General features: G+C 58.8%; 53 protein-coding genes and 1 pseudogene (2 of these 54 cut by a window edge). 32 read left to right on the top strand and 22 right to left on the bottom strand.

Annotation, left to right across the window (positions count from 1 at the left end):
• The 6 genes from AC02Y0_RS22700 to AC02Y0_RS22725 all read right to left on the bottom strand — a co-directional run.
• Positions 1–151: the 5' portion of an ABC transporter permease gene (locus tag AC02Y0_RS22700; protein ID WP_476384352.1), read on the bottom strand. Its footprint begins 821 nt before the window's first position; 151 of the gene's 972 nt are visible here — the first part of the coding sequence; the start codon lies at positions 149–151; its stop codon lies beyond the left edge, outside the window.
• Positions 152–161: 10 nt separating this feature from the next.
• Positions 162–1,184, bottom strand: a complete 1,023-nt coding sequence (locus tag AC02Y0_RS22705; RefSeq protein WP_476384353.1) for an ABC transporter permease — start codon at positions 1,182–1,184, stop codon at positions 162–164.
• A gap of 68 nt (positions 1,185–1,252) precedes the next feature.
• Positions 1,253–2,950: an ABC transporter substrate-binding protein gene (locus AC02Y0_RS22710; protein ID WP_476384354.1), complete on the bottom strand. Its 1,698-nt coding sequence runs from the start codon at positions 2,948–2,950 to the stop codon at positions 1,253–1,255.
• Positions 2,951–3,026: 76 nt separating this feature from the next.
• Positions 3,027–3,920: a proline iminopeptidase-family hydrolase gene (locus tag AC02Y0_RS22715; RefSeq protein WP_476384355.1), complete on the bottom strand. Its 894-nt coding sequence runs from the start codon at positions 3,918–3,920 to the stop codon at positions 3,027–3,029.
• A 32-nt stretch (positions 3,921–3,952) separates the two neighbouring features.
• Positions 3,953–4,543: an ANTAR domain-containing response regulator gene (locus AC02Y0_RS22720; protein WP_476384356.1), complete on the bottom strand. Its 591-nt coding sequence runs from the start codon at positions 4,541–4,543 to the stop codon at positions 3,953–3,955.
• The gene (locus AC02Y0_RS22725; protein ID WP_476384357.1) at positions 4,540–5,712 is read right to left on the bottom strand and encodes a transporter substrate-binding domain-containing protein; all 1,173 of its coding nucleotides are present in this window, start codon (positions 5,710–5,712) and stop codon (positions 4,540–4,542) included. Before AC02Y0_RS22725 ends, AC02Y0_RS22720 begins: the two co-directional genes overlap by 4 nt.
• Positions 5,713–6,085: 373 nt before the next feature.
• Here AC02Y0_RS22725 and AC02Y0_RS22730 point away from each other — a divergent pair, with 373 nt between their 5' ends.
• From AC02Y0_RS22730 to AC02Y0_RS22755, 6 genes are read left to right on the top strand one after another with little or no spacing between them, the layout of a single operon-like run.
• Entirely contained in the window at positions 6,086–7,108 is a 1,023-nt protein-coding gene (locus AC02Y0_RS22730; RefSeq protein WP_476384358.1) for a LacI family DNA-binding transcriptional regulator, read from the top strand.
• A gap of 36 nt (positions 7,109–7,144) precedes the next feature.
• A complete protein-coding gene (locus AC02Y0_RS22735) occupies positions 7,145–8,095 on the top strand; it encodes a substrate-binding domain-containing protein (protein ID WP_476384359.1) in 951 nt (316 codons plus the stop codon).
• The gene (locus AC02Y0_RS22740; RefSeq protein ID WP_476384360.1) at positions 8,092–8,910 is read left to right on the top strand and encodes an ATP-binding cassette domain-containing protein; all 819 of its coding nucleotides are present in this window, start codon (positions 8,092–8,094) and stop codon (positions 8,908–8,910) included. The genes AC02Y0_RS22735 and AC02Y0_RS22740 overlap by 4 nt, the downstream gene beginning before the upstream one ends.
• Complete coding sequence (locus tag AC02Y0_RS22745) at positions 8,907–9,908, top strand: ABC transporter permease (protein WP_476384361.1); 1,002 nt, start codon at positions 8,907–8,909, stop codon at positions 9,906–9,908. The genes AC02Y0_RS22740 and AC02Y0_RS22745 overlap by 4 nt, the downstream gene beginning before the upstream one ends.
• Positions 9,909–9,913: 5 nt before the next feature.
• The gene (locus AC02Y0_RS22750) at positions 9,914–10,978 is read left to right on the top strand and encodes a phosphotriesterase family protein (RefSeq protein WP_476384362.1); all 1,065 of its coding nucleotides are present in this window, start codon (positions 9,914–9,916) and stop codon (positions 10,976–10,978) included.
• Between the two features lie 29 nt (positions 10,979–11,007).
• Positions 11,008–11,778 (top strand): glutamine amidotransferase, encoded by a 771-nt coding sequence (locus tag AC02Y0_RS22755; protein ID WP_476384363.1) that lies wholly within the window; start codon positions 11,008–11,010, stop codon positions 11,776–11,778.
• Positions 11,779–11,805: 27 nt separating this feature from the next.
• Here the strand turns inward: AC02Y0_RS22755 and AC02Y0_RS22760 are convergent, their stop codons facing one another.
• The gene (locus AC02Y0_RS22760; RefSeq protein WP_476384364.1) at positions 11,806–12,717 is read right to left on the bottom strand and encodes a PfkB family carbohydrate kinase; all 912 of its coding nucleotides are present in this window, start codon (positions 12,715–12,717) and stop codon (positions 11,806–11,808) included.
• Between the two features lie 25 nt (positions 12,718–12,742).
• Here AC02Y0_RS22760 and AC02Y0_RS22765 point away from each other — a divergent pair, with 25 nt between their 5' ends.
• Genes AC02Y0_RS22765 through AC02Y0_RS22775 form a run of 3 tightly spaced genes read left to right on the top strand, consistent with a single transcriptional unit; the run spans position 12,743 to position 15,502 of the window.
• Positions 12,743–13,585, top strand: coding sequence for a BtpA/SgcQ family protein (locus AC02Y0_RS22765; RefSeq protein WP_476384365.1), 843 nt, complete (start codon positions 12,743–12,745; stop codon positions 13,583–13,585).
• 1 nt (position 13,586) lies between these two features.
• Entirely contained in the window at positions 13,587–14,231 is a 645-nt protein-coding gene (locus AC02Y0_RS22770) for a TenA family protein (RefSeq protein WP_476384366.1), read from the top strand.
• Between the two features lie 11 nt (positions 14,232–14,242).
• Positions 14,243–15,502, top strand: a complete 1,260-nt coding sequence (locus AC02Y0_RS22775; RefSeq protein ID WP_476384367.1) for a Zn-dependent hydrolase — start codon at positions 14,243–14,245, stop codon at positions 15,500–15,502.
• 479 nt (positions 15,503–15,981) lie between these two features.
• Here AC02Y0_RS22775 and AC02Y0_RS22780 read toward each other — a convergent pair whose 3' ends face one another.
• On the bottom strand, positions 15,982–17,040 hold the full coding sequence (locus AC02Y0_RS22780) for a LacI family DNA-binding transcriptional regulator (protein WP_476384368.1): 1,059 nt from the start codon (positions 17,038–17,040) through the stop codon (positions 15,982–15,984).
• 237 nt (positions 17,041–17,277) lie between these two features.
• Here AC02Y0_RS22780 and AC02Y0_RS22785 point away from each other — a divergent pair, with 237 nt between their 5' ends.
• From AC02Y0_RS22785 to AC02Y0_RS22830, 10 genes are all read left to right on the top strand, one after another.
• Positions 17,278–18,261 carry a substrate-binding domain-containing protein gene (locus AC02Y0_RS22785; protein WP_476384369.1) on the top strand — a complete coding sequence of 328 codons (984 nt, stop codon included), beginning with the start codon at positions 17,278–17,280 and terminating at the stop codon, positions 18,259–18,261.
• 133 nt (positions 18,262–18,394) lie between these two features.
• Positions 18,395–19,909 carry a sugar ABC transporter ATP-binding protein gene (locus AC02Y0_RS22790; protein ID WP_476384370.1) on the top strand — a complete coding sequence of 505 codons (1,515 nt, stop codon included), beginning with the start codon at positions 18,395–18,397 and terminating at the stop codon, positions 19,907–19,909.
• On the top strand, positions 19,902–20,933 hold the full coding sequence (locus tag AC02Y0_RS22795; RefSeq protein ID WP_476384371.1) for an ABC transporter permease: 1,032 nt from the start codon (positions 19,902–19,904) through the stop codon (positions 20,931–20,933). The genes AC02Y0_RS22790 and AC02Y0_RS22795 overlap by 8 nt, the downstream gene beginning before the upstream one ends.
• Positions 20,930–21,916 carry an ABC transporter permease gene (locus AC02Y0_RS22800; RefSeq protein ID WP_476384373.1) on the top strand — a complete coding sequence of 329 codons (987 nt, stop codon included), beginning with the start codon at positions 20,930–20,932 and terminating at the stop codon, positions 21,914–21,916. The genes AC02Y0_RS22795 and AC02Y0_RS22800 overlap by 4 nt, the downstream gene beginning before the upstream one ends.
• A gap of 11 nt (positions 21,917–21,927) precedes the next feature.
• Positions 21,928–22,776 carry a sugar phosphate isomerase/epimerase family protein gene (locus tag AC02Y0_RS22805; protein WP_476384374.1) on the top strand — a complete coding sequence of 283 codons (849 nt, stop codon included), beginning with the start codon at positions 21,928–21,930 and terminating at the stop codon, positions 22,774–22,776.
• Positions 22,777–22,839: 63 nt separating this feature from the next.
• A complete protein-coding gene (locus AC02Y0_RS22810) occupies positions 22,840–23,484 on the top strand; it encodes a nucleoside/nucleotide kinase family protein (protein ID WP_476384375.1) in 645 nt (214 codons plus the stop codon).
• Between the two features lie 69 nt (positions 23,485–23,553).
• A complete protein-coding gene (locus AC02Y0_RS22815) occupies positions 23,554–24,999 on the top strand; it encodes an FGGY-family carbohydrate kinase (protein WP_476384376.1) in 1,446 nt (481 codons plus the stop codon).
• Complete coding sequence (locus tag AC02Y0_RS22820) at positions 24,996–25,691, top strand: class II aldolase/adducin family protein (protein ID WP_476384377.1); 696 nt, start codon at positions 24,996–24,998, stop codon at positions 25,689–25,691. Before AC02Y0_RS22815 ends, AC02Y0_RS22820 begins: the two co-directional genes overlap by 4 nt.
• Positions 25,692–25,716: 25 nt before the next feature.
• Positions 25,717–27,348: an FGGY-family carbohydrate kinase gene (locus AC02Y0_RS22825; RefSeq protein ID WP_476384378.1), complete on the top strand. Its 1,632-nt coding sequence runs from the start codon at positions 25,717–25,719 to the stop codon at positions 27,346–27,348.
• Between the two features lie 112 nt (positions 27,349–27,460).
• On the top strand, positions 27,461–28,444 hold the full coding sequence (locus tag AC02Y0_RS22830) for a 3'-5' exonuclease (RefSeq protein ID WP_476384379.1): 984 nt from the start codon (positions 27,461–27,463) through the stop codon (positions 28,442–28,444).
• A 447-nt stretch (positions 28,445–28,891) separates the two neighbouring features.
• Here AC02Y0_RS22830 and AC02Y0_RS22835 read toward each other — a convergent pair whose 3' ends face one another.
• The 4 genes from AC02Y0_RS22835 to AC02Y0_RS22850 form a co-directional block, all read right to left on the bottom strand.
• Positions 28,892–29,323, bottom strand: a complete 432-nt coding sequence (locus AC02Y0_RS22835; protein WP_476384380.1) for a hypothetical protein — start codon at positions 29,321–29,323, stop codon at positions 28,892–28,894.
• A 37-nt stretch (positions 29,324–29,360) separates the two neighbouring features.
• Positions 29,361–30,134, bottom strand: a complete 774-nt coding sequence (locus AC02Y0_RS22840) for an exonuclease domain-containing protein (RefSeq protein ID WP_476384381.1) — start codon at positions 30,132–30,134, stop codon at positions 29,361–29,363.
• Between the two features lie 15 nt (positions 30,135–30,149).
• Positions 30,150–31,253, bottom strand: coding sequence for a DNA polymerase IV (gene dinB, locus AC02Y0_RS22845; RefSeq protein WP_476384130.1), 1,104 nt, complete (start codon positions 31,251–31,253; stop codon positions 30,150–30,152).
• 247 nt (positions 31,254–31,500) lie between these two features.
• Positions 31,501–32,622 carry a GGDEF domain-containing protein gene (locus AC02Y0_RS22850; RefSeq protein WP_476384132.1) on the bottom strand — a complete coding sequence of 374 codons (1,122 nt, stop codon included), beginning with the start codon at positions 32,620–32,622 and terminating at the stop codon, positions 31,501–31,503.
• Positions 32,623–32,999: 377 nt separating this feature from the next.
• Between AC02Y0_RS22850 and AC02Y0_RS22855 the strand changes: the two genes are divergently transcribed.
• The gene (locus AC02Y0_RS22855; RefSeq protein ID WP_476384134.1) at positions 33,000–33,929 is read left to right on the top strand and encodes an ArdC family protein; all 930 of its coding nucleotides are present in this window, start codon (positions 33,000–33,002) and stop codon (positions 33,927–33,929) included.
• Positions 33,930–34,215: 286 nt separating this feature from the next.
• Here AC02Y0_RS22855 and AC02Y0_RS22860 read toward each other — a convergent pair whose 3' ends face one another.
• On the bottom strand, positions 34,216–34,797 hold the full coding sequence (locus AC02Y0_RS22860; RefSeq protein ID WP_476384136.1) for a PIN domain-containing protein: 582 nt from the start codon (positions 34,795–34,797) through the stop codon (positions 34,216–34,218).
• Positions 34,794–35,258 (bottom strand): excisionase family DNA-binding protein, encoded by a 465-nt coding sequence (locus tag AC02Y0_RS22865; protein WP_476384138.1) that lies wholly within the window; start codon positions 35,256–35,258, stop codon positions 34,794–34,796. Before AC02Y0_RS22865 ends, AC02Y0_RS22860 begins: the two co-directional genes overlap by 4 nt.
• 208 nt (positions 35,259–35,466) lie before the next feature.
• On the opposite strand from AC02Y0_RS22865, the gene AC02Y0_RS22870 reads away from it, so the two are divergent.
• Both AC02Y0_RS22870 and AC02Y0_RS22875 read left to right on the top strand, forming a co-directional pair.
• Positions 35,467–36,177, top strand: a complete 711-nt coding sequence (locus tag AC02Y0_RS22870) for an SOS response-associated peptidase (protein ID WP_476384140.1) — start codon at positions 35,467–35,469, stop codon at positions 36,175–36,177.
• A 176-nt stretch (positions 36,178–36,353) separates the two neighbouring features.
• Positions 36,354–36,671, top strand: coding sequence for a helix-turn-helix domain-containing protein (locus tag AC02Y0_RS22875; RefSeq protein ID WP_476384142.1), 318 nt, complete (start codon positions 36,354–36,356; stop codon positions 36,669–36,671).
• 39 nt (positions 36,672–36,710) lie between these two features.
• On the opposite strand, the gene AC02Y0_RS22880 is transcribed toward AC02Y0_RS22875, so the two are convergent.
• The gene (locus AC02Y0_RS22880) at positions 36,711–38,771 is read right to left on the bottom strand and encodes an ATP-dependent helicase (protein WP_476384144.1); all 2,061 of its coding nucleotides are present in this window, start codon (positions 38,769–38,771) and stop codon (positions 36,711–36,713) included.
• Positions 38,772–39,030: 259 nt separating this feature from the next.
• A complete protein-coding gene (locus tag AC02Y0_RS22885) occupies positions 39,031–39,246 on the bottom strand; it encodes a helix-turn-helix domain-containing protein (RefSeq protein WP_476384387.1) in 216 nt (71 codons plus the stop codon).
• A gap of 197 nt (positions 39,247–39,443) precedes the next feature.
• On the opposite strand from AC02Y0_RS22885, the gene AC02Y0_RS22890 reads away from it, so the two are divergent.
• From AC02Y0_RS22890 to AC02Y0_RS22905, 4 genes and pseudogenes are all read left to right on the top strand, one after another.
• On the top strand, positions 39,444–40,334 hold the full coding sequence (locus AC02Y0_RS22890) for a LysR family transcriptional regulator (protein WP_476384146.1): 891 nt from the start codon (positions 39,444–39,446) through the stop codon (positions 40,332–40,334).
• A 491-nt stretch (positions 40,335–40,825) separates the two neighbouring features.
• Positions 40,826–41,110: a helix-turn-helix transcriptional regulator gene (locus tag AC02Y0_RS22895; RefSeq protein WP_476384148.1), complete on the top strand. Its 285-nt coding sequence runs from the start codon at positions 40,826–40,828 to the stop codon at positions 41,108–41,110.
• Complete coding sequence (locus tag AC02Y0_RS22900; RefSeq protein WP_476384150.1) at positions 41,100–42,428, top strand: type II toxin-antitoxin system HipA family toxin; 1,329 nt, start codon at positions 41,100–41,102, stop codon at positions 42,426–42,428. Before AC02Y0_RS22895 ends, AC02Y0_RS22900 begins: the two co-directional genes overlap by 11 nt.
• Before the next feature lie 563 nt (positions 42,429–42,991).
• A pseudogene (locus AC02Y0_RS22905) lies at positions 42,992–43,234 on the top strand (LysR substrate-binding domain-containing protein); the annotation flags it as partial.
• Between the two features lie 392 nt (positions 43,235–43,626).
• On the opposite strand, the gene AC02Y0_RS22910 reads toward AC02Y0_RS22905, so the two are convergent.
• Together AC02Y0_RS22910 and AC02Y0_RS22915 are read right to left on the bottom strand one after the other, a co-directional pair.
• Entirely contained in the window at positions 43,627–44,004 is a 378-nt protein-coding gene (locus AC02Y0_RS22910) for a helix-turn-helix domain-containing protein (protein ID WP_476384152.1), read from the bottom strand.
• Positions 44,005–44,291: 287 nt separating this feature from the next.
• On the bottom strand, positions 44,292–44,495 hold the full coding sequence (locus AC02Y0_RS22915) for a cold-shock protein (RefSeq protein WP_476384154.1): 204 nt from the start codon (positions 44,493–44,495) through the stop codon (positions 44,292–44,294).
• A gap of 370 nt (positions 44,496–44,865) precedes the next feature.
• On the opposite strand from AC02Y0_RS22915, the gene AC02Y0_RS22920 reads away from it, so the two are divergent.
• The 6 genes from AC02Y0_RS22920 (at position 44,866) to AC02Y0_RS22945 (ending at position 49,789) form a co-directional block, all read left to right on the top strand.
• Positions 44,866–45,294: a helix-turn-helix domain-containing protein gene (locus tag AC02Y0_RS22920; protein WP_476384156.1), complete on the top strand. Its 429-nt coding sequence runs from the start codon at positions 44,866–44,868 to the stop codon at positions 45,292–45,294.
• Positions 45,295–45,611: 317 nt separating this feature from the next.
• A complete protein-coding gene (locus tag AC02Y0_RS22925) occupies positions 45,612–47,156 on the top strand; it encodes a tetratricopeptide repeat protein (RefSeq protein ID WP_476384157.1) in 1,545 nt (514 codons plus the stop codon).
• 3 nt (positions 47,157–47,159) lie between these two features.
• Positions 47,160–47,420, top strand: a complete 261-nt coding sequence (locus AC02Y0_RS22930) for a hypothetical protein (protein WP_476384159.1) — start codon at positions 47,160–47,162, stop codon at positions 47,418–47,420.
• Between the two features lies 1 nt (position 47,421).
• Entirely contained in the window at positions 47,422–48,678 is a 1,257-nt protein-coding gene (locus AC02Y0_RS22935) for a YcaO-like family protein (protein ID WP_476384161.1), read from the top strand.
• A gap of 104 nt (positions 48,679–48,782) precedes the next feature.
• On the top strand, positions 48,783–49,430 hold the full coding sequence (locus AC02Y0_RS22940) for a TfuA-like protein (RefSeq protein ID WP_476384163.1): 648 nt from the start codon (positions 48,783–48,785) through the stop codon (positions 49,428–49,430).
• A 122-nt stretch (positions 49,431–49,552) separates the two neighbouring features.
• The gene (locus tag AC02Y0_RS22945; RefSeq protein ID WP_476384164.1) at positions 49,553–49,789 is read left to right on the top strand and encodes a hypothetical protein; all 237 of its coding nucleotides are present in this window, start codon (positions 49,553–49,555) and stop codon (positions 49,787–49,789) included.
• A 118-nt stretch (positions 49,790–49,907) separates the two neighbouring features.
• On the opposite strand, the gene AC02Y0_RS22950 is transcribed toward AC02Y0_RS22945, so the two are convergent.
• The 4 genes from AC02Y0_RS22950 to AC02Y0_RS22965 form a co-directional block, all read right to left on the bottom strand.
• Positions 49,908–53,738 (bottom strand): tandem-95 repeat protein, encoded by a 3,831-nt coding sequence (locus AC02Y0_RS22950; protein WP_476384165.1) that lies wholly within the window; start codon positions 53,736–53,738, stop codon positions 49,908–49,910.
• Positions 53,739–53,879: 141 nt separating this feature from the next.
• Positions 53,880–54,896, bottom strand: coding sequence for an alginate lyase family protein (locus AC02Y0_RS22955; RefSeq protein WP_476384166.1), 1,017 nt, complete (start codon positions 54,894–54,896; stop codon positions 53,880–53,882).
• A gap of 107 nt (positions 54,897–55,003) precedes the next feature.
• Positions 55,004–56,251, bottom strand: a complete 1,248-nt coding sequence (locus tag AC02Y0_RS22960; RefSeq protein WP_476384167.1) for a tetratricopeptide repeat protein — start codon at positions 56,249–56,251, stop codon at positions 55,004–55,006.
• A gap of 7 nt (positions 56,252–56,258) precedes the next feature.
• Positions 56,259–56,887 carry the final stretch of a tetratricopeptide repeat protein gene (locus tag AC02Y0_RS22965; RefSeq protein WP_476384168.1) on the bottom strand. The gene runs 2,131 nt beyond the window's last position, so only the last 629 of its 2,760 coding nucleotides appear in the window; the start codon falls outside the window, past its right edge; it ends in the stop codon at positions 56,259–56,261.

Raw genomic sequence — 56,887 nt, forward strand, 5'->3', positions numbered from 1 at the left:
ATTCAATCGTTTCCTGTGAAGCGTTGCGTCCGGCGAGCCGTGCGGCGGGGTCGGAGCCTGGAGTGGCAAAGAAGATCAGGAAGACGAGTGCCGAGATGCCGAACATCACGAAGATCATCTGTCCAAGGCGCTGGAGAATAGCGACTGCCATGAAGCCCTCCTCAGGCCAGTTTGGTGCGGGGATCAAGCGCGTCGCGCAGGCTGTCGCCGAGCACGTTGAGCGACAGCACGGTCAAGACGATGGCAATGCCTGGTGCAAGCGAGACGATCGGGCGGGTGTAGAGCAGGGTTTGACCATCCTGAATGATCGTGCCCCAGCTTGCATCCGGCGCCTGCACGCCGATCGACAAAAAGGAAAGCGAGGATTCAGTGATGATGTTGAGACCCATCATCAGCGGCACAAAGACGATCAGCATGGTCGCGACATTGGGAAGGATGTCATGCAGCAAGATCCGCCAGGACGGGATGCCAAGACCGCGTGCTGCAAGCACAAACTCGCTTTCGCGCAAGGACAGCACACGTCCCCGCAAGGGGCGGGCGACATAGGGCACGTAGATGATCCCGATGATGAAGATCGGCAAGAGCAAGCTGTCAGAACCGATCTCGATCGGACCGATGACGATGCCATTGGAGATCAGCACGATCGAAAGCGAGATTGCGAGCAGGTAGACGGGAAAGGCCCAGAGAATGTCGAGAATGCGCGACAGGATCTTGTCGACCCAACCACCGAAGAAGCCGGCGGAGATGCCGATCAGTGCTGCAAGGGTCAGACAGATGACGGTTGCAGTCGCGGCAATAAAGAGGGAGTTGCGCCCGCCATGGAGCAGGCGTGCAGCGACGTCGCGCCCTTGGGTGTCGGCACCCAGAAAGTATTGCGCACCCCAGGTGGGACCGATCGGCGTGACGCCAAGGCCCAAGCCTTCCGTGGAGGCCTGCATGACCTTGACGCGCTTGCCGTCGATCATGATGCGGGCGCTCAGGCTGGAGCGGAATGGGTCGGTATCGGCCACATGCCTGGCATAAAGGGGCGCTGCCATGCTTGAAAGGACGATGACAAGAAGAACAAAAGCGGCCAGCAGCGTCGGGCGGTCGCGTTTCAGAATACGCCAGGCGCGCTGCCAGGGCCCGGACGACGGACGCGAAGAGGCGGTATTAACGGGCGTGGTCTGGATTGCGTCGGTCATCTGTTCCCCGGAAGGCCGAATGGAAGTGGGGTGGCGGTGAACCGCCACCCGTTGGCATGGGGACAGTGTCACTGCACCCAGGACTGCGAGGCGATCCAGCGGTTCTGCTTGTTGAACAGGTAATTGCCGAGCCGAGCCGAGGAGAAGTTGACGCTTTTCGGGGTGAACAGTGGCGCCATCGGCGCCTGTTCCATGAAACCCTTGTCAACCTCAGCCCATTTGGCATTGGCACCATCCGGATCGGTGAGCGCCAATGTCATCGCTTCCTTCATCTTCGCATCCAGGTCCGGGTTGCAGTAGCCGGCAATGTTGATCGAGGAATCGCTGCCCTTGTTGAAGGAACTGCAGGACAGAAGCACATTGAGGAAGTTCGAAGCCGCCGGGTAATCCATGTACCACTGGGTGACACTGATCTGGACGTTGTTGTTGGTATTCTGGATGTAGGTGAACTGGATGTTCGGCGAGACCGCCTTCATCGAGGCATCGTAGCCGAGCTCGGTGAGCACGCTCTGGAGATAGGTGCCGATACCGCGCGAGGTAGCGTTGTCTTCGGCAATGACAGTCACCTTCTGGCCCTTGGTGCCGGATTCTTCGACGAGCTGTTTGGCCTTTTCCATATCTGGGCCGACCCATTCGGGCCCCGGTTCTGCGGTGTAGATGCAGTCGTCAACATGACCGGGGAAGTCCGGCGGCAGGATCTGGCAGGTGGGCTGGGCGAGCACCTCGCCGCCGAACAGGCCGACAAGTGCGTCGCGATCAAGGGCATAGTTCAGCGCCTGGCGTGCCTTGACGTTGTCAAAGGGCGCAATGTTCGTGTTCATCGGTGCGTACCAGAAGGCAGCAAGCGGATCGATATGGATCTGGCTTGCATATTTGGCGCCGATTTCCGGCAAGCGGTCGGCCGGCGGGGTGTCGAACATCCAGTCAATCTGTCCGTTGATGATCGCGTTGATGGTCGCTTCTTCCGTCAGGCCAAACTTGTAGATGATCTCGTCTGCATAACCGTCAGGCTGGGCATCGACGCTCCACTCCTTGAAGTGCGGATTGCGCTTCATGACGAGCTGTTCGGTCGGATTGTAGCTGTCGAAATAGTAGGCGCCGGTTCCCGGGATCGGGGTGGTGCCTGCATCGGCTGCGGGCGCGTCGGCCGGCAGGATCGAGGCGTGGGGAACGGCAAGCTTGGAGAAGATCTCTGCATCGGGGGCAACGAGATTGATGGTCACGGTACCGGCTGCATCGTCGGCGATAACGCCGCCTTCCAGCGTGCAGGTCTCTGCCTCTGCGATGCATTTTTCGGCGCCGACGAAGCCGTTATAGAAGCTGCCGGTGGTCGGCCCCTTGACCTTGAAGATGCGCTGGTAGGATGCCAATACGTCAGACGGCTTCAGTTCCTTGCCGTTGGAGAACATGATGCCCTTGCGGATCTTGAAGACATAGGTCTTGCCATCATTGGTCGCCTCCGGGATCTCTTCGGCGATCGATGGTACGATCTCGAATCCGTCGGTGCCTCCGGCCTGCTTGAACTTGACAAGCCCGTCATAGGTCATCTGGTACAGCTGCCAGAACTGCGCGGTGTAGTTGATCATCGGATCGATCGTGCCGGCGGCCGATACGGCTGCAAGCGTCATGGTCCCGCCGCGATGCTTGGCCATGAGCTCGGCGCGGTCTTGAGCCAAGACCACACTTGAGAGTGCCGTCTGGGCAAGCAGAATGCCGACGGCGAGGAGACCTGCGCGGCGGGCGAAAGGCTTCAGATAAAGTGTCATGATGCTGTTTCCCTCTGTTATTGTTTGAACGTCTTCGTCGTATTCACCCGTTGGCCGGGCTTGTCGTTGGTGATGCTCAGGGTGCTTTCTCGTTGAGGAACGCGCTCACTTCAGCCATGCACAGCTCGCGCTCTTCGACATGCGGCATGTGACTGGACTGCTCGAAAATCCGCCAGCGGACATCGGGGATCTCGTCAGCGAAGGGCTGCACGCAGGCCTCCGTCGCCTCGTCAAAGCGGCCGGAAATCAAAAGGGTGGGGACGTTGATCGTCGCCAGCCGGCCAACAATCGACCAGTCCTTCATCGTGCCGATGACGTGGAATTCGTTTGGACCGTTCATGGTGTGGTAGACGGTCGGGTCTGTGCCGATCGCATCGAAAGTGCGCTTCACCTCGTCTGGCATCGGTACAACGCGGCAGACATGGCGCTCGTTGAAGACATCGGTTGCTGCCATATACTCGGCGCTGTCGGTCGTGCCGGCCTGCTCGTGGCGAAGCAATGTTGCCTGAACGTCAGCGGGTAGATCTCCACGCAGGCGGTTGGCTTCGGAGATCCATGTGCTCATGGCGGCCGGAGAGTTCGCGATGATCAGGGCCTTCAAACCCGCAGGACGCTCTACCGCAAACTCGGCTCCCAGCATGCCACCCCAGGACTGACCCAGCAGACAATAGGCGTCGCGAATGCCCAGATGGTCGATCAGATTGTGCAGTTCGGTGCGGAAAAATGGGACCGTCCAGAAGTCGGCGCCCTTTTCCGGCAGATGCGTCGACTTTCCGTTGCCGACCTGATCGTAATGGACAACTGCACGACCACTGGCTGCAATATCCTTGAAGCTGTCGACATAGTCATGGGTGCAGCCGGGGCCGCCATGGGCGATGATCAGTGGTGGCTTGCCTGAGGCGAGATCGCCAGTGATCCTGTACCAGGTCTTGTATTGCCCATATGGGGCATAGCCTTCAGTGATTGTCACGCGTCTCGCTCCTTGTTGCCTTGATCATCATGTCAGCCGCCACTCGTTGAACGTCGATCGTTGCTGCAGACGGCTCTCGAGGCTTCCTCGATTGTCATGCCCCAGCTCATGGCCATCTTGCGCATGCGTTTCCATGCGCTCGCCTCATCGAGCCTGTCCTGCTGCATCAGTTTGACGATCGCCCGAACCACGACCGGCCGCTGGCGCAGCCTTTCTTCCAGTGCGCGGATGTCATCGGCTTGGGCGCGGGCTGCCTGATAGGCGTGAGCTGCGATCAAAAGCGCGCTATAGGCGCCCGTGGATCCGATTGGTTTCAGGAGGTGGGCATTGGAACCCTGAGCAAGCGCCCATTTAATGCGGCCCGGAGCCTCCGAGCCAATCAGCGCAATCATCGGGATAGGCGCAAAGCCGCTTGGCCAGGGAAATTGACCTTCATGGCCCATGTCTGCGTCGAAAAAGACGACATCGTAATTGGTGTTTTGAGCGTCGATCTGTGGCCAGGTGACGGTGACCTTGATGTGGAGGAGCTCGAGTTGGCGCCGCAAGGCGTCTACGGAGGGATGGTCGCGGTGGAGGATGGCTGCGTGCCAACTGGCAAGGGCAGGACGGTCCACGCGGCTCATTTGATCACCTTGAGCGTGTTGCCATTGGCAGGGGCAACGTCCCTTGTCTTGGTTGCCAGGAAGCCGGCCAGCGTGTGCACCAGATAGGGGTCGGCTTGGATGACGCCTGGTGCGCTTTGAAAGATGCTAAACTCACCCTTCGTGTTTGATTGGCCGATATGCGGACGCAAGGCTGCATGGTGGGTCCGCTGGTCAATCGCAACCAGCCCCATGGGTGTCTCGAAGTGGCGAGATGTGACCACACGCCGGATCGCCTCTGGCGCATCAGTTGCTGCATCCCTGATCGCCTCAGCCAGGATGGAAACGCTGGTATAAGCGCCCACAAACGAGTTCGTCAGGCGCCGATCACTGCCGTGACGACGTACCATTTTGGCCTTGAAGCTCTGGTTGTCGTCACTGTCCAGGCCGTTAAAGTAAGGCGAGCAGGAGATGTGGCCGGCGCGCGCGGATGGTGCCAAGTCAACCAGATCGATCTCAGAGAGATTGCAGGCAACGACAGGTGGCGGGGAGGCGAGGTGGCCACGCAATTCGTCGTAAGCGGCCAGAAATGCCGAGGCGGATGCTCCTACAAGATTGCTCAGAATAAAATCGGGCCTCTTTTCTCTGATCTCTGCGATCAGATGGTCCACCTCCTTGGAGCCCAATGGTACGAAGCGATCAGCCATGATCTCTCCGCCGGACGCTTCGGTGATTTCGCGGGCGATACGGCTGATCTCCCAGCCCCAGATATAGTTGGAGCCGACGATGAAGGCATTGCGTCCATAGCGTTCAAGGACATGCTCGAAGAGCGGCAGAAGGTGCTGGTTGGGGCAGGCGCCAAGATAGATGGCGCTGTCACTTGCCTCGTAGCCCTCATAGGGAAAGCCGTACCAGAGAAGGGCACCATGCTTTTCGATAACCGGCAGGACGTCTTTCCGGCTCCATGAAGTGATCGTGCCGATCACATGGCGACAGCCCTGCTGACGGATGGCTGCATCCGCCAGCAAGGCATAGTGCTCTGGCCGGCCGGCCGGATCGGCGATTTTCGGTTCCAGGCGAAAAGGGTGATCGACGGCGGCATTGATTTCCGAGATCGCGGCCATTGCGCCGTCCACGGCTTCTCGACCGAGTTGCGCATAGGGCCCGGTTGTCGAGTAAAGAATGGAGATAGGGAAGGTCTCGCGTTTCATCGCGTCCGTCCCTTCGGCCGTCTTTGCCCCGCGCCTATCCATCATAGATACCCCTGTTGCCGGGTGGCTCACATCTGGCCGGGGCTGCCTTTGAGGGCAGAAACAAAAAAAGCCCCGCACCGCAGACTTGCGGTATCGGGGCTTATTTGCCATCGGCAGACGGGGCCATGTCGACCTCAACGCTAAGTCATGACTTTGTTTTCGTCAACCGGATAACGTGCCCAATTAAAGGGCAATTGCACCCTGTCTCTCGTCTCGGCCCTGTTGAAATTTACCCTTGACAAGTGCCAGACTGGTGGCACTGTAAAGCGGTTTAGTAAAGCGGTTTAGTAAAGCGTTTTACTAAACCGTGAGGACGGAGTGATCGGACGCAATGGCAAGGACGGGAGCGACAAGCCTGAAGGACGTTGCAGAGGCTGCCGGCGTGTCGGTGGCGACGGTCTCGCGTCTTCTCAACGGCACATTGCAGCTGCCTCCAAAGACCAGAGAGCGGATCGAAACTGCCATCCGCGATCTGCAATACGAGCCGAACCCGCATGCGCGTCGCCTCAGCCGCGGTCGCTCGGATACGATCGGTCTCGTCGTCCCCGATATTGCAAACCCCTTCTTTGCCACCCTTGTCGCGGCTGTTGAACAGGAGGCGGACAAACGTGGCCTTGCCTTGTCACTGCATGTGACGCTGAACCGGCCCGGGCGAGAAATTTCCTATGTGACGGCACTCGCCCGCAATCATGTCGATGGTCTCATCTTCGTGACGAACCATCCTGACGACGGCGTTTTGGCGGCGCTGATCAATCAGACCGGCAAGGTCGTGATCGTCGATGAAGACGTCCCCAATGCGGTGGTTCCGAAGCTCTTTTGTGACAACGAAGAGGGTGGATATCTTGCCGGGCGTCATCTGGCCGACCACGGCCATCGGCGCATTGTCTATATCGGCGGTCCGCAGGAAATGATCAGCACCCGCCGCCGCTACCGGGGACTGGAACGGGCCCTTCTGGAAAGGGGTGAGCCGTTCGAGGTGACCCGCTATGAGGGAAGTTTTTCGGTGGAATTTGGCCGTGAGGCCGCTTGGCGCTTCATTAAAGAAGGCATGCCCGCGACGGCGATCTTTGCGAGCTCCGACGAAATCGCGATTGGTCTGGTTGAGGTTTTGCGTGCCCAGGGTGTTTCTATCCCAGACGAGATCTCGATCATTGGCTTTGACGACGTCGGACCATTGCACCTGTTTTCCCCGCCACTCACCGCGATACGCCAGCCTGTGAGGGCGCTGGGCGAGCGGGCACTGGCGCTTCTTCTCGAAACGAATTGGCAGAACTCGGACAGCCTGGCGTCCGAGGAGTTGCTGCCTGTCGAAATCGTCGTGCGGCATTCCGTTGCACCGCCGGCGAAACCATAAAAGCAACGAAGCTGAACCAAACCAGAGGAAGAGAACATGACACGTTTCACACGTAGAACAGTGACTGCGGCCCTTGCCGCAACGGCTTTCGCCGGCATTTCTTTCGGCTCCATGGCGCATGCGGCCGAAAAGACCTTCGCCCTTGTCCAGATCAATCAGCAGGCCTTGTTCTTCAATCAGATGAACGAAGGCGCACAAAAGGCCGCTGAAGCTGCCGGCGCAAAGCTCGTGATCTTCAATGCCAACAATGACCCGGCTGCACAAAACAGTGCAATCGAGACCTATATACAGCAGAAGGTTGACGGGATTGCCGTGGTAGCGATCGACGTCAACGGGATCATGCCCGCCGTCCAGCAGGCTGCCGCGGCCGGCATCCCGGTTGTTGCAATCGATGCGATCCTGCCGGAAGGCCCGCAGATGGCCCAGATCGGTGTCGACAATGCAAAAGCCGGCGCAGACATCGGCAAGTTCTTCGTCGATTATGTAAAGGCCAACATGGGCGGCTCTGTGAAGTACGGCGTTGTCGGCGCCTTGAACTCTGCCATCCAGAACGTCCGGCAGGAAGGTTTTGAGACAACAGTGAAGGCGGCAGAGGGCGTCACCACGGCTGGCGTCGTCGACGGTCAGAATGTCCAGGACACGGCCCTTGCTGCCGCTGAAAACCTCATCACCGCCAACCCGGACATGACAGCCGTCTATGCCACGGGCGAACCCGCGCTCATGGGGGCGATCGCTGCCGTCGAAAGCCAGGGCAAGCAGGCTGACGTCAAGGTCTTCGGCTGGGATCTGACCGCCCAGGCGATCGCCGGGATTGATGCCGGTTACGTCACGGCCGTCATTCAGCAGGACCCGTCGGCCATGGGGGCTGCAGCCGTCGACGCGCTGAAGACAATCTCGGAGGGTGGCACGGTGGAAAAGACCATTTCCGTCCCGATCACCATCGTCACCAAGGACAATGTCGAACCCTACCGGGCGATCTTCAAATGATGTCTGACCGACAGCCCCCAACCGCTGTCGCAGGGCCGGGGGGAGGAGAAATCCTCCCCCAACGGTCAAGCGAAAGCGGCGTTCGCCAGCCCCGAATATCCTTGAAGGGCATCCGCAAAAATTTTGGCTCGCACCAGGCCCTGCGTGGCGTCGATCTCGACATCTATCCGGGTGAGTGCTTAGGCCTCGTCGGTGACAACGCAGCCGGCAAGTCGACCCTCACCAAGGTGATTTCTGGCACCTATATTCCAGACGATGGTACGATCACGGTCGACGGGCAGCCGGTCCAGTTTACCGGCCCAGCCGATGCGCGCGATCGAAACATCGAAATGGTGTTTCAAGACTTGAGCCTGTGCGACCATGTCGATGTCGTCGGCAACCTCTTCCTTGGACGAGAACTGACCAAAGGCCTGTTCCTCGACCGCGCCCGGATGATGACCGAGGCACGTGCCATGCTCGATGCGCTCGAAATCCGCATCCCGAGGCTCAGTGCCAAGGTCGAAAAGCTATCGGGTGGCCAGCGCCAGGCCATCGCCATCGCGCGGGCTGCGTCCTTCAATCCGAAGGTCCTGATCATGGACGAGCCAACATCGGCTCTGGCTGTGGCAGAAGTCGAGGCGGTGCTCAATCTCATCAATCGCGTGAAGGCCAAAGGCGTATCAGTCATCCTGATTACGCACCGCCTGCAGGATCTCTTCCGGGTCTGTGACCGGATCGCAGTCATGTATGAGGGCACCAAGGTTGCTGAGCGCAATATCGCCAATACGGACCTGCAGGACCTCGTGCAGCTCATCGTTGGAGGGCAGAAGCATTGACCGCTTACACAGAACGCGCGTCCGGGTCGCCGATTGCCGACTTCGTTTCAGAACACGCGCAGGTGATGTCCATCACCGTCTTCTTCGTCGCCTGCCTGGTGTTCTTCTCCAGCACGACAGACACGTTCCTGACGCTCGGCAATATCTTGAATATTGTCCGCCAGGCCGCTCCCATTCTGATCGTTGCTGTCGCCATGACCTTGGTCATCATCACCGGCGGCATTGATCTTTCGGTGGGCTCGCAAGTGGCGCTGGTCAATGCGGTTGCCGCGATCTTGCTGGCCATGGGTTATCCCTGGCCCGTCGTCCTTCTGGGGATGATTGCGTTTGGCGGCATCATCGGCATCGCGCAGGGCTGGTTCACCGCCTATCAAGGCATTCCGGCCTTCATCGTGACACTGGCCGGTCTGTCCATTTTGCGGGGTTTCGCCCTTTGGCTCACGCAAGGCTATTCAATTCCCATCAAGGATGCGCCAGGCTTCTTCTGGCTGGGACGCGGCGAGCTCTTCGGCATTCCGGTTCCAGCCTTGATCGCGGTGCTGGTCGCGGTGATCGGCTATGTCATCATCGCCTATACGAAATACGGCCGTCAGGTGGTGGCCGTGGGCTCCAATCTTGAAGCAGCACGTCGCGTCGGCATGCCGGCAAAATGGATCGTCGCTTCGGTCTATATGGTCTCAGGCGTTGCCTGCGCCCTGGCTGGGCTTTTGATTGCTGCACGCCTCGGCTCGGGCTCGTCCAACGCCGCGGTCGGGTTTGAGCTGCAGGTGATCGCAGCCGTCGTGCTCGGCGGTACCTCACTGATGGGCGGGCGCGGCAGTATCTTGGGGACCGTATTGGGAACACTGACCATTGCGGTCATCGGCAATGGGCTGATCCTCATGCACATATCGCCCTTCTTTACCCAGATCGTCACGGGCGCCATCATTCTCGTTGCCATCTGGCTCAACACCAAGATCTTCACCACCAACTTCCGCTTCGGCGCAAAGACGAGGTGAGGGCGATGAGTGAACTCTCTCAGGCACATATCCGCTCAGGCAATGTGATGACGGTGGCGGGCCCAATCCCGGCCTCCACGCTCGGTGTCACCCTGATGCACGAGCATATTCTCAACGACTGCCGATGCTGGTGGCACGCTCCCAAGACGTCTGAACGCCAGTATCTCGCCGATAGCTTCGTCTGTATCGAGATCCTCAGCGAACTGCGCCAGGACCCTTTCGTCAACAAGCACAATATCGCCCTTGATGACGAACCTTTGGCGATTGCCGAGCTCAAGGACTTTGCCTCCCATGGCGGCCATACGGTCGTCGAACCGACTTGTCAGGGCATCGGCCGTGATCCTCGCGCCTTGAAGCGTATCGCAGAAGCGTCGGGCCTCAACATCATCATGGGAGCTGGCTACTATCTCGGCTCGTCGCATCCGGCCAAGGTTGCGGACATGTCGATCGATCAGATCGCTGATGAGATCGTCCAGGAGGCCACTGTTGGCGTTGATGGTACTGACATCAAGATTGGACTGATCGGTGAGATCGGCGTTTCCGCGGATTTCACGGTCGAGGAAGAAAAGTCGCTGCGAGCGGCTGCGCGGGCGCAAGTGCGTACGGGGCTTCCCCTGATGATCCACCTGCCAGGGTGGTTCCGTCTTGGGCACAAGGTGCTAGACGTTGCGGAAGAGGAAGGGGCAGAGCTTAGTCACACCGTGCTTTGCCATATGAACCCGTCCCATGACGACCTTGGCTACCAGCTGGAACTCGCATCCCGCGGCGCCTTCCTGGAATACGATATGATCGGCATGGATTTCTTCTATGCCGATCAGCAGGTGCAATGCCCAAGCGATGAAGAAGCAGCCCGCGCCATCGTCAAGCTGGTCGACCAAGGGTTCATCGACCGTATCCTGCTATCCCATGACGTCTTCCTGAAGATGATGCTGACCCGCTATGGCGGTAACGGCTATGCCTACATCCTCAAGCATTTTCTGCCGCGACTGAAGCGCCACGGCCTGAGTGATCGACAGCTCGAGATCCTCATGCGTGACAATCCAAGATCGGTCTTCGAGGCGAAGGCCTGATCCAAATTCGACTAACCATGGAAAAGATCATGACAAAGAAAGTTCTACTCGTCGGCGAGAGCTGGGTAAGCTCAGCCACCCACTATAAGGGGTTCGATCAGTTCGGCAGCGTTACATTTCATCTCGGCGCCGAGCCGCTGGTCAAGGCGCTTGAAGGCAGTGAGTTCGATCTGACCTATATGACAGCCCATGATGCGGTCGAGAAGTTCCCGTTCGATATGGAAGGACTCAATGCCTATGACGTCATCATTCTATCGGATATCGGCGCCAATTCCTTGCTGCTGCCACCTGCCGTCTGGTTGCATTCCAAGACCGTGCCGAACAGGCTGAAACTCATCAAGGCATGGGTGGAGAAAGGCGGCGGACTGTTGATGGTCGGCGGCTATTTCTCATTCCAGGGGATCGACGGCAAGGCTCGTTGGCGCCGCACGCCAGTCGAGGACGTCCTGCCGGTGACCTGCCTGCCCTATGATGACCGTGTCGAGATCCCCGAGGGCACAGGTGCTGTCATCGTGAAGGCAGATCATCCCACTGTGGCCGGCATGGAGGGTGAATGGCCTGTGCTCCTAGGTGTCAACGAAGTTGAAGTGCGTGACCGCGCCGATGTCGAGGTGATCGCTCGTCTCCCTGAAGAGCAGGGCAGCCATCCTCTGCTGGTCACGGGCAAATTCGGCAAGGGCAAAAGCGCTGCCTGGACATCCGATATCGGCCCACACTGGCTGTCGCCGGCATTTTGCGAATGGGAGGGCTATGGTCGCCTATGGAAGAATATCCTGGGATGGCTGAGCGACAAGGGGTGAGATATGGGCGGTTCATCCGGCGGCTTTTCAACGCGCCAGGATGGACCGCATCTCTTCGCTGCTCGGGAAGGCTGATCGCGTGCCGCGGCGGCTGACAGTGAGGGCTGAAGCAGAGGCTGCATGGCTGATGGCGCGTGTATCAAGCTCCACACCTCGTAGCGCCGCTGATGCCAGCGCCACAGCCATGAAGGTGTCGCCTGCCCCAGTGGTGTCGATTGCCTTTGTGGCAACGGCTGGGATCATCGCAATCGCCGATCCCTGGCTTGCCAAAAGCGCACCTTCACCACCAAGCGTTAGCACCACGTGGCGCACGCCAGACTGCAGCAGCCGATCGGTCGCAGCGCTGTTGGACGACCCAGTCAGGCTTTCGGCTTCCCCACGGTTTAGGAATGCGATGTCGACCAGTGGCCAGAAGTCGCCGAAATACGGCCTGAGTGGTGAGGGGTTGAATGCGGTGACGAGATTGCGACGCCGGGCTTCCTGCAGCAGGCCAAGGGTGGTCGCTTCGCTCAGATTGCCCTGCAGGACCATCAGGTCGCCTGCGGCGGCGTCATTGAGTGCGGCTATGGCGTCTTGTGGTGTCAAGGAGCCTGCCGAATCCGTCGTGGTCACGATGGCGTTTTCGCCGTCCGGGGTCGTGAAGATGATGGAGAAGTCACTGGAGCGGCCGGCCAAGGCGATGAGCTTGGTCTCGACCGGCTCAGGCGCCAGTTGATTGCGAATGGTCTGGGCGCGGAAATCCTCGCCCACGGCTGCGACCAGAGTGGTGGGCAGACCTGTGCGGCCCATGACCACAGCCTGGTTTGCACCCTTGCCGCCAAGGTCGCGCGTTTCTTCGCGGCCAAGGATCGAAGCCCCGGCTTCCGGCATGGTCGAAACGGATATGGTCTCGTCGATTGCGACGTTACCGATCACATGAGCACGAACATTGGCAGGCATGGCTGGCCTTCGGAAGGAAATGAAAATGCAGACGATTTCGGATAACAATTCAAGCGCCATAAGGGAAATATTCGGCACTGACAAGGCGCTGATCGGGATGATCCATTGCGCGCCCTTTCCAGGTGCCCCGCGCTATCGTGGTACGTCAGTCGATGCGATCTACGACGTTGCAATGCGCGATGCCGAGGCGTTGATCGAAGGCGGATTGCACGGGCTTATCATCGAAAACCATGGCGATATTCCATTTTCAAAGCCGGACGATATCGGCCCTGAAACCTCTGCCTTCATGTCTGTCGTTGCCGATCGGATCAGACGCGCGACCGGCGTTCCCATGGGCATCAATGTGCTGGCCAACGCCCCGATCCCGGCTTTCGCCATTGCCATGGCCGGTGGGGCGCGCTTCATCCGGGTCAACCAATGGGCAAATGCCTATGTGGCCAATGAAGGCTTCATGGAAGGGCGTGCGGCTGAAGCAATGCGCTATCGCTCGGCGCTGCGTGCCGAACACGTCAAGGTCTTCGCGGATAGCCATGTCAAACACGGGGCGCACGCGATCACCGCCGATCGCAGCATTGAAGAACTGACCCGCGATCTGGCGTTTTTCGACGCTGACGTCATCATCGCCACCGGGCAGCGGACCGGCAATTCGGCGACGGTTGAGGAAATCGAGACAATCGGTGCGGCAACCCATTTGCCCCTTTTGGTCGGGTCCGGGGTCACCAAGGACAATATCCTCGAAATTCTGAAACGGACCAATGGTGTGATCGTTGCGTCCTCGCTGAAAGAAGGTGGTGTCTGGTGGAACCCGGTCGAACCAGCACGGGTCAAGGCCTTCGTCGACGCCGCGCGCCCGGGTCTGGAGCCCTGATATGGCAGAGACGCTTTCTGAGCAGATCCTGCGTGAAAATGCCGAAGTTCTGGACGCAATGCTTGGCCATCGCTTCGTCGAGGACATCAAGGCCAACCGTCTCGATAGGCACGTCTTCGAGCGCTACCTCGTTTTTGAAGGCGCCTTTGTCGATACCGCAATTTCGATCTTTGCCTTTGCTGCAGCCAAGGCCGACACGATCGCGCAAAAACGCTGGCTGATCGCCGTTCTCGATGCGCTCGCCAACCAGCAGATTGCCTATTTCGAAAAGACGTTTGCAGCGCGCGGCATTGACCCCCACGATTTCAACCTCTCGGTCCCGGCGGTCGCAGCATTTCGGGAGGGCATGCTTGCGATCGCGCGCGATGGCGGTTTCCTCGACACGGTGGCTGCCATGTTTGCGGCCGAGTGGATGTATTGGACCTGGTCGAAAGAGGCGGCCAAACTGGAGATCAGCGATCCCTTGCTGAAGGAGTGGATCGACCTGCACGCCGATGCGGATTTTGCCGCTCAAGCACTTTGGCTGAAAGCTGAGCTCGATCAAGCAGGTCATCAGATGAGCGAGGCCGAGCGGTCTCGTCTGAGCAGCATCTTCGGCCAAGCCCAGGCGCTCGAGATCGATTTCCACGACGCACCTTACCTTTGAGGAAATCCGCCATGCTCGCCATCAACGCCAATCGTCTCAACGCACGCCTTCAAGCCTTTGCCGCCATCGGTGGAACCCCAAAAGGAGGCGTCAATCGCCAGGCCTTGACTGAGGGTGACAGGCGCGCGCGGCGACTGCTGGCCGAGCTTGCCACGGCCCGGGGGTTTCGGGTTTGCCAGGATCCGATCGCCAATCTCTTTGTTTGGCGAAAAGGCCGCGACGAGACGCTTCCTCCCTTGCTCATCGGTAGCCATCTCGACAGCCAACCAGCGGGTGGTCGCTTCGATGGTGCCTTGGGCACTTTGTCTGCGTTCGAGGTCCTCGAAAGCCTTGAAGATGCAGGGACGGTAACCGACCGCTCCGTTGTCGTTGTTGCCTGGACGAATGAGGAGGGCTGCCGCTTCTCCCCAGGCTGCATGGGATCCATGACGTTTTCTGAAGGCGCGATCCCGGCCATGTGGCAGGAGAAGGTTGCAACGGACGGGGCAGGGTTTGCCGAAGAACTGTCCCTTACAATCCAAAGCCTGCCAGAGGCTGCCATGCTGCCGCTCGGGTTTCCAGTTCATGCCTATCTTGAAGTCCATATCGAGCAGGGCCCGTCGCTGGAGGCCGCTGGGATCCCGATCGGAGTGGTGAAAGGCATTCAGGGCACACGGTGGCTGGACGTGACAATCACGGGCCAGACCGCGCATGCCGGTACGACGGGCTTGTCCTGGCGCCGCGACCCCTTGCGCGCATTGACCTCTGCCCTTTCAAGCCTCTACGAGGCAGTCATGCCAGGAGATCCTGAGGCCCGCTTCACCATTGGCCGGATTTCTGCTGCGCCCGGCTCCGTGAATGCGATCCCCGAAGATGCCAGGTGCACAGTCGATATGCGTCATCCAGATCCAGGTCGGCTCGACGAGATTGAAGAGTTGACGAGATCATGCATCGCCCAGGAAGCGGAGCGGCAGGGCTGTCACGTCAAGATCTCACGATCCTTCGATATGCCACCTTGCGTTTTCTCTGAAGGCCTTCAACTGGCCATCAATCGTGCAGCGGTCGCCTGCAGGGCTGAGACTGTTCCGATATTGTCAGGAGCGTTTCATGACGCGTTGTTTGTTAATCGCGCCGCACCAGCAGGGATGATCTTTGTGCCCTGCCGTGATGGGCTCAGTCACAACGAGGCTGAACATGTGGAGCCGTCGCATGTTGTGATTGGATGCGACGTGCTAGCGCAGGCTGTGCTGGAACTGGCCTGTGGGCATGCAGAACTTCTCGTCTCCCTTTGAGTTGGCAGCCTCGCTGATATTTTGCCGCCTTCGACTTGGCTTCAATCGTCCCGAGCGATCGTTCATGCACCATGGAAGTTTGGGACCTCATTGGGGTCTTGCAAGAATTCAGTCCACCTTGGGCAGTATTCCCAATGGCAATCTTCGGCTTGCGAGTGTGGCTTTGGTCGCCAACAGCAGTACCCATTGTTGATAGGACAGCCACCGCGGCCGCAGCGGTGGAATTGCCTTCGTATTGCAGAGCAAAGGCCATGAACCCGATCATCTCGTGGCCGGACGACCAAAGCAGGGCCGAAAGTGTCAGTTCAGTCAGTCCTCAACCCGACGGGAAGCCGAGGCATTGAGCACTAAAAGCCATCTAGCTGGGACAAAACGCAGTGAGCCACGCAAAGGAAGCTACCGGCTCCGAAGCAAATTACGCCCCGTCTCTTCGATATGGCGGCGGGAGATCACGCGGATGCGTTAGATGCGGCGCTTCATCAGTCGACATCCCTCAGTGCATCAAGCGGACCGGTCAACGCGGTTCTCGGATTTACAAGCATCGGCTGCACGAGGTGAGTGATCGCTGGAGGGCGCGTAGACCCGAGGATCTTGAAGCCCTCTGATATCATCGCTTCGCTGTCCTGACGGATCATAAAGACCGGGAAGGGCAGGAAGGATCCGAAGGGATCATAGTCGTAGCATCCCACAACGATGTCGGCGAAGGTCTCGTGCGGGTGTTGGCCAAGAAACCGCATGAGCCCCTCAAGATTGATCGAGGAATTGACGAAGAAGCAGCGAGGCAACTTGCCATGGGCCTCGTAGAAAGCTTCAAAGGCGCGAGCGGTCATGCCGGGTGAATAGCCTGTCGGCTGAATGCAGCTGTTGGGACTGCCGCCCAGCATCGTGAGTTTGATATCGCTAAAGCCTCGGATGCGTTCCCGGCTGGCATGGTCGTCGCGGCCGCCAAAGAGGTACACCTCGTCTGGCTTGACAATGCCATCCCGTTGCGCCTGCTCGATGATTGCGCGGGTCAACATGCGGGCACCTTCAAAATTGTCCGAGATCACAGACGGAGCACGCGTGCCGGGCAGGTCGATATTCACATGGCGCAGGCCCGCCTTGATACAAACCTCGTGCACACCATCCGGATCGGTAGCTCCAGCGATGAACAGTTCGTCGATCGAGTAGGAAATCAGGGTCTCGACAATCTGGCGCTCCTCCTCCGGGTCACGGCATGCGCTGACAACAATCGGGCACTGCCCGCGGCTTCTCGCCTCTGCTTCGAAGGTCTGCGCCATGGACGAGAAATAGCGGTTGTCATGGATGGGCAGGAGCAGGCCAACCAGACCAGATCGCGATGAGCGCAGTCCGCGTGCCTGCAGATTGGCCGTATACTGGTGCTCGTCCGCGAGCCCTTGGATGAGCTGTGCGGTTGCCTCCTTGATGCGGCGCTTGCGCCAGCTGCCGTTCAACACAGCGCTTACCGTGGATGGCGAGCAGCCCGACAGAACCGACAGGTCGTAGATCGTCGCCTTCTTTCTGCTGAAATCATTCATCTGTTTCTCCCTAGCCTCTCCTTAGAAAAATTCCCCTCTTGACGAAAGTGTAACCTTGTCGGATATTGTTTGCACCATCGATTGTGCAAAAAAGAAACATCGATTGTGCACGATGGTTCGCCGGAGGAGGCGATGGGAGGCAAGGGATTTCCCTGGCCAAGAGGAAACCTGGGACGACCTTGAGCGAGAGCCTGGGTCGAGATCGTTGGCGTCAACGATCCTTGAGGAGGAGTGAGCATGAAAAGGTTTATCGTGGCGGCTCTTGCCGCATCGCTTTCGCTTGCCGGTGCTGTGGTCGCTTACGCGGCCGATGCGCCGAAGGTGGGTGTCGTCGTGAAGATCGGCGGCATACCGTGGTTCAATGCTATGGAAGCCGGTATCAAGGAGCAGGGCCAGAAACTCGGTCTCGACGCCTTCATGGTTGGCCCGACCAGCGCTGACCCGGCACTTCAGGTCCGCGCGATCGAGGACCTCATCGCGCAGGGCGTGAAGGTCATCGGCGTCGTCCCGAATGATGCAAAGGTTCTGGAGCCGGTCCTTATGAAGGCGCAGGCTGCGGGCATCAAAGTCGTGACCCATGAATCACCGGCCCAAAAGGGTGCCGACTGGAATTTCGAGCTGGCCTCCTCGACCGGTTTTGGTGAGGCGCACGCAAAACTTCTTGCCGAGAAGATGGGCGGCAAGGGCGAGTATGCCGTCTACGTTGGATCACTCACCGTGCCGCTGCACAATGCATGGGCCGATGCAGCCATCGAATATCTCAAGACGAACCATCCTGACATGAAGCTGGTCGGTGATCGCTACGGTGTCGCTGAAGACGTCGACAAGAGCCGCTCCACGGCGCTTGACCTGATTGCCGCTCATCCTGAACTCAAGGGCTTCCTGGCTTTTGGTAGCCAAGGCCCGATCGGTGCAGGCCGCGCGGTCGAGGAACGCCGCAAGACGGGCGAAATTTTTGTCATCGGCCCGTTCTCTCCTGGCCAGGGTCAGAAGTTGATCAAGGCGGATGCCATTGCTGGGGGCTTCATGTGGAATCCCAAGCAGGCCGGTGAAGTCTTCGTCACCATGGCCGATCGTCTCATCAAGGGCGAAAGCGTCAAGGAAGGCGACGATATTCCCGGCCTCGGCTTGATCAAGCCCGCTGGCAACGACATCATCGTCGACCAACTGCTTGCAATCAACAAGGACACGGTCGACGACCTGGCAGCCATGGGGCTCTGATCCAGCGAAGGACCTCCCCGGTTCCGGACCTGCAGACCCCGCAGCCCGGATATTCGCTGACCCCGGTGTCCGGCCACCCCTCGGCCGGACACCGACCCTTACGCGATTGAAGAAAAGCAAACAGGCCATTGCAATGAATACCGCAACGGATCAGGGCGTACAGGCCCGACCGCTCCTCTCGCTGCGCGGCATCAACATGACGTTCGGAGGCGTACAGGCGCTCAAGAATGTCTCCTTCGACGTGATGCCTGGCGAAGTCCACTGCCTGGCGGGCGAGAATGGATGCGGCAAGAGCACGCTGATCAAGGTGATAACCGGCGTCTACCGTCCGGCATCCGGTGCCGAGATGGTCTTCGATGGTGAAGAGGTTTCACAAATGAGCCCCGGCAAGGCGCAAGCCCTCGGTGTGCAGGTGATCTGGCAAGATCTCGCTCTTTTTCCCGAAATGACGGTTGCAGAGAACATTGCTTTCCAGACCCTGACAGGATCCCGTCCGAAGCTTGTAAGCTATACTCGGATCAGGGAAATTGCCGAGCAGGCATTGGCCAAGTTGGGTGTCGCCTTCGATGTCGACCGGCCTCTTAAGGATTTTGCCATTGCGCAGCGTCAGATCGTGGCAATCGCCCGCGCGCTGGTCGGCGAGGCGCGCATCGTCTTCATGGATGAGCCGACGGCTTCACTCACCCAATCCGAGACTGACTATCTCCTCGCCATAGTGCGCAATCTCTCTGAATCAGGGGTGGCGGTCGTCTTCGTCAGCCACAGGCTCGCCGAAGTGCTTGAGATCTCGTCGCGCATTACCGTATTGCGGGACGGCCGCCTGGTCGGTGTCTATCCCGTCGAGGGTATGACCCAGTCGAAGGTGACGGAATTGATGACTGGCCGTACTTTCGATCAGACGGTGCGGGCGCGTGACAAGACAAGCGAACCCATCGTCCTGTCCGTTGAGGGGCTCACTCGTTCAGGCGAATATTCTAACGTCAGCTTCGAACTTCATCGAGGCGAGACCCTCGGTATCACAGGCCTGCTCGGTTCGGGCCGAACTGAACTGGCTTTAACCCTTTTCGGGATGCATCACCCCGATACCGGCCTTATCCGTCTCGACCATCAGCCGATATCGTTTGCCTCGAACCGCGAGGCAATCTCGGCCGGTATTGCCTATCTTTCTGAAGACCGGTTGTCGCTTGGTCTCAATCAGCCACAGTCGATCGCCGACAATCTGGTCATGGCGTCCCTCAACCGTATCCTGCGCGGGGGGCTGATTGCGCCCGATCGAAAAAAAGCCCTGGTCAGCAAATGGATCGCTGATCTTGGCGTGAAGATCGGTCTGCCGGAAGATGCAATTTCTACGCTATCCGGCGGTAATCAGCAGCGTGTCGCGATTGCCAAGTGGCTGGCGACAGACCCACGCGTCTTGATCCTAGATGCCCCGACCGTTGGTGTGGATGTCGGCGCCCGGGCGGGGATTTTTGAGATCGTCGCGCGCCTCGCAGACGCCGGGCTCGCCATTATCCTGATCTCGGACGAGGTTCCTGAAGTCTATTTCAACGCTGACCGCGTCCTGCACATGGACAAGGGACGTATCAAAGCGAGCTACGATCCACGCATGATGTCGCTCACTGAAATGGAGGCGGCTGTCTATGCGTAAGCTGCTGGTTTCCCACCCCACCGAACTTGTCCTGATCCTGGTGATCGCCGCGATGAGCCTGGCGCTTTCGCTCCTGACGGACCGGTTTTTCAGCCTCGGCAATGCCTTTGACCTGCTGAATATCAGCGCGGTTAACATCATCTTCGCCGTGGGTCTGCTCGTCGTGCTGATCGCCGGCGGTATCGACATCTCGTTTGCGGTTGCCGCCTCGGTGGTCCAGTATGCGACGGCCTTGGCATTGGCTCAGATCGGCGGCGGTGACTGGGTATCCGGGCTGCTGATCGCCTCGGTCTTTGGCGTTTTTCTCGGGCTGATCAACGCCTTTCTGATCCATCGTTTCAACATCATCTCGATCGTCGCGACAATCTCGACCTTCAATGTGTATTTCGGCCTGCTGATGTTCTTCACAAAGGGCGTGTCGATTTACAACCTGCCGGATTGGCTGACCACGCGTGTCATCGTTTATGAGCGTGAGATGGCCGATGGCAGTTGGGCGGAGATTACCCTGCCGGTTATCGTCATGCTCGTCTGCGTGCTGGTGACCTGGCTGTTCATCACCAGAACCACCACCGGGCGCCAGCTCTACGCCTTTGGCGACAATCCGGAAGGTGCCCGTCGCTTCGGGATCAATATTGGCGCCATGCAATACATCGCCTTCGGCTGGCTCGGCTTGATGGCGGGCATCGCTGGACTGATGCAGGCACATTATGCCCAGGAGGTCGTGCCCAACGCACTCTATGGCCGGGAACTCGATGTGCTTGCAGCCGTGGTTCTCGGTGGCGCAAGGTTGGGCGGTGGCAAGGGGTCGGTCATGGGCTGCGTGCTGGGTGTCCTCCTGGTGTCTATCACCCAGAACGGCTTGAACCTGATGGGTGTATCCCCCTTCGCATTCAAGATGATCGTCGGTGCCATCATCCTTGTCGCCATCACGCTGTCGAGCGGCCGTATCGAGGGGCTGTTTGGCTCTTCTCAGCCCCGCAACCGAAACCTTTCCGACAAGGATGAAAAAGGAGGGGCTGTATGAACACGCTCGTTTCGCGTTTCAACGCCATCGTCGGCGCCGACATGGCCGGGCCGCTCGCGGCGCTTGCGCTGGTTCTGCTCGTCTTCGGCCTTTCGTCGCCGCAATTCTTCACCGCTGCAACCTTCGGGTCTGTCGCCTTTCAGTTGCCCGAGCTCGGGATCCTGACGCTCGCGATGCTCATTCCCATCCTGACAGGCGGCCTCAATCTTGCGATCACGTTCACGGCCAATATTGCCGGGCTCACGCTCGCATGGGTGCTGCATGCAAATGGCGGCATTGAGGCGGGTCCCATGGCCTTTCTGCTCGGGTCGGTCCTCGCCATTTGCGTGGGTATGGCGAGTGGTCTGGTCATGGGTGTTGTCATCGCCTTTACGCGCGCCCATCCGATCCTCGTGTCGCTGTCGATGATGATCTTTCTGCGTGGTCTGGGTGAGTTTCTCACTCGAGGTGGCGACATTTCCGGCTTTCCGTCCTTCGTCGCGCCGATCGGCCATGGCAGCATATTCGGGGTGCCGGTGCCACTGTTGATCCTCATCCTATGCGTGGCGATCACGCACTTGATCCTGTCCAGAACCCGGCTCGGTTTTGCCACTTACATGATCGGTTCGAACATCGAGTCGGCTCGCTATTCCGGCATCAACACCCGCCGGGTCTTGGTCATGGTCTATGTGCTTTCGGGTGCGATTGCCGCGATCGCGGGGATCATCATGATGGCGCGCTTCAACTCCGTGCGGGTCGGGCACGGCGAATCCTACCTGCTGATCACCGTGCTTGCCTGCTTCCTTGGCGGCATCAACCCATTCGGCGGCTTTGGCCGGGTGGTCCCAGTTTTTGTCGCGCTGATCGTTCTGCAATTGCTGTCGTCAGGGCTCAATCTGCTCGGTGCCAACCAGCATCTCGCGACTGCTTTTTGGGGTCTTTTGCTGATCGCGGTGATGATGCTGCGTTGGGTCTCGGTCAAATTCATCAAGAAAAACAGATAAGGAGTATCGCTATGGAAGGTTTTGGCGTTCACACCAGCATGTGGACCATGAATTGGGATCGAGCCGGCGCGGAAAAGGCGATCGCCGGCGCCGTCCACTACAAGATGGACTTTATTGAAATCGCGCTTCTCAATGCGCCAGCGGTCGATGCGAAACACACCCGTGAGCTCCTGGAAAAGAATAAGCTGCGCGCAGTGTGCTCGCTCGGCTTGCCAGAATCCGCCTGGGCTTCGGTCCGGCCTGATGCAGCGATCGAACACCTGAAGGTGGCGATCGAAAAGACGGCAGAGATGAGCGGCGAGGCGCTGTCAGGCGTCATCTATGGCGGGATCGGGGAGCGTACCGGTGTGCCGCCGACCCAGGCCGAATACGACAACATTACCCGCGTTCTGGAGGCAGCCTCCAAGCATGCCAAGCGTTTCGGAATCCAACTGGGCGTTGAAGCGGTCAACCGCTACGAAAACCACTTGGTGAACTCCGCGCAGCAGGCCGTTGATGTGGTGGAGCGGGTGGGGGCGGACAATGTCTTCGTCCATCTCGACACCTATCACATGAACATTGAGGAAAAGGGAGCGGCGAACGGTATCCTCATTGCCCGCGACCACCTGAAATACATCCATCTGTCCGAGAGCGATCGCGGGACCCCCGGCTATGGCAACGTGCCCTGGGACGAAATCTACGCGACGCTGGCAGCGATCGGCTTCAAGGGCGGACTTGCCATGGAGAGCTTCATCAACATGCCGACCGAAGTGGCCTATGGGCTTGCTGTCTGGCGGCCAGTCGCGCGCGACATGGAGGAGGTCATGGGCAATGGTCTGCCTTTCCTGCGCAACAAGGCGGAACAATACGGCCTTATCTGACCGGTGAACGGTTTTCGGTGCCCGGTTTTGCGACCGGGCACGGTATGCCTGGGAGGGCTATTGATGTCACCGTTGGATCAAAATGCGGAGCTACTGGCCGCGAAGGCTCTGGGTCACCATGCGGAAAAACACGGTCGCCGTGTGCTTTTGGCCATTGCAGGCGCGCCCGGTTCAGGCAAGTCGACGCTTGCGGAGCTGGTTGTCCAGACGATCAATCGCAACAAGCCTGATCTTGCTGCCGTCTTTCCGATGGATGGCTATCACTATGACGATCACGTGCTCCAGGCTATGGGGCGCCTGGCGCATAAGGGCGCTCTGGATACGTTCGATGCTCATGGGCTGCGGCACATGCTGCTGCGGCTGAAGGAAAATGCCGAGGACGCGATTGCAGTCCCGGTCTTCGATCGAGAAATCGAGATTGCCCGTGCAGGTGGTCGACTGATCACGCGCGACACAGGCATCATTGTCTGTGAGGGAAACTACCTCCTGATGCTGCAGCCGCCCTGGGACAGGCTGAAACCGATCTTCGACTTTACTGTCTTTGTTGACGTGCCGAGAGACCACCTGCGGCATAGGCTGAACGAGCGTTGGCAGGGCTATGGCCTGTCCGAGGAACAGATCCGGTTCAAGGTCGAGGAAAACGATCTGCCAAACGGGGTTGCCATCATCGAGGGCAGTGCTGAGCCGGATCTCCGCCTCAACAACTGACAAAGGAGGCGGGCGCCATGAAAGATGTGCAGACGAGAGTAGCACCCGATCCAACTTGGAGGGGAGCTGATGTCTGAAGCGGAGATGTCTGCCAGTATCTGTGTCCTGGATGTCGGCAAGACCAATGTGAAGTTGAATGCCATGACTGCCATTGGCGACGTGGTTGAGACGATCTCCATCTCAAATCCTGTGCAGCCCGGTCCACCATGGCAGTTCCACGATCTCGCCCAGCTTTCAGACTGGGTCTTTACGCAAGTTGCCGAGCTTGCCCGGCGTCACCCCATCACGACTTTTGTTTCTACTGCTCATGGCTCTGGTGGTGTTCTTGTAGGGCCCGATCCCGACGCCGGCGATGGGGCGGCTTTGCCGATGATAGACTACGAACAGCCGTTGCCTGCGGCGATCAGAGAGGCCTATGCGCCGCTGGCAGGCTCGTTTCATGATCGCGGCAGCGCCATCATGCACGGCGCAACCCATCAGGCGCGGCAACTGCTCTGGATGGAAATGGCCGAGCCGGCACGCTTCGCGGATGCCCGCTGGTTCCTTTGCTTGCCGCAGTACTGGGCCTGGCGAATGACAGGTCAGGCCGTCTCAGAAGCAACTTGCCTTGGGGCGCAATCCCATCTTTGGAATATCCCGGACAATCGACCGACGCCAGTTGTCACTGAGCGTGGCTGGACGCGCCTTCTGCCAAAATTTGCGCCGGCATGGTCAAGCCTCGGTCCGGTGCGGCCGAACCTCGCGCGTCGTTTTGGTTTGCCGGCTGCGCTGGAGGTCCTGGTCGGCATTCATGACAGCAGCGCCAATTTCTATCGCTATCAGGCAGCCGGCCTTTCCGATGCTGCAATCTTGTCGACCGGTACCTGGATCGTCGGCATGAGCCACGGCACCCGGCTTGACGGTCTCGATGAGACCGCCGGTATGACAATCAACAGTGATGTCTATGGTCGGCCGGTGGCCGGCGCACTCGCCATGGGTGGCCGAGAGTTTGTGCATGTGGCAGGCGAGGACGCGGGAGAGCCCGTCGACCCAAGCGTTGTCGTGGAACTTATAAAGCGTGGCATCATGGTTCTGCCCAGCTTCGGAAATGGCGACGGGTTCTTTCCTGGAAGTGCCAGGCAGGGCCAGATCCTGGGGGAGGCTGTGCAGGACACGGCTGAGCGCCGGGCCCTGGCGCTCATCTATATCGCGCAGCTGTCGGTCGAATGTCTCGATGCCCTCGATGTCGATGGCACTGTGGTGCTCGACGGCAGTTATCTGAAGGACCCGCTGTTCGCAGGCCTTGTCGCTTCGTTTCGTGGTCGCGGCGAAACCCTCTTCAATCTCGACGCATACGGGGTCGCCACGGGCGCTGCACTTTTGGCATCTCATGGGACCACGCGTGCGATGGACGGCCTGCATCTGCGACCCGCGGATCAGATGGTGGCACCGGATAATCTCATGAAGTCGTATCATCAGCGCTGGCGCGCACTCGCCCGCCAGCCTCTGAGTTCTCCCAGAAAGGACATCCCATGACCGATACCGAAATAGACGATCTGCGCCGCAAGATGGTCGATATTTGCCGACGGATGAACTCCAGTGGCGTCAACCAGGGCACTGCCGGTAATGTGTCGGTTCGTGCAGGCAATGGGTTCCTGATCACCCCTTCCTCTTTGCCTTACGATATCATGAGCCCGGAGGATCTCGTGGAGATGGGTTTCGACGGCACCTATGTTGGACGGAGGCCTTCGTCGGAATGGCGCTTCCACCGCGACATTCTGAAAAACCGCCCGGATATCAATGTCGTGCTGCATTGCCACTCGATGTATGCCACGACGCTGGCCTGCCATCACAAGACTATTCCGGCCTTCCATTACATGGTTGGCGTTGCAGGCGGCACAACAGTTCGTTGTGCTGAATATGCCACCTTCGGTACCCAGGCTCTTTCAGATCATGCCCTCAAGGCGCTTGACGGTCGCCTCGCCTGCCTCCTCGGGCAGCATGGACAGATCTCGCTCGGCAAGGATCTGGAACAGGCTTTGTGGCTGGCAATCGAAGTGGAAACACTCGCGCGTATGTATGTGCAGGTGCTGACGCTCGGAGAACCGCCGATCCTGGAGGACGCGGAAATGGAACGCGTGATCGATCAGATGAAGCGGATGAGCTATGGGCTTGGCCCAGAAGCCGAAGGCTCAAATGACGTGGCGCGGCCGCGGGCGCTGATATGACAAGCCAGACACAGAGCGGAAGACAATGAACCAGACACCGATCTTGTCCGAAGGAGCCAGGCGTTACGTCATCGGCGTCGATGTCGGAACGGGCAGCGCGCGTGCTGGCCTCTTCGACCTCGAGGGTCGGATGCTGTCGGTCGCGAAACGCGATATCACGCTTTACCGCGAGGCAGGCTTAATCGTCGAGCAGTCGAGCACCGAGATCTGGAACGCGGTCTGCGCGATCATCCGCGAGGTGGTACAAGTAGCCGGCGTCGCACCGCACCAGGTCATCGGGCTCGGCTTCGACGCCACCTGCTCGCTGGTGGTCCTGGGCTTTGGCGGCAAGCCGCTTGCCGTCGGCTCCTCGGAAAAGGCAGAGCGTGACATCATCGTCTGGATGGACCACCGCGCCGTTGCCCAGGCCGAACGCATCAATGCGATCGGACACGATGTGTTGCGCTATGTCGGTGGCCGCATCTCGCCCGAGATGGAGACGCCGAAGATCCTGTGGCTGAAGGAACACCGCCCGGCGACCTTCACAGCCGCTTGGCAGTTCTTCGATCTCGCCGATTTTTTGACCTGGAAATCGACTGGCGATCTCTCGCGCTCGACCTGCACTGTAACCTGCAAGTGGACCTATCTCGCCCATGAGGCACGCTGGGACGAAAGCTATTTCGAGCAGATCGGCCTTTTAGAACTGGCGAAAGAAGGCTTTGCCCGCATCGGCACCGATATCGTCGAGCCCGGCACCCGATTGGGGCAAGGGCTGACCGCAGAGGCGGCCGAAGTCATGGGGCTCAAACCCGGCACGGCGGTCGCCGCGGGCATGATCGATGCCCATGCGGGTGGCATTGGCACTGTCGGTATCGGCGGCAAGCCGGCCGAGAACCTGGCCTACGTCTTCGGGACCTCCTCCTGCACCATGACGTCGACGGCCGAGCCAGTTTTCGTGCCTGGCGTCTGGGGACCCTATTATTCGGCCATGGTACCCGGCATGTGGCTGAACGAAGGTGGCCAGAGTGCCGCTGGCGCGGCGATAGATCAGCTTCTCTCCTTCCATCCCGCTGCCGCCGAGGCGACCGCCCGGGCACAGGCCGAGGGGAAGTCTTTGCCCGCCTTCATGGCCGAGCAGGCAGCACTCAAGATTGCCGATGCCTCAGAGGCCGTCGACCTTGCTGCTGGCCTGCATGTCGTGCCGGAATTCCTCGGCAATCGAGCGCCCTTTGCTGATCCGCATGCGCGAGCGGTGATCGCCGGCCTTGGAATGGAACGTGACTTCGAAAGTCTGATCGCTCTCTACCTCGCCGGCCTGTGTGGCATCGGCTACGGGCTGCGCCAGATCATCGAAACGCAGGCGAGGGCTGGTGCTTCTGTGGAGCGCGTGGTGATTAGCGGTGGTGCGGGGGCAAGCCCACTGGTGCGTCAGATCCTAGCAGACGCATGCGGCAAACCTGTCGTAGCACCGGCTGCTGAAGAGCCGGTTCTGCTTGGCTCAGCCATTCTCGGCAGCGTTGCTGCGGGGGTGTTTTTAGACGTTCGCGGCGCCATGGCGGCTCTCTCTCGCGCAGCTGAACTGTATGAACCGAGTGGAGAAGTGGCCTATACTCACGAACGGCGTTATGAAGCATTCCTCATGCTGCAGGATGTTTCCAGAAGCATAAGGTCTGCTTAACGTCCGCGGGCAGTCATCAGGCACCAAGATGTCGCGCCATTATGCGGCGCCTTCACTCAGGCGATGAGTCAGGATATCCGCATGGCAAAATCACGAAGTAGACCAACAGGACATGGTCGTGACGCCCGCTCAGTTTGAAATGTTTGAAGACGAAATGACGTCGCTGCCGGCCCCAGCTGTGCCTGCCAGATCAGCACCCCGGTCTTCGCCGTCGTCAATAGATGAGGCGGCGATGGTTGCCCATCTGGTGGCGACTGGACGCTATCGTATCCTGCAAAGGCTCGAAAAGCGGCCGATCACAGAGACACTGAGACCCGAATTCCCGTTGGTCGGGGTCATCCTCGATACCGAAACGACCGGGCTCAATCACCGCAAGGACGAGATCATCGAGATTGGATTGATTGCATTTTCCTTCGATGCCACAGGGCGGATCGGCGATATTACAGGCACCTATGGCGGCCTTCGTCAGCCGGGTCTGCCTATTCCAGCCGATATCACGCGATTGACCGGCATCACGGATGAAATGGTCGCGGGGCAGGCGATCGACATGGAAGCGATCCACTCGCTCATTGAACCTGCAGATTTGATCATTGCGCATAATGCCGGTTTCGATCGTCCCTTCTGCGAGGCCTTCTCGCCAGTGTTTTCACACAAGGCCTGGGCCTGCTCCAACGTCGAGATCGACTGGTCCTCACGCGGCTTTGAAGGCACCAAGCTTGCTTACCTTGTTGGCCAGGCGGGGTTTTTCCACGACGGGCACCGGGCTGTCGACGATTGCTTTGCGCTGCTTGAGGTGCTCGACCGCAATCCAGCCAACAGTGCCTGGACGCCGTTTGCAGAGCTTTATGCGGTCAGCCAGCGGTCACGCGTGAGGATTTTTGCAGAAAACAGTCCCTTCGATCTCAAGGACCATTTGAAGGCGCGCGGATATCGCTGGTCGGACGGAAGCGAAGGACGCCCAAAGTCCTGGTGGATCGAGGTTGAAGAGCGGGAACTTGCCGAGGAGCTCCGATATCTGCGGACCGAGATCTACCGGTATGCGGATGCAGATCCGCCAACGAAGCTCCTCACAGCACTCGACCGCTTCAAGGCGTGACGACCCCAACTTAGGCTTGCGGCTGACAGGCTATGCGCTCTTCGCATGGCTGTGTTGCGGCGCAGCATCTGGTGCCGCGGCGAGGCAATCTCTATATCTTTTTGCAACGAAGCAATGATCTCCTCCCTCAAAGCTTCGGGTTTCAGATGCTCTCCTCCTCCCTCCTAAAGGGCATTTGAGAGAACGGCGACACTCCTCCTCCCAGTCGCTGTTCCGTTATTTTCTGAAAAGCCTGCCGCACCTCCTCCCGCGGCAGGCTTTTTTGTTTATGTGTTTCCTGTTGGTGCAAATCCCGATGCGCCATCACACCGTCGTTTTGAACGCCCCGTGTCGAACACGGCTCAAGGTCTCGCGATCAAAGCGGGCTGATCGGCCATGAGGACGGTGGCTTCCCTTGCCCAGGGACCGCCCAGCTATCGCCACAGATCCAGCCCCACAATCTTGACGTCATGGGGATGAAAACTCGCCGAGAGGTCTCGGTAAAGGCCGTCCGCCTCCGCACGGGAGGCTTTGTTTTGCACTGTGATATGCGGCTGCCAGGTCCGCATGTCCTGCGAACCGAGCCATTGAACGAAGTTCTTTCGCAAAAAAAGCGCGGATGTCCGAAAGCTGCGGGCTCTCGATCGAAAACGCAACGCCTGATCCCAGATAACGGATGCCGCTGACCCTGGCCTGGATTGTGCCTTTTGACCTCGTCGAGACCCAAAGGCTTTCGATGATCTTGTCGACATGTTCACCTGGCAGCCGATGAAACATCGTCAGATGCGCCGGCAGACGATTCCTATCCAGCAAAAAATGCTTCCGGCGAAGCAGGGTAAACCGGGCGAGATCGCCCTCTTCAATGCGCGCGGTCACGATCATTGGATGGCGGGTCTTCAAGTCGGTGGTCCTGGCTTGCCGCGCAAATCCGGCTCCATCATAGAAGCGTCGGCTGGGCGGGGAGGGCCTTGTTTGGCGGCTCCCTTTCCCCTCGCCGGAAAAGCTCCGTCTGGGCGCTGAAGCGAACATCCACGTCACGATCGCGCAAAAAACCGTTGAGCGTCTCTGTCGCCAGACGGTCCCAGCTCTTGCCGCGCTCGGGCCCCGCCGGTACCCGCGGCAGCAGGCCAGGCTCAGTACTCCACGACAAGAGCTCCTCCAATGATGCCTCGTTCAACGCGTCGCGCAGATGATGGGCGGTCACATAGGCATCGGGCAGGGCGCGATGGGCTGGTAAGCCAATTTCGTGGACCAGACCTTCGGGCCTGCGCTGATAGCGCAGCATCTGGTTGGAAAATCGCAAAAGCTCCGGCCAGATCCGCAATGCGCACTTCCAGGTGCAGATCCAGGGTGCGCCACCCGAGAGTTTCGGCGTGCAGTAACGCTGCTCAAAAGAGGCACGGTGGGCGGCAAGGGCAACGATCGGATGCGACGGTCTCAAGATGCTCGGCGCCACCTCTTTCCAGAACGGTGCATCGGCCACGTCCATATCCCGAATATGATGGATCGCCATTGTGTCGGCTGTAATCGGCCGGCCGGGATTGACGAGCCTCGAGCCCCGCTCCGGCGAGACCTGCCACCGTCCATCTTTGCCTTGAACGACGTCCTGCCATCCAATCTCGCAGACGTCACTTGCCCCATTGCCCGCGGTTTCAAGATCGATCACGCGAATACAGGCGGCGGCTCGTTCGCTTTCAAGGCTTGGATCCATTCCCGTTTCCTTTGGTCAAAACCCAAGTCCAAGCTGCGGCTCTTCTTCGTCTATGGCGTCCTTGGCCCCCTTGGCAGGGGTGAGGGACGACAGCGTGACACCGAGGAGCCGAACCGGCCGCTTGAAAGGGTAGACACCGGTAAGCAAAATCTTGGCTGCCTCTAAGATATCGTCGACACCTGAATAGGGAAGGGGAGTTGATCTCGCCCGCGTCGCCTGCGTGAAGTCTGAATATTTGACCTTCACCGTCACCGTCTTGCCGCTCAAGCCGTTCGCCTCGCAATAGGACCACACCTTTTCCGCAAGCGATTGAAGCTCGTTGGTTGCAACATCAAGGCCACTGATATCGACGGCGAATGTGTCTTCCGCACCAACAGACTTGCGCATCCGGTCAGGCCGGACCTCACGCTCGTCGATCCCCCGGGCGATCCCATGAAAGTAAGGGCCAGACTTTCCGAAATGCTCAATCAGGAATTCCAGCGACTTTGCCCTGAGATCTGCACCCGTCTCGATGCCCAATCGGTGCATCTTCTCGGCCGTGGCTGGACCGACGCCATGGAATTTCTTGACGGCAAGTGACGCCACAAAGTCCGGACCGTATTTCGGGGTGATTACGGCCTGACCATTCGGCTTGTTGAGGTCAGACGCCATCTTGGCGAGAAACTTGTTGTAGGAGATGCCGGCAGAGGCGTTGAGACCGGTCACAGCTTTGATTTGGGCGCGGATTTCCAGTGCGATCTCGGTGGCAACCGGCATCTCTTTCAGATTCTGGGTCACATCAAGATAGGCCTCGTCGAGCGACAAGGGTTCGATCAAGGGTGAGTACTGCGCGAAAATCTCGCGGATCTGCCGCGAGACTGCGCGGTAAACTTCAAAGCGCGGCTTCACGAAGATCAGATGCGGGCATTTCCGTGCGGCCGTGACCGACGGCATGGCTGAGCGGACGCCGTATTCCCGCGCCTCGTAACTGGCTGCTGCAACGACGCCCCGGGCAGCTGCCTCACCAACAGCGAGCGGTTTGCCGCGCAGCTCCGGATTGTCGCGCTGCTCCACCGACGCATAAAAGGCATCCATGTCCACATGGATGATTTTCCGGACAGGCAATGTGAGGGTGTTCATTGTCGATAAGGCCGAGTGAAACAAAAGAGGAACGTAGCAGTTCCTAACTTGTTGTCCAAGTGCAAGGTCAACAGTCAACGTGTCCCGTCCGTTAAGTGCTTCCCCATGAATGCTGCAAGCAGCTCGGCATCTATATGGCCTGATGCTATTAGGCGAGTGTCTATGACACGAGCGTATGGACCGGAAGAGAATGTGGCTGTCTTGTGCTCTTTGCAGGGATGCGCAACTGCCATAAGGCCCTTGTACCTCAGATGCTGACCTTTGGTCGCGTCCTTGCCGGTTTGACCCTGTTTCGGCCGGCGTTCTTGGCCTTGTAAAGTGCCTGATCCGCTTGGCGATAGGCCTCGGCCCACCCGAGCTCGGATGATGCCGACACTGAGGCCACACCGAAGCTCGCCGTCACCTTGATGGAAGACGGTATATTGGCAAGGGACATGGTTTGAAGCCTCAGGCGCTGGGCGAGCTGAACTGCGGCATCCAAGTCGGTCCCTTTCAGAAAGAGGGCGAACTCCTCGCCGCCAAGACGTCCAACTGCGCTTGCAAGAGGGGCAGTTGACCGCAGGTTTGCACCGAAGGCCTCGATGACCCTGTCACCAATGTGGTGGCCGAAACTGTCGTTGATCTGCTTGAAATGATCCAGATCACACAGAATGATCGCATAAACGCCATCCGGGTCGGCACGAAACATGTCTTCAACACGACGCTCGAAGCCGCGTCTGTTCAACAGCCCCGACAGGATGTCGATCTCGGATTCCGATTTTTGCACATCCATGATTTCCAGCACGAGTTTTGCAAGCAGGGTCAATCCGACTGAAACCATCAGGACACCCGTCATGCTCTGAGAGATCAGTGCATAATTCGTCTGAATATAATCGCTTGCCGTTCTACCCGAACCAAAGGTGACAGCCAATCCGGCCTTGGCGAAAAAGTGCATGCCCGCGATTGCCAGGAGCCAGCCCAAAAACCGATCGATTGCTGTTCGTCCGCGCGCCCGGATCACGATCAAGGCACCAGCGAGGACGACGATGGCAAAAGGACCTTGATAGAGGAAGGCCTGAAGCGGTGTGCCCCGCGGGAGGTCATAGATGCCATAAGCGAGGGATATCGCCGCACCTGCGAAAACGGCAGTAATGCGCGGGTCGATCCGCCGCCGATACATTTCTCCGATGCCCATGGTCAGCATCACCATACCGCACAGGACCATTGCAAAGGCACCCAGGGCCCAGATCTTCGGGGGGCCTGCATAGGCAACCAGAAGCTCGCAGATCGCCGACATGGAGGCGACACCGAAGCCGCTACCGAGCCACATGGCCGCCTTGTGGGACTGGCTACGCCGGGCAACAACGAGGAAGACTGCAGCGAACGACATGGCAACCACAAAATTGACCACCAGAAAAAATGTTGCCCCGTTCATTCTTGCTGCCGTAACCTTGGTTGCTTTTGCGACTATCCTCCCAAGGTTGTAGATAGCGCGCAAGTGTGAACGCTTTCCTGTTCAGGGGCATTGTGAGTGAACTTTGGAAAGCTTCTTCGGTGCATTGGCCGCCTCAGGCTGTAAGGGGCTGATGCCCCATCACCCGTCAAGACCTTGAACCCTTCGGGCAAAAGCATCCGGGCCGTGGCTCAGGGCTCTTGGCCCTTGCGCCCGCACCACCCCGGATACTTTTGGGTCTGGACGGGTTCCCCCCTCTCTTCGCCAGAGGGGCAGATCGGTTGCATGCGCAACCCGATCAAAGGAAAAGGGACATGAGAAGCGATGTTTACGCTGAAGTGACGAAGAAGATCATTGCCGATCTGGAAAAGGGAGAGCTCACTTGGCTGAGGCCATGGAATGCCGGGTATACGGCAGGCCGCATCACACGGCCCTTGCGTCACAACGGACTTCCCTATGGCGGCATCAATGTTTTGATGCTGTGGGCAGCGGCGAGCGAGGCGGGCTATTCGTCTTCCTGCTGGATGACCTTTCGGCAGGCCATCGAACTGGGCGCCCATGTGCGAAAGGGCGAGAAGGGTGCCTTGGTTGTCTATGCCGGCACGATCAGCCGGAACGACAGTGAGGACCAGGGAAGTGAGGACCGGGCAAGTCAGGACGAGGGAAGTGATGAGACGAGACAGATCCCTTTTCTCAAATCCTACACGGTCTTCAATACCGAACAGATCGAGGGACTGCCCGAGCATTATCAGATCAAGCCAGACGCGGTGATCGATCCGCTTCAGCGCATCGCGCATGCCGATCAGTTCTTTGCCGTAACGGGTGCCGATATCCGCCACGGTGGCAATCGGGCCTATTACAGCGCTTCAAGCGATCACGTTCAGATGCCGTGTTTCGAGAGCTTCAGAAGCGCGGAGGCCTATTATGCGACGCTTGCGCATGAAGCGACCCATTGGACAAAACATGAGAGCCGCCTGGATCGTAGATTGGGAGGCAAGGCATTCGGTGATGAAGGCTATGCGCGCGAAGAGCTCGTGGCCGAACTGGGGGCTGCGTTTTTATGCGCTGATCTCGCTTTAACGCCTGAGCCCGGTGCCGATCATGCAGCCTATATCCAGAGCTGGCTCAAGGTGCTGAGGCAAGACAAACGGGCCATCTTCAGCGCTGCCGCCCATGCGGAGCGTGCGGTCGCCTTTCTGCATGGTCGGAAGGCCTCGACGGACGCTCAAGAGGGACGAGCGTAAGCGGTCGGTCGCTGTTCCTGTATTGGACCCGTGCGAGGCGGTCTGCAAAGCGACTGGATCGCTCGCACCTCAAGGCGGCGGCTTACGCTTCTTGAGAAATGCTTCAGACTTTAGCCGTGAAGCTGAAGCTAAGGGAAAAGACAGCGATAATAGAGGCAAACTGGACCTTGTGATTCTGACGGTGGGAAGAGGTCGAAAATGGGGGACGTGCAAAGCGTCGAGGCCCCTGAAGTGGGGTAAGTCCTCTAAGCGTTTTCGAGCCGGGAGCTTTCAATCCGGCGCGCGTCTAGTCTTTGGGCATCAGAACTTTGAATGGCTTAAGTGTCTCGGCGAGCTTCGGCACTCCGGCTTTCGCCAAGCTTGCGAGATACTCCTCATAGGCCAAAGGTGGTTCCCCGTAGTGGCTGAAGTCGTCTTGGACGGCTTCGACAAATTCACCGGGCGAAATGTTGTATGCATCGACCAGGAAATCATCCGGATGCTTCGTGTGAAGCCTGAACCGCGAGATCGCTTCCTCCGGGAAGTCTCTTTGATTGAATGTCACGATGACGTTTGCTCGCGTTTGAATGGCTGCCGCCGACACATGGCGATCATTCTCATCGGGCAGCTGTAGTCCGGCAATCAAAGGCTCATAGCCCGCGACAAGGCAGTCGGGCACCGCCCTGTTCATCAGTTCTCGGGTGCGATCAAGATCGCTCTCCTTGAGATCCGGTCGGTTCTTGAGGAGATTGCGAACCCATTCTTCGTGCACTTCATTCGACCAGCGGGCACGGAAGATTTTTGACTGGGCAACGAACAGCACGAGGCTTCGGAGTCTGGCGCCGTAAAAAACATTGGCATCTATGAACGCGGTGAAGGTTGAAATCATTCGAGCCCAAGCCGTCTGGCTTCATCGTTGAGATCAACAAGAGCCCTTTTCTGCTCGTGCCTGCATGCCTTCTCATATTCGATCAGATCGGCGAACCGAATTCTGCGATGGCTGCCCACCTTGCGATACTCAAGCTTGTTGGCTTCCAGCTGACGTATAAAGTGCGGGCGAGACACATTCAGGTAGTCCGCAGCCTGCTGCGTGGTGAGCTCTGCATCGTGAGGGATAAGGGACATTGGCGTTCTATTGGCCATCGCCTGCAGGACTTCATATATAAGGGCAACGGCGCGAGCAGGCAGCGGGACGATGATCTTCGAGTCCTCTTTGCCATCTACCGTGATTTTGACGCCTTCATTCGCCTCGGCAACAGTCCTCAACAGATCGGCAGCCCTTCTTGCGATCACCGCTTCAGCCTCGTCGGCGACAAACGGCGCACGTGTCTGATCCATGAGTGCAAGCATTTCAGTCTCCTATTTATTCGAGCACCAAGACTATCACCGAGAAAGCTGAAAGTCACGTCTTAATCGCAATAAACGCAACAAACGCAACAAGTGAACCGCCGTTCGCGTCTATGGTTCCCTATTGGTTCCATGAACAGAGCGGTGAAAACTGGGCAATCGACTATCGATTGTTAAACTGCCGCGCGACTGAGATCGGAGCTTTGAGGCAATGTGCAATCTCTACTCCATTACCACCAACCAGGAGGCGATCCGGGCGCTGACCAAGGCGATCGACCGGCTCGGCAATCTGGAGCCGTCGCTCAATGTGTATCCCGACCAGATGGCGCCTGTTGTGCGCAACAGGGATGGTGAGCGCGAGGCTGTGATGCTGCGCTGGGGCATGCCGTCCTCGCAAAAGGCGCTTAATGACGCAGCATCAAAACGGGCGCAGAAGCTGCGCGAAAAGAACAAACCCGTCGATTTCGAAGAGCTGTTGAAACTGGAGCCTGACCGCGGCACGACCAATATCCGCAATACGGCAAGTGCCCATTGGAAACGATGGCTCGGCGTCGACAACCGCTGCGTCGTGCCTGTCACGCGCTTTGCCGAACCGGATCCGGCCTCCAAGCCTGAAGACGGGCCGACACCGAATGCCTGGTTTGCCGGTGACGCAGGCGAGCCCTTGATGGTCTTTGCCGGCATCTGGGTCGCGCAGTGGCAAAGCGTGCGCAAGGTGAAGGATGGGCTCACGCGCGATGATCTCTTTGGCTTTTTGACAACCGAGCCGAATGGGGTGGTGGCGCCCGTGCATCAAAAGGCAATGCCGGTGATCCTGAAAACGCCTGAGGACATCGAGACCTGGATGACCGCGCCTTGGGAAGAAGCGCGTGCGCTGCAGCGGCCTCTGCCAGATGGTGAGCTGGTGCGGATTGCATTTTGACGATCAGGGAGTGCTGGATTCCGACTGAAGAAGACCGCTGATACTGGTGGGTTGTCGTTGAGTTCAACCGCAAGGTTTGGATTGGGATGCTCTGCCGTCAACGGTTCGTCGCGCTTGACAAGCTATAGCGAGTCTTGAACATGAACTGCTGATCAAGGATCTTTGAAGGATTGCTGTTGACGTCAGAACTGGAAGATCTCGAGCAAATCGGACGGCTGTTGAAAGCGGCTCGGAAGGAACTCGGCTATAGTCAGCAGAAGGTGGCCGAAATCGCCGGCATATCGCGTCTTCGCTACCACGACATCGAAGCTGGCCGAAGCGCTGCACGCATCACCACACTGATGAGCATTGCCCGCGCAATGAATCTCGAACTGATGTTCGTCCCGAAAGTCTGGGTGCCGGCTGTCAATGGGCTCCTGAGACCCCATGACATCATCGACGGATCGGATACCGACACCTTCACCTTTGAAAGCGATATTGGCTCACAAGGCTGACCTTCTCGCCACTCATCCGATTGAGCCGACCTTTAGCGTCTATTTCCACATGCCGCGCATATTTGCCGCAACATCGATGCGGATCTGGTTTGCACTGCGTTGCGTCGCAGACTGAGCGACCTTCGGCCAGCCTGCCTGCTCAAAATACTGCAGAAGCATGGCCGGGATGAAGCGCGTGCGTGAGGCATAGACATGCCTGTCGCCCTTTGCATTCTGCCCATGTGTGAAGAACCGCTGGGGGGTAATCAGGCTTAAACTGTCGCGTGCGCGTGTCATGCCGACATAGAGCAGGCGCCGCTCCTCCTCAAGCTCGGCCGTCGTGCCCGCACCAAGATCCGAGGGAAGACAGCCGTCAACGACGTTGAGCATGAAGACTGAACGCCATTCCTGTCCTTTGGCTGAATGAATGGTCGACAGGATCAGATAGTCCTCGTCGAGCAACGGCACGCCCGCCTGGTCGCTTGTGGCATCCGGCGGATCAAGTGTCAGTTCAGTCAGGAAGCGTTCACGGCTCGGATAGCCGCCGGCGATCTGTTCAAGCTGCACAAGGTCGGCCTTGCGGGTTTCGGCATCTTCATGAATGCGGTCGAGATGGGGCTCATACCAGAGCCTGGCGATCTGGAGTTCTGTCGGCCACCCGCCTTCTGCCTTGCGAAGCGTCGTCAGAAGATCCACGAAAGCTCCCCAGTCGTCACCCGTTTTTGGCGGTGGTGGGATCTCGGCAAGCGACTGCAAGGGTTCTGGATCGTCAGCGATCGTATCAAGGATCTTGGCGGCCCTTTGGGGGCCAATACCCGGCAACATCTGAAGCAGGCGAAAACCGGCGACCCTGTCGCGCGGGTTCTGGGCAAAGCGCAATGTGGCTAGCAGATCCTTCACATGGGCACTGTCGAGAAACTTCAGACCTCCGAACTTCACGAAAGGAATGTTGCGTCGGGTCAGTTCGACTTCCAGCGTTCCACTGTGGCTCGATGTTCGGAACAAGACTGCCTGCTGTTTCAAGGCAGTACCGGTTTCGCGATTGGCGAGCACCTGCTCAACGATATAGGCAGCCTGGTCAGTCTCGTCGCGGACCGTCACGAGAAGTGGTCTTTGCTCCGACGTCCTGTCCGTCCAGAGGTTCTTGGTATAGCGCTCGCGGGCAAGACCGATCACTCCATTTGCCGCCGCAAGGATCGGCTGGGTGGAGCGGTAATTGCGCTCAAGCGTGATGACGTCGGCGGGCTTCGGCGAGAACGCATTTGGAAAGTCGAGGATGTTTCGCACACTTGCTGCCCGAAACGAATAGATCGACTGGGCGTCGTCACCGACGACTGTCAGCCCGCGCCCGCCAGGTTTAAGCGACAGCAGGATTTCCGCCTGAAGGTGGTTGGTGTCTTGATATTCGTCGAGCAGAACATGATCGAAGCGACCACCGATATCCTCTGCAAGTTCCGGATGCGAGATCATCTGCGCCCAGTAAAGAAGGAGGTCATCGTAATCGAGAACGCCTTGAACCTGCTTGGCCTCCACATAGGCGCCAAACAGCTGCTTCAATTCGTCTTCCCAGCCAAGGGCCCAAGGATAGGCAGATTTGAGGACGTCCAGGATCGAGCTCTGTGCATTCACGACACGCGAATAGATGGACAGACAGGTGCCCTTGGTCGGAAAGCGGGTTTCCGTTTTGGAGAACCCCAGCTCGTGACGAACGAGGTTCATCAGGTCGGCACTGTCCTCCCTGTCGTGGATGGTAAAATCGATGTTGAGACCGACCTGTTCGGCATAGTGGCGCAACAGCCTGGCGCCAATTCCATGAAACGTCCCCGACCAGGTGAGCGCCTCACCCATGGCCTTGTCTCCCAGCACCTGCCGGCAGATCCGATCGACGCGCCGCCCCAATTCTGAAGCTGCCCGACGTGAAAACGTCATTAAAAGGATACGACGGGGATCAGCCCCGTTGACGATCAGGTGAGCGACGCGATGGGCAAGGGTATTGGTCTTGCCCGAGCCCGCACCGGCAATGATCAGAAGCGGCCCTCCAGGCGCGCCGTCAGCTGCCCCAACGCCATGCATGACCGCTTGCCGTTGCTGCTCGTTCAGTTTTTCCAGATAGGCCGTCATTCGTGCTCAATGGCTTGATCGTTGTCGGGGTGCACTGGCATCTTGGGCGCAGGCCCGTGCCGACGAGGTTCTTTCGGAACAAAAAAAGAACATAGCAGCTTCGTGAACCACCGCAAGATGGTTCAACTGTCGGAATGATGGGTATCAACCTTTGAGACTATGAATGGCGCAGGGTGTTTCTGCTATCCTGGAGTTCCAATTGTGGCAGCCCAGCCAGTGGAGGGTTCCTACAGCTCGTCCGAGGGTTCGCGGCTGGCACTTAAGGCTGGTTTTTGAACCTGACGCCTGGCCCGCCATTTCCGGCATACTCACCGTCCAGAAATACTACTCCGCCATTTTCAAGGGCGTCGCGTATGTCAGCGATGGTGCGCGGTTTCAGTGCCTCTCCTCGCTCGAGCCTCACAATCGTGTTGGTCGATACACTTGCGGCTGTTGCCAGATCCTTGACGCTCCAGCCCAAGGCGGTGCGAGCCATTTTGCACTGAACCGCAAACAAAATCGCCTCCAATGAGCGAAAACGACTTGACGTGGCGTTTTTGCTCAGCTATCAATTGCATAATGCGGCGAACCCGCTGATTCCATGACCATAAATGTATTCACTCGCCGTCGCGAGCGCGATTTGTCGTGCCCAGCTGACGATAGGCTCGCTAACCTGTGTCCGGGGAGCTCATTATGGAACTCCGCCAACTCTCCTACTTTGTCGCCGTTGCCGAGGAGTTGCATTTCGGCCGGGCCGCCATGCGGGTGAACATCGCCCAGCCGGCGCTGAGCACCCAGGTGCAGGCGCTCGAGAAGGGGCTCGGCGTACAGCTCCTTACCCGCTCGACGCGCAAGGTGGAGCTGACGCGGGCAGGGGAGGTCTTTTATGATCGCTGCGTGCGCATGCTCGGGGATCTTGATCTATCCGCCGAGATGGCGCGTGCGGCAGGGGGCAGAACCATGCGCGAGATCAAGATCGGCACGATCTATCCGGCAACGGTGGGTGTGCTGCCGGCGTTCCTGGCGCGGATTGTAAGGAAGTTTCCAGACATCCGCCTGCATGTGTCAAACGGCTCGACCGCCGATATCATCCGCCAGCTCGAATGTGGGCGCCTGAACCTGGGCTTCATCCGACCGGTCGAGAACATCGGATCTCTTCGCTTCTTCTCGATTGCCCATGAGCGCTATCTCCTGGCTGTGCGACAGGACAATCCGCTGGCGCTGAAACACGAGGTGACGATCGAGGATCTGCGGAGCGAAAAGATCATAGGCTTCAAGCGACAGAACCTCTCTTATACCGAGCGGTATTTCGCAGAGGCATTTGAACAGCATGGGCTTTCCGAGAATGTCGCCTATACCTGCGACGATACGTTTTCGCTGATCTCACTGGTCTCCTCAGGCCTCGGTGTCGGCTTTGCGCCAGAATGGACGGGGGATCTGCCGGGCAGGGGTGTTGTCCTAAAAAAAGTGACCGGCATTGATCTGAAGATCGGGCTCGGTGTTGCCTGGAGCAAAGATGATCCGACGGCTGCACGCGACGATATCATTGATATTGCAAGAACACTCGGGCGGCAGGGCAGGTGAGGGGTTCTGTTCCCGCCATTCCGCGTCCGTTGTCAGCCGTACAGATTGCCGTTTTTTTGTTGTGAGGAATCAACTTAGCCTGAGTGCGACGATCCCTTTCAAGCGGAACGCAGGGCCCGTGGGCAGTCGGTCCCGCCTGACCCTTCGGGTCGCTCCGCTCAGGCTCCTGCGGTTACCCTTTTGAACCGGTTCCCTGCGTGTCGAGAATTCCCGGCCTCCCGGCTAATCTGAGCCGTCGCAATGCTGAGGCCTCCGATATTCAAGCCGAGCTTGGCTGGTCGCGGTTGCGGACACCTGATTTTGTGCAAAAAACTGGACGCGAGGTGCTCTTGTGACCAGTTAAATGAACTGAGCTTGATCAGACGTGAGCTTTAGTGCATAACGTACAGAAATCTGGACGTGAGGTTGCCTCGTGTTCATTTGAATGAACAAAGGGGATGGGAGTGCCGCGTCAGAGAAGCTACTCAAGGGTCACGCACCAAGCACTCGCCATGCTTGGCAAGCTGATCCGCATTGGTCGTGCCGAGCGGGGCCTAACCGCGCAGGAACTGGCGGACCGCGCGGGGATCAGTCGCACAACCCTGTCCAACATCGAAAAAGGCACGCCGGGGCCCGAGATCGGTATCGTCCTTGAGGTTGCCTCCATCGTTGGCGTGCGCCTGTTCGACTATGACGAGCGCGAGTTTCAGGCGCACAATGCACGCCTCGATGAAAAACTCACTCTGATGCCCAAGAGCGTTCGCCACGCCGCGAAGGAGGTCAATGATGACTTCTAGGGAGGGCGCTTCCGAAGCCTTCGTCTGGATATGGCTGCCGGGGGCGACCGAGCCAGTGGTGGCCGGCCGCCTTGATCAGGATGGCGATCGCCTAACCTATACCTACGGCGCCAGCTATCGCCGTCGAAAGAGCGCCATTCCCATCTATGAGCCCGAACTGCCCCTCCAGGAGGGCATCATTGCGCCCATTACTGGCCTGTCGATGGCAAGCTGCATTCGCGATGGCTCGCCAGACGCCTGGGGCCGCCGGGTTATCATCAACAGGCTGACGGGCAGGAAACCTGACGATGCTGGCGTGCCAGAGATCGACGAGCTGACATTCCTTCTGCAGTCAGGCTCCGACCGGATTGGTGCACTCGACTTTCAGGCATCGGCCACAGAATACGTCCCCCGCCTTGCCGCACAGGCTTCGCTTGATGAGCTGATGGAAGCGGCTGCCCATATTGAAAAAGGTATCCCTCTGACCCCGGCACTCGATCAGGCCCTCAATCACGGCACGTCGATCGGGGGCGCCCGCCCCAAGGTGCTCATCGACGACGGCGCGAAGAAATTCATCGCCAAATTCTCGGCAGCAAACGATACATACAGCGTCGTGAAGGCCGAGTTCATCGCGATGAAGCTGGCGGCCGCATGCCGGATCAACGTCGCGTCCGTCTCGATCACCCAAGTGGCCCATAAGGATGTGCTGCTGATCGAGCGCTTCGATCGCACACGCACAGAAGATGGCTGGACGAGGCACGCTATGGTCTCGGCGCTGACCATGCTGGGTCTTGATGAGATGATGGCCCGTTACGCCTCATACGAAGATTTGGCCGAACTCATCCGCCACTGCTTCACGGAACCCAAGGAAACGCTCAAGGAACTGTACGGACGGATCTGCTTCAACGTGCTGTGCGGGAATACCGACGACCATGCTCGCAACCATGCTGCCTTCTGGGACGGCAAGATGCTTAAGCTCACCCCCGCCTATGATATCTGCCCGCAAGGCCGTACGGGCAACGAAGCCACCCAAGCCATGCTCATCAAGGGCAATCGCCGCGCCAGCACGCTTGCCACGTTGCTCGCCGCGGCGCCAGACTATCACCTGAAGGAAGCGCAAGCGGCCGCATTGATCGAACATCAGATCACAACCATTGCCCAGTTCTGGCAAGAGGTCTGCGACGAAGCAGACGTCAGCCCCATCGATCGTAAGCTGTTCGCTGGGCGCCAGTTTCTCAACCTCTACGCTCTCGAAGGCCTTAATGATCACAAGGCGCTGCAGGATGCCTTCAGTATGGCGCGCAGCATGCTGATCGCAAGCGAAGGTGCTGGACGATGACAGCACCAAGGACGCTGGCAGTGAAGGTCAGGCTAACGGAATGACTGGGCTTTGCAAGGCGATCGTCGGGTGAGGAAAATGACAAGGTGCGTAGAGTGATCAGCAGCTGTTCAAGCTGCCAATTCGGCTTTCCGGATCCGAGCTCGATGATGAAGTTGTCGCCAGTGCGCCTCAACCTGGCAAGCTCGATCTACCTCAGTAAAGGCCCCTCACGTTTTGCCCGGTTGGCTGCACCGGAATCCCAGGCTCACCTGGAAATCGAAAAATCGCCTCGGGTCGCTTACCGCACGGGACGTTTATTCCGAAGAAGGATTTTCTACCGATCGGGAAGTTTTCTATGGTCTCGAGGTTGACCGAATACCTCGCTCTGTTTGTGAGACTTCCCCATCCTGCTGCTCTCTTCACGTGAAATCAGCTCACAAACGATCAAGCTCATGAAAAGCGATAACTTTGCATGAAAATCGATGATTTTGGGCCAAATCGAGAAGGGGCTGTCGCCCCGTCACCCGTCAAGACCTTGGACCCTTCGGGCAAAAGCGCCCGGGCCGTGGCTCAGGGCTCCCGAAAATGTCGCCTATACCTGTGACGACACGTTTTCGCTGATCTCGCTGGTCTCCTCGGGCCTCGGTGTCGGCTTTGCGCCGGAATGGACGGGGGATCTGTCGGGCAGGGGTGTTGTCCTGAAAAAGGTGACCGGCATTGATCTGAAGATCGGGCTCGGTGTTGCCTGGAGCAAGGATGACCCGACGGCTGCACGCGACGATATCATTGATATTGCAAGGACACTCGGGCGGCAGGGCAGGTGAGGGCCCCTCTTCTCGCCATTCCGCGTCCGTTGTCAGCCATACAGATTGCCGTTTTTTTGTTGTGAGGAATCAACTTAGCCGGAGTGCGACAATCCCTTTCAAGCGGAACGCAGGGCCCGGGGGCAGTCGGTCCCGCCTGACCCTTCGGGTCGCTCCGCTCAGGCTCCTGCGGCTACCCTTTTTAACCGGTCCCCTGCGTGTCGAGAATTCCCGGCCTCCCGGCTCATTGGAGCCGTCGCAATGCTGAGGCCTCCGATATTCTTCATTGTCCGCCCGGATCTCGCGCAAGCGCGGCTTTGATCCGGAGAGTGAGCTCCACGCGGATTTGGCTGAGCGAAGACATGTAAACCTGCCTGCAACTGTCCGATTAGGTGAATAGGTCGCAGATCTGCTCAGGCGACCTTGCCCCTACTCGGCCTGATCAGAACATCCGCTGATATACCAAGTCGAGCGTGCAGTTGACGGATCATATCGATCGAAAGGCTTCGCTTGCGATTCAGGACATCTGCCACACGGTTAGGCGGACCAATCATCGGTTCAAGGTCTTTGCGGGTTAAGCCTTGCTGTTCCATCCGAAAACGGATTGCTTCAACCGGATCAGGGGGGGCCATGGGATAAGTCTTCGCTTCATAAGCGTCAATGAGCGTCGCCAGAATATCCAGCCGGTCGCCCTCGGGCGTGCCTGCCTGTGCACCCCACAGTTTCTCGACCTCAGCCAGAGCTTCGTCGTAGTCCGCTTCTGATCGGATGGGCTTAAGATCAGCCATCATGTTCGATCTCCTTCACGTCAATCTTGTCGTATGCCTTGTGCGTCCCAATCCACTTGATCCACCTAGTGTGGCTTCATCTCGGAGCCTGAGAGCAAACGACGAAGCCCGGAGAGGTACTCTCCGGGCTTGGCTTGATCACGGGGCTTGCCCTGTTGAGATCCGACAATAAGCGATTTCAATGGGGAAAGTTCGGTAAATCGAGGGCTTCGCTCATGCATACCAGCTTTGCGGGATGCTGAGCGGCTGTGTTTTAGGAACGAGCACGTCGGCTGCCGCCAACTGCGTGCTTACACAACGGTGACGTTCTCGGCCTTGGATTTGCCTGTCTTGCGATCCTGGCCGATGTCGAAGCTGACCTTTTGACCATCCTGCAAGGCGCCGCCGAAGCTGACAGCCGAGATATGGACGAAGACGTCAGGTCCGCCATTGTCGGGGGTGATGAAGCCAAAGCCCTTGTCCTGGGCGAAGAATTTTACGATGCCGGTAGCCATAATGTCCTCTTTGGTCATGTGCGACGCCCACGCATAACGGTTGTGGTCATGCGCAGCAAGTCGCAGCTTCTCAATCGCGCCGTGCAGACCTGGTGACGCGCCGTGTTTTGAGCAAACTTATGAGGCATTGCTTATGGATGGCTGGTATTGAACCATCAATGATATGCCACGCAAGAACTTGAGGCATCTTGTGGGTGCGCGCGAATGTATATCGTGCAGAAGGTTGAAGCGCCAAGCTTCCAAGACCTAGGTGAGGACTTGGCGCAAACCCACCTTTAAATCCAAAAAAGCTCTTAACTTGGTATATGTCATGATTGCGTCAGAATTGGTTTCACGCAATGATTGACGTTCGTCACGAGGGAGAACGGAAATGCGAAAAGGCCCAGACGCGATCGACAAGCATGTTGGCGCACGTATTCGCCTGCGTCGAAATATCCTAGGTATGAGCCAGGAGAAGCTCGCAGACGGCCTTGGCATCACATTTCAGCAGGTCCAGAAATACGAGAAGGGGACAAATCGGGTCGGTGCCAGCCGACTACAGCGGATCGCAGCTGTTCTGGACACCCCGATTTCCTTCTTCTTCGAGGAGGGACCAAGTCCTGTTCCGCAGGAAGACGGTTGGATAACGGACACCCCGACGGAGTTGTTGACCTCCAAGGATTGTGTCGCTCTCGTTCGCGCCTTTAACGCGATCGAAGACAAGGCGATCCGCCGGAAGATTCTCTCCCTGGTGCGCGCCTTGAGCTCAGATCAGGCCGATCCCGTCAGTCCTGAGGACCACGCGGCTCCCAGCCCGTAACTCCGATGCGCTACCGCCTCGTCACGCTTGGAAGCTGTCGGCTCGAGGATCCGTCGGGCCATGTCCTCAATGTGCCTATGACAGCTTTGATCATGCTTGCCTATGTGCATCAAAGGCAGGCACCTGTCTCCCGGCGCGAGCTTGCGGATCTATTCTGGTCAGGGGGTGGGGAGGTGGCCGCGACAAATCTGAGATCAATGCTGCGGCGTTTCCAGCTCTCATTTGCCGATCGCAGTACCTGCCCGCTTATCATCGGACAAAGCGAAGTCGAATTGCGGCCAGGCAGTCTCGACTGTGATCTTCCCGAAGTTGGGCCCGTGACTGCGCAGGCTGTCGATGCGGCGGAGGCTTTGCCGCAAGATCTTCTGGCGCGTCTGGAAAGGCTGATTGATGCTCTGTCACGTGGCTTCATGCCAAGCGATGCGGGCAGACCCGGCAGGATCGGCAAGTGGATTGCGCAAGTCCATCTGGCTCTTGCTGGCCAGTTGAGGGCGACGCTGCTCGCGTGCCATGCCTTGAACGATCCGCATTTTCCACGTGCCGCATTGAAGCGCGCCGCTTTGCTGCTGCTTGAGGAAGATCCCCATGATGAAGGCGTTCGATCGGTTGTCTCATCCGTGCTGGACCGGGCGCACGACCGCAAGGCGACCCCGGCATCCGTGGTGTCACCGCCCAATCATCCGGCAGAAGACTCGACCTCAACTGTGATCGAGCTGCCGCGTGTTGCCCTCCTGCCGCCTGAGATTGTCTCTGAAGCGGAAGGCTCAGGATTTGTTGCCAATGCTCTGATCGAGGATTTGACGATTGGTCTTTGCGCCAGTCGCAGCCTGCGCGTGGTTGCCCCCTACACGGCCGAGAAAATCCGGGCATCCGGCGACAAGGCCTCGTTGCTGAGGCAACACCAGGTCATCTATGCGCTGGACACTCGCCGCTCAGGTGACTGGCTCTTTGCGCAGCTGATCTTTCTCCCAGCCGACGAAGTGGTCTGGGCTACCCGTTTCCGGATCGAGCCGTCCGACACAGCCCAGCAAAGAATGGAAATCGCGCAAGCGATCCAGAATTCCATGATTGAGCGGATGCATGCGACCGCAGCACCCGTTGATAGGTTCCGGGCAAAGCCAGAGGGCTATTTTGCCTATCTGTCAGGCCTCCAGTCTCTGTCCCAGACCTCCCTGCCGTCCTTGCGGCGCGCGCGCAAACATTTTCGCGAGGCGCTCGGCCACGACAGGGATCTGGCGTCTGCTCTGGCCGGAATATCAAGGACCTTGACCCTTGAATGGGTCCTGACCGCGCGCGGTGATGCAAGCCTTCTGGAGGAAGCCGAGCGTCTTGCAAGGCGTGCTATCGATCTCGACGGATCCTCTGCAACGGCGTTCAAGGAACTGGGTGTCAGTCAGCTTTACAAGGGCAATATCGACGAGAGCTTGACGGCGCTCAGCGAGGCGGAACGCTTGAGCCCCCATTATGCCGATGCCATCTTCAGCCATGCCGACAGTCTGACCCATGCCAGCCGGCCAGCTGCTGCAATTGAGAAGGTCAACCTTGCGATCTCGCTCAATCCGATCTCGCCGGACACCTATTATTGGGCAGCCGCTGGCGCGAGCTACTTTCTGGAGGATTTTGAAGGTGCTCTCGCCTTCATCGATCGTATGCAGGACAGGCAACCCGCCAACCGCCTTGCGGCTGCGTGCTACGGCATGCTTGGGGATCAAACCAGAGCGCGGCTCTGCCGCAACCGCTTCCTGGCGGACAATCCATCGTTCGATCTCGAGCAATGGCTGGCGATGGTGCCGCATAAGGAACACTGGCAAACTGAACTTTATCGCGAAGGCCTGATCAGGGCCGGATTTAAGGGGGACTGAAGCATGGCGGGTGTGGTGATACTGGGGCTTGCGGGGCAAGACGGATTGTGGGTGGTTGATCTGGATGCCGGTGCGGTCTTGCCGCTTGATGCGGTGCCGGAAGGCGAAATGGCAGTGGCAGCGTCCTACCGCCGTGTCGGCGCGACCTTCACGAAGGGCGTCAATTTTGCCGTTCACGTAACGACGGCTGAGAAGGCGGCCGAGGGTCTGCATGAAATTGCCCAAGGCCTGCATGAGGTCGCCTCTGGCCTGCATGAAAACTGACATGCCGGCTCCTGTACCCTTCACGCAAGACGGTGCGGGGGACAGGGCTGCAGTTGAGCTCGGGCTCGAGCTTGGTCAGGACCTTGGGCTTGGGGAGTTGCGGGCATGCTCGCCTTTTGAAACCTATCAGAAGGTCGAGCCCTATCTGGCGCGGCTGGGGGTCACCCGTGTCGCAAGCCAGACGGGGCTCGACCGTCTCGGGATCCCTGTCTGGTGCGCCTTTGTCCCAAACGCCAAGGCGATCGTGATTGCCCAGGGAAAAGGGCTCGACTGGGAAGCTGCCCGGGTCTCGGCGGTCATGGAGGCCGTCGAGCGTGTCGTCGCCACCGAGCCTGGATGTTCCACGCAATACGCGACTGCAGCGGAGCATGAGCGCCGCGGCCATCGCTTCCATACACTTTCCAGTCTGATTGCAAGACACCAGGTGCCTCTTAGACATGATGAGGCGGTCGCCTGGGTCGACGCCGATGACCTCTCAACCGGTGGGAGGATCTGGTTACCCTTCGAAGCCTTGGATTTTGATCGGACGCGTCATGCCCCCCGTTACTGGCAAACATCGGACGGCCTCGCCTCAGGCAATACCCGCGAAGAGGCGATCCTGCATGGATTGCTCGAACGGGTCGAGCGGGACGCGCTTGCGCTTTGGAGTGTGAGCCATGCTGACAAGAAGTTTGCAAGACGCATCGATACTGGGCCTCTGGACGCTGCTCCCTTGGCCGACCTTCTATCAACGATCAGACGGGCCGGACTTCAATTGGCCATTTTTGATATCACCACGGATCTTGGCATTCCTTGCGTGGCAGCGCTGCTTTCGCCTGACGACCCTCGCCAGACCATCCGATACGCTGAACTGACCCTTGGTGCAGGGGCCGCCCTTCAGCCAGAAGGCGCTATCATGCGCGCGGTCCTCGAGGCCGTGCAGTCTCGGATGACCTATATCGCCGGTGCGCGTGACGATCTGCTTCCGTCTGTGTTCGAAAAGGCGGCAGACCCCATGCATCTGGCGGCCTTCCTCTCGCCAGCTCTGCGGCGTGTCGAAGACATGGCCGTATTTGGCGCTGACACCACGCGCTCTGCTCTGGACCTGATGGTCAGCCAGCTTGCCTCCTGCGCCATCACCGATCTCTTTGCGGTCGAGCTTGGACATGACTGGTTGCCTGTCAGTGTCGTCAAGGTCTTTGCACCACAACTTGAAAATCCAGACGGAGCAAGGCGGCTGCGCTTTGGACCTCGTGCGCTGTCGCGGAGTTTGCAATGAAGGTCGTCTTTGTCGGCCCCAGTCTCTCGGGCATGAGTCTCTCAGGCATAAGCACCTCAGGCAGACGTGCGAAAACGGAGAGCCCTCCCGATTTGGGATCTGAATTGCCGGGGGACATCGAGTTTCGTCCGCCGGCGATCCAGGGCGACATCATGCGAGCCGTCCAGGATGGGGCAACGGTCATCGGTCTGATCGACGGTCAGTTCGAATATGTCGCGCCGGTCTGGCACAAGGAAATCCTCTATGCCTTGAAGGTCGGCGTTTGCGTGTTCGGCGCCTCAAGCATGGGCGCTTTGCGGGCCGTGGAGTGCCAGCCTTTCGGGATGTGCGGCCTTGGCCGGATCTTTAATGATTATGCAAGTGGTCGGCGTTTCGATGACGCCGATGTGGCGCTCCTCCACGCCCCGTCCGCGCTCGGTTATGCACCGGTCACGGTGCCGCTCGTCAACGTGGATGCCACGCTTGAAACGGCAAGCCGTAAGGGCCTGATCGATGAAACGCTGCTGGTTGGACTTCAACAATCCGCGCGCCGGATCCACTACAAGGACCGGACATGGAAGGCCTTGGCAGAGCTCAGCGGGATCGCCTGGCCGCGTCTCCAGGAAATTGTCGATCAATGCTGGACCGACCAGAAGCAGGCAGATGCGCTGGTTCTCATCGAGGCCGTTGGTCAAGGTGTAGCAAGCGAGACGGCGACAAAAGACGCTTGGAGCTTCAATGCAACGCCCCTCTGGCGTGAATTATATGGCTGAGAAAACAAGTATTTATGGTGTAGGACCGAAAGGCGTCGCGCCACGCGTGTGCAACGCATTTGCAACGCGCCTTGTCGCCCGGTGCGTGTCAGTGTGTGTCGAGTGGCAGTGTGGGGCTATGAATGCTTGTCAGAAACATTGAGAGACTGGACGATGATCGCGCGGAAGAGCTTCTGGCGATCATTAATATGATTGGCTATGCGATTGGGGTCGCTGGCGACATTGGTGTCCATGAAGGCTTGTCGGATCTTAAAGCGGCGCGCTCGAAACTTGTTGCCGAACTGCAACAGATTGGTTTTGCCGATCTTTCGCCCGAGGAGTTATCCAGCCTTGCGCGGGTCCCTGCGGGTCATTGCTGACGCAATTCATCGTTCAGGGCGTAGACGTACTTCAAAATCGCACGTCTGCCCTATTCAAACCCCTTCTCGGTGCCTCCGTCAGTGAAGCGCGCCGAGCCTGACTGGCGCTGGCCTCACCTTAGGTCATCAGTGTGTCCTCGACCACGAAATCGAGATAGCTCATTGCCAGATTCTTCGAAATCGTTGCGAACTGGACTGCAGCCTCGCCACCGGCACCGTCAGCATCGTAAAGCAGGGTGCCCGCGGTGCTGTTATAGATGATGCGATCGCTGGCATCTGCCGCTTGCGCGCCGATGACGAAACTGTCAGCGGCGAGCTGGCCAAGCGCAAGCGCCGAGAAGATCGCCTTGTCGAGCACGATGGTGTCATCAACGACCTTGAAGTCCTTGATCGTATCCACATTGCCGGCAGAGAGCGCGGTGGAGAAGACGAAGCTGTCCTTGCCATTCCCGCCAGTGAGCGTATCCCGGCCCAACCCACCATCCAGGCGGTCATCGCCATTATTGCCACTCATTGTATTGTTTGCGCCATTGCCGATCAGGGAATTGGCAAGCTCATTGCCCTTGAGCGTGACAGATGAGGTGCCTGTGGCTCGAACGACTTCGATTTCGGAGTCGGCCTGCAGGGTAAAGGACGAGGTGGTGATCACCCGATCATAGCCTGCGCCCACCGCTTCAATCACCTTGTCGCTGGAACTGTCGACATAATAGGTGTCATTGCCGGCATGACCATACATGGTGTCGGCGCCCTTCAGGCCGTCAATCACATCGTGTCCAGCACTTCCGTGAAGGGTGTTGCTGGAATTGGTGCCGGTGACGACGAGGCCCGTGAGGGGCGGGGCGACGGATATCGTGAAGGTTTGTGGCGCGCTTTCCGCCCCCGCCGCGTCGACCACCTTATAGGAAAAGGTGACGTCGCCGATCGTCCCTGATGGCGGGGTGAACGAGAAACTGCCATCGGTGCCCAGCACAAGATTGGCAGGACCGCTGACCAGGGCATAGGTGAGGCTGTCATTCTCGAGATCTGACCCTTGAGGCACGCGGCCCGTCATGCTCGTATTGGCCATACCGCTGGCCGTATTGCCCACAACGGCCGCTGTTGGCGCGTCATTGACCGGCGCAACCGTCAGGGTGAAGCCTTGCACGGCACTTTGCAGCCCTTCGGCGTCAACCGCTGCATATTGGAACGTGAAGTCCCCAAAGGCATTGGCCGGCGGCGTGAAGCTGAAGCTGCCGTTTGCGTTGAAGGTGAGGCCGGCAAGCGCCCCAACCAGGACGTAGCTTACCGACGAACTGTCGATATCCGTTGCTGCGGGCACGGTCCCGTTCAGCATAGTGTCCTCTATCCCTGACGCAGTGTTGCCAGTCTGGGCGGTCTGCGGTGCGTCATTGACGGGTGTGACGGCGATGGTGAAGCTTCTGGCTGCGCTTGTGGCACCAAGGCTGTCGACAGCGACATAGTCGAAGCTGACTTGGCCATTGGCATTGGCCGCCGGCTGATACGAAAAGCTGCCATCGGCGTTGAAGCTGAGGCCAGCAATGTTTGCGACCAGCTGATAGGTGATTGCATGTCCTTGCGCGTCGGTGGCGGCCGGAACCTGGCCGGTGATGATGCTATCCTCACTGCCGGTTGCCTGGTTTCCAGTCGCCGCCGTCTCCGGTGCCGTGTTGATTGGCGCGACGACCACGCCATCAAAGCTGTAGTCCTCAGCGACAAATGCTGTCTGGCCAATAGGCGTCTTGATCCGCAAACTTTCCGTATAGCTGCCGTCCTGAACCATCCAGTTTCCGCCCCCCAGATCCACAAGCACAGCTGCGCTCGAAAATCCGGTAAACAGGATCTGGTCGCCTGCGCCCGTGCCATTGCCGGTGAAGTCCTCGATGACGTCGCCTGCAAATTCGCCCCGTCGCAAGACAAAAGTGTCATTGCCCGCATCGCCGTAAAGCTGGTCAAGGCCGAGACCGCCTTCGATCGTATCGTCGCCGTCCATCCCATGGATCTTGTTGGCGCCGTCATTGCCCTTGAGCACATTGGCGAGCGTGTTGCCGGTCGCATCGCGGCTGACTGCCCCTGTGAGCGTCAGGTTCTCCACATTTGCGCCAAGGGTATAGGTGAGTGAGCTCAAGACGGTGTCTGTGCCTTCACCCGCCAGTTCGCTGACAAGGTCACTGGTGTGGTCGACGACATAGGTGTCGTTGCCGTCGCCACCTGTCATCTGGTCGGCCCCGGCCATGCCGTCGAGCCGGTTGTCACCGGCATTGCCGATCAGGACATTGGCACCAGCGTTGCCGGTCCCATCAAGATCATCAGTGCCGAGAAGAACAAGCTTTTCGACCTGGGCCGCCAATATATGGCTGACGCTCGAATAGACGGTGTCGAAGCCGCCAGCGCCGAGATTGTCCTTTTCCACGATCGTGTCGCCGGCATTGTCGACGAAATAGATGTCGTCACCATCGCCGCCCTGCATGATATCGGCACCCAGCCCACCATCCAGAATATCTGCGCCCCCTAAGCCTTCCAGCTCATTGGCTACGTCGTTTCCGATGATCTCGTTGTCGAGACTGTTGCCCGTGCCGCGGATCGCAGTGCCAACGAGGAGCAGGTTCTCGACATTGGCGCCCAGCGTATGGTTCATGGACGCAATGACGGTGTCGATGCCCTTGTTCAGAGCTTCCAAGACGGTGTCGCCTGAGTGGTTGACGACATAGATGTCGTCGCCGCCAAGACCGGCAAAGGCATCACCGCTCGCCGTGCCATAGAAGATATCCGCACCTTCTGTTGCCGAATGGGGCGGGATGAAAATGTCGCCACTGCGATCTCCGCTGACCGTATTGTCATAAACGATCGTGCCGGAAGGGTTGTCGGCGGTCGAGTTGGTCAACTCCTCGCGGATGCCGTAGCGACCGCGGATCGCGCCGTCGGCATAGATGATATTTCCATAGATTTCCGTGCCTTCGGAGTAATAGATGCGCGCCGGCGTAATCGTATCATCGATGCGCAGGCGGATATTGATCTCGTCATAGACACCGTCGCCGGCCTGGGAATTGTTGTAGATCGTGTTTCCGGTGATCGTCGTGTTTGTCGCGCCTTCGACCCGGATCCCCTGGCGGTCGTTTTCGTAGATCAGGGCGCCGGTCACGGTCACGCTGTCGGAAAGCTTGATCAGGATGCCTTCACGGGCATTGCTGTAATATTCCCCACCAATGATCGTGATGCGTGTCGGCCAGGGGATGTTGTCCTGTCCCTCCGGAAAGATATCAGCGCGCTGGGTGACGAGGCCAGCACCTGCATTGTCATAGGCCTTGTTGTTCTCGAGCACGACGTCATTGCTGCTGGTCGTGACGTTGAAGCCATGGCGATCATTGTTATAGGCGATGTTGTTGCGATAGATGCCGCCTTCGACATAGTCGGCAACGAAGCCATCCTTGCCATTGTCGTGGGAAACACAGTCCTCGACGACGAGATTGTAGGTGATCTCATGCGGGTTGATGCCATAGGCGTTGCAGTTCATCACCTCGACACCACTGATGGTGATGTTTTGATGAATGCGGCCGTCCTCGTTTTCCTTGACGCCCGTGATGATGCCGGCCTGGTGTTCGATGTTGTTTGCCCGGTTGCCGTCGATCGTCAGGTCGCTGATGACAATATTCTCAGCACTCTCATTCACGGGTGTGCGCACGATGCCGTTGATGCGGGCGTCGAAATGGTCAACCAGTTTGAGGACAGTTTCTCCGGCACCAGCACCCGTCAGGGTCACATTCGAGCGCACCTCGATGCAGCCTTGCGAAGGGTTCAAGGGATCGCCGCTCACATAAAAAGTGCCAGCCGGGATCACGACTGTGCCGCCGCCTGCCGCAAAAGCCGCGTCGATGGCCGCCTGGATGGCGGCGCTGTCGTCTGTGGCGTCATCGGGAGTGGCACCAAAATCAAGAACATTAAACGTTGGCATGTTTTCCCCGATCCGCCCGCAGGCTGTTTCCCTTGTTTCCCTGGAGTGTAGGGGGAGGGCGATCGAAAGGATATAAACGCAGATCAACGAGAACCTGATTTAGTTCGCATAAGCTGAACTACACTTGGTATCCTTCGGGCGTTACAGTGGATTTACGTCAGATGTGGTACCAAGGTTGTCGGCCGACGGTGGTGCAGTAACGGCAGCGGCAAGTTGAAGGCGTGACGGACTGCGCTGGGCAAGGCCGGTACGCCTCTGAAAGGACGAGGCGCTCGTTGCGCCATCGGCCACAAGCCTGTGAAGACGTTCAAGCCGATCAGTACAGGCCAAATCAGCCTTGCCGCGCCGCGCCGCCTGATGGGCAAGACGATTGAGAGCTCCATAGGCGTAGAGGTGGTATTCATAGGCCCGCTCCGCCCGCGCCAGTTCCAGCGGAAGAAAACCGTTCTCGTCGATCTGGCAGGCGCCGACTGCAAAACTCGTCTCCGACCAGGCCTGCATGTCCCGGTCGTTCAGGAAATCGCCAATATCGGCCACCGCGGTCCCGGCCCAGTAGCGGTGATTGTTGCGCCGTGATGTCGGACCGGCTTTCCAATCATAATAGGCCATGGTCTGACGGGCGAGCGTGCGAAGCCAGGCGCGAATACCGCTCTCGGAATCAAGGCTCTCGCCATGCGCCTGGAGAACAAGGACGATGGAGGCGATATCGCCAGTCAAACGGTCGCGGGTGAGATTGGAATCAGACGTCACCATCTCGGTCAGGGCCTTGATGGCTGCCCAGTGGCGCAAGGCTTGGATTGCACATTTCGTCCCAACGCGCCCGTCTTCGCTTCCCCGTCGTGCAAGTGACGCTACATGACGAATGGCGGCCGTGATCGGGACCAGTTGGTCGGCGCGTTTTTGTCGCGCCGCTTCGTCTATCACAGAGCGGGAGGCGATCGACTGATCGTATTTCGACTGTGTTGCCAGACGCCGCGGCAGATCCGCAGGTTTGGTACAGCTGTCGTGCCGTGCCATGGCCGCCGAATGGATCGCCGAGTGGGTCGCGGGGTAAGTGTCGTCGGAGGCCGCCGTCTGCTCCGTCACGGCAAGCGAGGCCATCATCATGGCAAGGCCGAGCACGACTGAGGTTCGGGACAGGGCAGCGTTTGCCAACATGAAACTCCAGGACGAATTTCATGCTGGTCTAGCGCAAAAGATCTAAATTCCATTTAACCCGGATGATACAAGGCGATCCATATTGTGCGGGCCAAGTCTCGCCCCGGTCAGTTTTCGCGTGGGGAAACGATCAGGCGGGCGTCTGCCACGGTGATTTCTCCAAACTGTCTTGCAGCCTTGGCTGCCTTCTCGTTGCCGCTGGCGGCCGAAAGGGCGAGATAGGCCCGTGCGAGTTCGTGCTTGTCGGCCTGCTGGCCGTCGCCGAGCAGGATCATGGCAAGCCGATATTGGGTTTCCGCATGCCCCGAACGGGCCGCTTCCTGCAGATAGGCAATCCCCTTCTGCCTGTTGTCCTGGGATGCGGCCGGGCTGAAGATCAGATGGGTACCAAGCGCGACAGCCGCGGGTATGACACCGGCCTTAGCCTTCTCCTCCAGTCTGGCCAGGATGTTGTCCGATAGCGGTCGAGGCGCAGTTGCCAGCAACCGTCCCAGGCCGTCATAGGCGCCGGGCGTATCACTTTGCGCTGCGTTCAGATACAGCTCGCTCGCTGTGATCAGGTCTGTCGTGTCGCCGGTTGTTTCCAATTCCCGTGCCAGAATGAGAGCTGCCCGAACATTGCCCTTCGCCGCCAGGTGCTCAAGCCAGTCGCGCAAGAGCTGCTCGCCGCCGGGCATGCTCTGTGCCAGATCACGGTAGACACCGGCTGCATTGAGCTGCCCGGTCTCGTCGAGATCAACAGCCCGTTCCACCCAATAGAGCGCCTGTTCTGGCTCTTCGCGCCCTGGCTGCATCATGGCCCTTGCGATCTCCAGCATCTTGCGACTGCGCTGATCGGCTGGCACGCTTTGCAGCAGTTGATTGGCACGCCTCGTATCGCGCCTTACACCCCAGCCCAGTGCATAGGCGAGCGCGCCGTTCTTGGAGGCGCCGACATTGCCTTCCGAGCCACCGCGGGCGTACCAGTTGGCAGCCTCCTTGGGCAGTTTCGGACCCCCGATGCCGTATTGCAGCATGATGCCATAGGCATTGGCAGCAGCGCCCGAACCACGAAGGGCCTCCGTGCGGATCAGGGGGCGCAGCTGTGCGGCTGATTTGAACGGTCGGGGACCGATCTTGACGATCGCCTTGGCCGCTTCCCGAACCGCGACGCGGTCGCCGCGCAATGCGCTTGGCAGTGACTGTCGTAGCTGGGCTTCCGGCCCCGCGGCAAATGCCGGTGGTGGGGATATGGTCGACCCGAGGCCAAGGCCCAGGATGATGATCAAGGCGAAAGCCCGACCATTGAACAGCGCGAGCCGCTTGACGGCAGGGTGTCTGACGAAAGGATGTTTGACGAAAGGGTGGTCGGTCATCGCAGAATTACTCCACATAGCCATTTTGCAACGCCTTCTTGTGCCAGGTTTTCGCCGATTGCGGGTCCGATACGACGCCAAAACCGAGATCGAGCGCGATCGCGTATTGGAACATGGCTTCAGGGTCACCCTGTTCTGCGGCCAGCCGTGTCCAGTCGGTGCTCTTTGCGGCCGAAACCTCGCCATCAATGCCGGCCGCATGGAAGCGGGCAAGTATCTTCATGGCCGCAACGTCTCCTTTTTTCGCCGCGTCTTCCAGCAATTGGATGCCTTCGCGACCATCCTCGTCCCCACGTGTTGCCAGCAACATTCCCAGACTGCGAAGCGCCAAGGGATTGCCGGTCGCAGCCACGGTCTGAAGGGCGCTCATGGCATCAGGCGCAGATCCTCCATCAGCCAGGCGTGCAAGCTCTGGAACCGCAGATTGCTCGCCATCCAAGGCCGCCTGGCGATACCAGTTGATCGCGGCACCGCGCTGGTTTCCGAGCCTGTCGCCTTCTTCCAGCCGGGCAAGCACGAAGGCTGCCTTGCCACTGCCTTCCTCGGCGGCCCCTTGGAGCAGGCGCGCTGCACGCGCGGCATCGTCATGGGCTTCAGGAGAGAGCGTGAGGATCGCCTCGGCAAGAGCAAGGCGCA

Source organism: Allorhizobium sp. nf9_anc (genome assembly GCF_056323085.1).

Excerpts from the sequence above, each read along its gene's own strand:
- AC02Y0_RS22730 (WP_476384358.1), top strand. The coding sequence starts at position 6,086 with ATGGCAAGGACGGGAGCGACAAGCCTGAAGGACGTTGCAGAGGCTGCC.
- AC02Y0_RS22785 (WP_476384369.1), top strand. The coding sequence starts at position 17,278 with ATGAAAAGGTTTATCGTGGCGGCTCTTGCCGCATCGCTTTCGCTTGCC.
- AC02Y0_RS22815 (WP_476384376.1), top strand. The coding sequence starts at position 23,554 with ATGTCTGAAGCGGAGATGTCTGCCAGTATCTGTGTCCTGGATGTCGGC.
- AC02Y0_RS22740 (WP_476384360.1), top strand. The coding sequence starts at position 8,092 with ATGATGTCTGACCGACAGCCCCCAACCGCTGTCGCAGGGCCGGGGGGA.
- AC02Y0_RS22720 (WP_476384356.1), bottom strand. The coding sequence starts at position 4,543 with ATGAGCCGCGTGGACCGTCCTGCCCTTGCCAGTTGGCACGCAGCCATC.
- AC02Y0_RS22810 (WP_476384375.1), top strand. The coding sequence starts at position 22,840 with ATGTCACCGTTGGATCAAAATGCGGAGCTACTGGCCGCGAAGGCTCTG.
- AC02Y0_RS22880 (WP_476384144.1), bottom strand. The coding sequence starts at position 38,771 with ATGACGGCCTATCTGGAAAAACTGAACGAGCAGCAACGGCAAGCGGTC.
- AC02Y0_RS22885 (WP_476384387.1), bottom strand. The coding sequence starts at position 39,246 with ATGGCTCGCACCGCCTTGGGCTGGAGCGTCAAGGATCTGGCAACAGCC.
- AC02Y0_RS22820 (WP_476384377.1), top strand. The coding sequence starts at position 24,996 with ATGACCGATACCGAAATAGACGATCTGCGCCGCAAGATGGTCGATATT.
- AC02Y0_RS22775 (WP_476384367.1), top strand. The coding sequence starts at position 14,243 with ATGCTCGCCATCAACGCCAATCGTCTCAACGCACGCCTTCAAGCCTTT.
- AC02Y0_RS22780 (WP_476384368.1), bottom strand. The coding sequence starts at position 17,040 with ATGAATGATTTCAGCAGAAAGAAGGCGACGATCTACGACCTGTCGGTT.
- AC02Y0_RS22960 (WP_476384167.1), bottom strand. The coding sequence starts at position 56,251 with ATGACCGACCACCCTTTCGTCAAACATCCTTTCGTCAGACACCCTGCC.
- AC02Y0_RS22795 (WP_476384371.1), top strand. The coding sequence starts at position 19,902 with ATGCGTAAGCTGCTGGTTTCCCACCCCACCGAACTTGTCCTGATCCTG.
- AC02Y0_RS22935 (WP_476384161.1), top strand. The coding sequence starts at position 47,422 with ATGCCGGCTCCTGTACCCTTCACGCAAGACGGTGCGGGGGACAGGGCT.
- AC02Y0_RS22800 (WP_476384373.1), top strand. The coding sequence starts at position 20,930 with ATGAACACGCTCGTTTCGCGTTTCAACGCCATCGTCGGCGCCGACATG.
- AC02Y0_RS22950 (WP_476384165.1), bottom strand. The coding sequence starts at position 53,738 with ATGCCAACGTTTAATGTTCTTGATTTTGGTGCCACTCCCGATGACGCC.
- AC02Y0_RS22765 (WP_476384365.1), top strand. The coding sequence starts at position 12,743 with ATGCAGACGATTTCGGATAACAATTCAAGCGCCATAAGGGAAATATTC.
- AC02Y0_RS22840 (WP_476384381.1), bottom strand. The coding sequence starts at position 30,134 with ATGGATCCAAGCCTTGAAAGCGAACGAGCCGCCGCCTGTATTCGCGTG.
- AC02Y0_RS22755 (WP_476384363.1), top strand. The coding sequence starts at position 11,008 with ATGACAAAGAAAGTTCTACTCGTCGGCGAGAGCTGGGTAAGCTCAGCC.
- AC02Y0_RS22770 (WP_476384366.1), top strand. The coding sequence starts at position 13,587 with ATGGCAGAGACGCTTTCTGAGCAGATCCTGCGTGAAAATGCCGAAGTT.
- AC02Y0_RS22920 (WP_476384156.1), top strand. The coding sequence starts at position 44,866 with ATGCGAAAAGGCCCAGACGCGATCGACAAGCATGTTGGCGCACGTATT.
- AC02Y0_RS22915 (WP_476384154.1), bottom strand. The coding sequence starts at position 44,495 with ATGGCTACCGGCATCGTAAAATTCTTCGCCCAGGACAAGGGCTTTGGC.
- AC02Y0_RS22855 (WP_476384134.1), top strand. The coding sequence starts at position 33,000 with ATGAGAAGCGATGTTTACGCTGAAGTGACGAAGAAGATCATTGCCGAT.
- AC02Y0_RS22930 (WP_476384159.1), top strand. The coding sequence starts at position 47,160 with ATGGCGGGTGTGGTGATACTGGGGCTTGCGGGGCAAGACGGATTGTGG.
- AC02Y0_RS22790 (WP_476384370.1), top strand. The coding sequence starts at position 18,395 with ATGAATACCGCAACGGATCAGGGCGTACAGGCCCGACCGCTCCTCTCG.
- AC02Y0_RS22850 (WP_476384132.1), bottom strand. The coding sequence starts at position 32,622 with ATGTCGTTCGCTGCAGTCTTCCTCGTTGTTGCCCGGCGTAGCCAGTCC.
- AC02Y0_RS22945 (WP_476384164.1), top strand. The coding sequence starts at position 49,553 with ATGCTTGTCAGAAACATTGAGAGACTGGACGATGATCGCGCGGAAGAG.
- AC02Y0_RS22910 (WP_476384152.1), bottom strand. The coding sequence starts at position 44,004 with ATGATGGCTGATCTTAAGCCCATCCGATCAGAAGCGGACTACGACGAA.
- AC02Y0_RS22760 (WP_476384364.1), bottom strand. The coding sequence starts at position 12,717 with ATGCCTGCCAATGTTCGTGCTCATGTGATCGGTAACGTCGCAATCGAC.
- AC02Y0_RS22725 (WP_476384357.1), bottom strand. The coding sequence starts at position 5,712 with ATGAAACGCGAGACCTTCCCTATCTCCATTCTTTACTCGACAACCGGG.
- AC02Y0_RS22825 (WP_476384378.1), top strand. The coding sequence starts at position 25,717 with ATGAACCAGACACCGATCTTGTCCGAAGGAGCCAGGCGTTACGTCATC.
- AC02Y0_RS22705 (WP_476384353.1), bottom strand. The coding sequence starts at position 1,184 with ATGACCGACGCAATCCAGACCACGCCCGTTAATACCGCCTCTTCGCGT.
- AC02Y0_RS22865 (WP_476384138.1), bottom strand. The coding sequence starts at position 35,258 with ATGCTTGCACTCATGGATCAGACACGTGCGCCGTTTGTCGCCGACGAG.
- AC02Y0_RS22860 (WP_476384136.1), bottom strand. The coding sequence starts at position 34,797 with ATGATTTCAACCTTCACCGCGTTCATAGATGCCAATGTTTTTTACGGC.
- AC02Y0_RS22750 (WP_476384362.1), top strand. The coding sequence starts at position 9,914 with ATGAGTGAACTCTCTCAGGCACATATCCGCTCAGGCAATGTGATGACG.
- dinB (WP_476384130.1), bottom strand. The coding sequence starts at position 31,253 with ATGAACACCCTCACATTGCCTGTCCGGAAAATCATCCATGTGGACATG.
- AC02Y0_RS22805 (WP_476384374.1), top strand. The coding sequence starts at position 21,928 with ATGGAAGGTTTTGGCGTTCACACCAGCATGTGGACCATGAATTGGGAT.
- AC02Y0_RS22735 (WP_476384359.1), top strand. The coding sequence starts at position 7,145 with ATGACACGTTTCACACGTAGAACAGTGACTGCGGCCCTTGCCGCAACG.
- AC02Y0_RS22710 (WP_476384354.1), bottom strand. The coding sequence starts at position 2,950 with ATGACACTTTATCTGAAGCCTTTCGCCCGCCGCGCAGGTCTCCTCGCC.
- AC02Y0_RS22890 (WP_476384146.1), top strand. The coding sequence starts at position 39,444 with ATGGAACTCCGCCAACTCTCCTACTTTGTCGCCGTTGCCGAGGAGTTG.
- AC02Y0_RS22895 (WP_476384148.1), top strand. The coding sequence starts at position 40,826 with ATGCTTGGCAAGCTGATCCGCATTGGTCGTGCCGAGCGGGGCCTAACC.
- AC02Y0_RS22900 (WP_476384150.1), top strand. The coding sequence starts at position 41,100 with ATGACTTCTAGGGAGGGCGCTTCCGAAGCCTTCGTCTGGATATGGCTG.
- AC02Y0_RS22870 (WP_476384140.1), top strand. The coding sequence starts at position 35,467 with ATGTGCAATCTCTACTCCATTACCACCAACCAGGAGGCGATCCGGGCG.
- AC02Y0_RS22955 (WP_476384166.1), bottom strand. The coding sequence starts at position 54,896 with ATGTTGGCAAACGCTGCCCTGTCCCGAACCTCAGTCGTGCTCGGCCTT.
- AC02Y0_RS22830 (WP_476384379.1), top strand. The coding sequence starts at position 27,461 with ATGGTCGTGACGCCCGCTCAGTTTGAAATGTTTGAAGACGAAATGACG.